Raw genomic sequence first — 49,878 nt, 5'->3', positions numbered from 1 at the left:
GGTTTTCATTGCTGTTAGCTTCTTGCGCCATTAAATTTTGTGTCAAAAAAATAAGTACTACAAATAGTGTACTTATTAACTTTGATTTAAAAAAACGCAAATTTCTAATGTTGTTTTTGAGTAATTTCTTCTTCATTTGGTTAGTTTTATAATATAATTTTATTAAAAATATTGTTATTTATTTAATAACTCTATGACTATTATCATTTTATGATATAGCTAAATGCTTGAAAAGCAAGATAAAAAGTCCGAATCATCAAATAAACTGTAACACACAAATATAATTTTTTTTTATTAACTCACTTTAAAAATAAAAAAAGTAATAGGTAATCATTCCTAATAGTTCCTATTTATTGTATTTTCACTAAAACCTTTTTTGAAATTAAAATATAAGGTTTAAACAAGCTAAACAACTAATTTCTATAATTTAAAAACTATGTTAACCAATCATATTCATCCTTCAAAAGCGCAAATAGCACAACTAAAAACATACCCTCAAAATACCCCAATTACCATGCTTAATATTTTAAAATTTAAAGCCGTTACTTCTACCAATGAGGCCGGAGAAGAAGCTTATGCTCATTATTTTAAAAATGTAGCTCCTTTTGTTGTGCAAGCTGAAGCTAAATTAATTTGGAAAGGAAATGTACACACAAGCATAATTGGTACTATTGAAAATCAACCAGATATTGCATTTTTAGTTGAATACCCTACTATAAATCACTTTTTTGGAATGATTTCTAATCCTGAGTATCAAAAAATTGCCATAGATCGTTCTATCGCTTTAGAATACGGAGGTTTAATTGCTTGTGAAACTGCACAATAATGGGTACAATTAAAACGCATTACCGCACTTGCAATCTTTGTGAAGCTATGTGTGGTTTAGAGATAAAGCATAAAAATAATACCATTATTTCAATAAAAGGAGATAAAAAAGATGAATTAAGTAATGGCCATATTTGCCCAAAAGCAACAGCCTTAAAAGATGTATACACTGATAAAAACCGACTTAAAACACCTATTAAAAGAACTAACAACGGATGGAAATCAATCACTTGGAATGAAGCCTACGATGAAATTGAAACGGAATTAAAACGTATTCAAACAAAATATGGTAAAAATGCTATTGGTTCCTACAGAGGTAATCCAACTGTACATAATACAGGGCTTATGTTATTTGGAACTCCATTTCTTCAAAGTTTAGGCTCAAACCAAAAATATACAGCTACTTCAGTAGATCAATTACCTCATCATTTTGCTTCATTACATATGTTTGGGCATTATCTCATGTTTCCAATTCCTGATATTGACCGGACTGATTTTATGTTAATTATGGGTGGAAATCCCGCAGTTTCAAACGGAAGTATTATGACTGCTCCAGATTTCTCGAACCGATTAAAAGCAATTAAAAAGCGTGGTGGAAAAGTTGTTGTAGTTGACCCAAGATTTACTGAAACTTCTAAAATAGCAACTTCACATTTTTATATAAAACCTGCTACTGATGCATTATTGTTGTTATCGTTAATTCATGTAATTTTTGAAGAAAACCTAGAATCATTAGGGCATTTATCAAATCATACTACAGGGCTTGAAACTTTAAAAAAACAAGCTAAAAATTATGCGCCTAAAAAAACAGCAAAGTACATTGGTTTTACTTCGGAAGAAATAAAACAACTAGCACTAGATTTTGCAACTTCAAAAACCGCAGTTTGCTATGGAAGAATGGGTTTATCTACTCAAGAATTTGGTGGTTTATGCCAATGGTTAGTGACTATTTTAAATTGTATCACAGGAAATTTAGATGTTGAAGGCGGTGCATTATTCACAAAACCTATTATAGATATTGTTGGAATGTCTAAAATAACTGGAAAAACAGGTAGCTTTAACAAGTATCAAAGTCGTGTTCATAAATTACCAGAATTTACAGGTGAATTCCCTGTTTCAACACTTGCTGATGAAATTTTAACACCCGGAAAAGATCAAATAAAAGCAATGATTACCATTGCCGGTAACCCCGTATTATCTACTCCAAACGGAAAAAAACTTGAAAAAGCATTTGAAAGTTTAGAGTTTATGGTAGCAATTGACATTTATTTAAATGAAACTACCAAGCATGCCAACATTATTTTACCTACAACTACTGGTTTAGAAACTGCTTTGTACGATTTAGTTTTTCATCAGTTTGCTATTAGAAATACTGCAAAATATTCAGAAGCACTTTTTGAAAAATTTGAAGAACAACGTCACGATTGGGAAATTTTAAAAGAATTAACAAAGCGTTTTACAGGTAAAGAAAACCTTTTAAATTTAGAGCAAACTTTAGATTATATGTTGCAATTTAGTAGTTATACAACACCAAAAATTTCAGTAAATGAATTAAAAAAACACCCTCATGGAATAGATTATGGCGCCTTAAAACCACAATTACCTGAGCGTTTATTTACTGCTGATAAAAAAATTGCATTGGCTCACCCTTTATTTATTGAAGATTTAAAGCGTTTAAATTTAAAACTAGACAAATTAACTACTGAAAAAAACCCAAAATATCCTTTTTCATTAATTGGAAGAAGACATTTACGTTCTAATAATTCCTGGATGCACAATAGTGTAAGATTAACTAAAGGAAAGGAACGTTGTACACTATTAATAAATGATAAAGATGCCTCGCAATTAAATTTAAAAGATGGGCAAATAGTTAAAGTAACATCAAATGTTGGTGAAGTTCAAATTCCTATTGAAATTACAAATCTAATAATGGCTGGCGTAGTAAGTATCCCTCATGGTTGGGGACATCATAGAGAAGGTATAAAATTAAAAATAGCCCAACAACATGCAGGAGTTAGTTTAAACGATTTAACCAACGAAAAAAACATGGATACCTTAACTGGAAATGCTGATTTTAGTGGTACAAAAGTACAAATAAGTAGTAGCTAAAATGGTTAACTACTAGCCTACAGGCTCTCCATACAAGTCAAACTCAGTTGCAGACGTAATTTTAATATTAGCAAATTTCCCAACTTGTACATAATGTTTAGTGGCATCAATTAACACTTCATTGTCAACATCTGGCGAATCAAATTCTGTTCTTCCAACAAACTGATTTCCATCTTTTCTATCGATTAAAACTTTAAATATTTTATCAACTTTCTCATGATTTAGCTCAAAAGAAACCTGACTTTGCAGTTCCATTATCTCGTTAACTCGTTGTTGTTTCACATCTTCAGGAACATCATCTTCTAAATCAGCTGCCGTTGTATTTTCTTCATGCGAATAGGCAAAAGCTCCTAAACGTTCAAAACGCATTTCTTGTACCCAGTTTTTTAATTCTTGAAAATTAGCTTCAGTTTCACCAGGATACCCAACAATTAACGTTGTTCTAATTGCCATATTTGGAACAGATTTTCTAAATTTAGCAATTAAATTGGTAGTTTTCTCGTGAGAAGTTCCTCTACGCATAGATTTTAAAATATCATCATTTATGTGCTGCAACGGAATATCTAGATAATTACACACTTTTGGCTCGTTATGTATTACTTCTAACACATCTAACGGAAACCCTGTTGGAAATGCATAATGCAAACGAATCCACTCAATCCCATCAATTTTCACGAGTTCTTTTAGTAAATCAGCTAATGCTCTTTTCTTGTAAATATCTAATCCGTAATACGTTAAATCTTGCGCTATCAAAATTAATTCTTTAATCCCTTTTTTAGCCAATTTAGTAGCTTCAATTACTAAATTTTCTATAGAAGTTGATACGTGTTTCCCTCGCATTAAAGGTATTGCACAAAATGAACAAGGTCTGTCACAACCTTCAGCAATTTTTAAGTATGCATAATGAGTAGGAGTTGTAGTTAGGCGCTCACCTATTAACTCATGTTTATAATCTGCATCTAAAACCTTTAGTAAATTAGGCAAATCATGAGTTCCAAAAAATTCATCAACATTCGGGATTTCTTTTTCCAAATCTGGTTTATATCGTTCACTTAAACATCCAGAAACATATACTTTATCTACTTCACCTAACTCCTTTTTATTAACGTAATGTAAAATGGTGTTTATAGATTCTTCTTTCGCATCTCCAATAAAACCACACGTATTTATGACAACAATGTTTCCATCTTCGTTTTCATCTTCATGAACAACATTTTTGTCGTTTGCTTTTAATTGCCCCATTAACACTTCACTATCGTAAACGTTTTTAGAACAGCCTAAAGTAACTACATTAATTTTATTTGATTTTTTTGATTTTGTTCTCATATTCTTAAAGATAAAAAATCACACTTAACTAAGAAAGTGTGATTTTTTTTTAAATACTATTAATTTTTTATTTGAAAAATGAATCTACAAATTCAATTTTATTGAATACTTGTAAATCATCTATTCCTTCACCAACGCCAATATATTTAACTGGGATTTGAAATTGATCTGAAATACCAATTACCACACCACCTTTTGCTGTTCCGTCTAATTTAGTAACTGCTAGCGAAGTAACTTCAGTTGCTAATGTAAAATGTTTCGCTTGTTCAAAAGCATTTTGACCTGTTGAACCATCTAACACCAATAAAACTTCATGTGGAGCATTTTCAACCACCTTTTGCATTACGCGTTTTATTTTTGTGAGCTCATTCATTAAATTCAACTTATTATGCAACCTTCCAGCTGTATCAATAATTACCACATCTGCATCTTGAGCAACAGCCGATTTTAAAGTATCAAAGGCTACTGAAGCTGGGTCACTTCCCATTTCTTGCCTCACCATTGAAACTCCTACTCTATCAGCCCAAACTTGTAGTTGATCAATTGCTGCAGCTCTAAACGTATCAGCAGCACCAAGTACTACTTTTTTACCAGCTTTATTAAACTGTGCTGCCAACTTACCAATTGTTGTTGTTTTACCAACACCATTAACACCCACAACCATAATTACATAAGGTTTCTTTACTGAAGGTATCACAAAATCGGTTTCATTACCAACATTTGTTTCAGCCAATAAGCCTGCTATTTCTTCTCTAAGAATTTTATTTAACTCATCGGTTCCTAAATATTTATCTTCAGCAACCCTCGCTTCAATTCTTCCTATAATTTTAAGAGTGGTTTCTACACCAACATCTGAAGAAACTAACACTTCTTCTAAATTATCTAAAACAGCATCATCAACTTTAGACTTTCCAGCAACGGCCTTAGATAATTTAGAAAAAAAAGTAGTACTACTTTTTTCTAAACCTTTATCTAGTGTTTCCTTTTTTTCTTTCGAAAATATTTTTTTAAATAAACTCATTTACTACAAATTAATAGTATAAATATAAAAAAAGAAAAGCTACCCTCAATATTGAAAGTAGCTTTAGTATGTATTTGAGAACAAATATTATTTTTTACTCAAAAAGTCTTTTACGTTTGAAGGATCCAAAATAGTTTCAACAAAAGTATAAGCTCCTGATTTTGGAGATTTTACCATTTTAATTGCTTTTGTTAATCTTTTTGCTCCAGTCTGTAATGATGCTACTGATTTCTTTGCCATAATCCTATATTATTTAATTTCTTTATGAACAGTCATTTTCTTCAAGATAGGGTTGAATTTTTTAATTTCCATTCTATCAGGAGTATTCTTTTTATTCTTCGTAGTAATATATCTAGAGGTACCTGGTAAACCAGTAGCTTTATGCTCTGTACATTCTAAAATTACTTGGATTCTATTTCCTTTAGTCTTTGCCATTTCCTACTTTAATTATTTTTTTAAAAAACCTTGTTCTCTAGCTTCTTTAACAACTGCTGAGATTCCTAATTTATTAATATTCTTTAAAGCTGAAGCTGCTACTTTTAAAGTAAGCCATTTATCTTCTTCAACAATATAAAAACGTTTTTTTATTAAATTAACGCCGAATTTTCTTTTAGTTCTATTCTTTGCGTGAGAAACATTGTTCCCAACCATTGCTTTTTTTCCAGTAAGTTCACAAACTCTTGACATATCTCTTGTTCCTTTTTAGTGTATTCTCAAAACGAGATGCAAAAATAAATTTTTAAAACTTAATACACAAACTTATTTTACTAGTTTTTCAAAATTTCTTTCCTTAGTAATTCTAATGCTTTAATTGAAGTTCTTTCAATTACTTTTTCACGTGGTTTACCAAAAAAATATTCGTGCGAAAAAATTGTTGTTGGTGTTGCAATTGCAATAAAAACTGTACCAACTGTTTCATCTGTATCATCAGCTGTAGGCCCAGCATTACCAGTAGTTGCTATTGCATAACTAGTTTTAAATTTTTGTTGAATTCCTTTCGCCATTGCTTCTGCAACTTGCGCACTTACAACTGTATGTTTTGCTATTAATTGCTTACTCACATTTAATTCATTTATTTTTATGAATGCGCTATATGCAATAACCGAACCCACAAAATAATTAGAAGCACCTGCAATTGAGGTTAACATTTTGGCAATATTACCACCAGTACAACTCTCTGCAGTCGCTAAATTTTGTTTTTTTGAAGTTAATATTTTCCCTATTGCAACTTCAATGGTTTCACTTTCATCAAAACCAACAATAATATCAGGAATAATTTTAGTCAGTTTTTCAACTTCATTATGAATTCCATTTTCTAATTGCTCCTCATTTATACCTTTTGCAGTTAATCGTAATCTAAGTTTACCATATGATGGTAAATAAGCTAATTTTATAAAATCAGGCAACATACTTTCCCAATCTTCAATTCGCTCAGCAACCATACTCTCACCCATTCCGTATGTTACTATTGTTTTATGGAGTATATATGGCAATTGAAACCTTTCCTTTAATTTTGGCAATACACTATTTTCCATCAAGCCTTTCATTTCATTTGGCACTCCTGGAAGTGATACAACAACTTTACCTTTATTCTCAAACCACATACCTGGTGCTGTACCTAAATAATTTTTAAAAACAGTACAGTTTGAAGGCACTAATGCTTGTTGTTTATTAACTTCTGTAAACGGGTACTTAATTTTAGCAAACAACTCTTTAATATGTTCAACCAATTCTTCGTTCAAAATTAAGGTATCTTCAAAATACTCAGCTAAAGTTAATTTAGTAATATCATCTTTTGTTGGCCCCAAACCACCAGTTACAATAACAATATCACAATTAGCCTGCGCCTCCTTTAAAGCTTTTAAAATATGTTCTTTATCATCTTGAATTGATGTGATTTGATATACAGAAACACCAATTTTATTTAATTCCGAAGCAATCCACTTCGAATTTGAATCCAATATTTGACCAATTAAAATTTCGTCTCCAACAGTTATTATTTCTGCATTCATTTATTCTTTTTATTATTTAAACAAATGTACTAATTACTACGCAACCTTTTTAATATTTTGTATCTGATTAATAACACCTCTAAATCTCTATAAGCTATGGACAACTATGAAAACTTAACCGATAAAGACCTTCTTTATCAAATTGAAAATTGCACATTTCCTCCTGAACTCTTTAAACATGAAGTTCAATTAAAACTTGCTTGGATTTTAATTAATACCTACGGTTTAGAAGTTGCTACACATAAAAATTGTAAAATTAAAGAAAATTATTATGTAAACTCTTTACATAGTGACAAATTCAATCGTCCATTAACAAAAGCCTATACAGAGATTTTACATTATTTCATGGAAAAATCTTCAACTAAAGATTTTGATAAATTACTGAGAGAATTTCCTAGATTGAAACACAATTTTAAAAATTTAGTAAAAACACATTACGGGTATAATATTTTAAAAGAACACCGTAAAGAAGAAAGTTTAAACCCTTTAGGGACTATTTTATTTACCTTTTAATAAATTTTATTTCACTTTAATTGAAAATAATTCTTGGTCTTCAATTCTTCCAACAAGTATGTCATTTTCAACCACTCTTCCAACACCAGCAGGAGTTCCTGTAAATAATATATCACCTTTTTTTAATGTGAAAAACTGAGAAACATAGGCAATTAACTCATCAACTTTCCAAAGCATTGCATTTGTATTTCCATCTTGTACTAACTCTTTATTTTTATGTAGTGAAAATTGTAGATTAGTTAAATCTCCCAAATTCTCTTTTTGAATAAACTTTCCAATTACAGCACTACCATCAAACGCTTTTGCTTTTTCCCAAGGCAACCCTTTTTCTTTACATTTATCTTGAATATCACGCGCTGTAAAATCAATTCCTAAACCAATTTCATCGTAATATTTATGTGCAAATTTCTCTTCTATATATTTCCCTACTTTATTTATTTTAACCAACACTTCAACTTCATAATGAATATCATTTGAAAATGGCGGAATAAAAAAGGGTTGCTTTTTAACTAAAATTGCAGAATCTGGCTTTAAAAAAACTACTGGATTTTCAGGTTTTTCATTCGCTAACTCTTCAATATGTTTTGCGTAATTACGCCCAATACATATAATTTTCATGTACTCCTTTTTAATTTCCCCAAAGGGGAAAAATTAATTATACTTTTAAATTTATAATAGATTCCTGCCTTCGCAGGAATGACATCATAAAATTTTTAATTATTAATTGTCAATTATTTATGGAATCCATTTTTTCTCAAAATTAGGTTTACGCTTTTCTAAAAATGCATTTCTTCCTTCTTTTGCTTCATCCGTCATATAAGCTAAACGAGTAGCTTCACCTGCAAAAACTTGCTGTCCAACCATACCATCATCAGTTAAATTCATAGCAAATTTCAGCATTCTTATTGATGTTGGAGATTTTGCTAATATTTCTTGCGCCCATTCATAAGCTGTATTTTCTAATTCTTCATGAGGAATTACAGCATTTACCATTCCCATTTCTAAAGCTTCTTGAGCTGAATAATTTCTTCCTAAGAAAAAGATTTCACGTGCCTTTTTTTGCCCAACCATTTTTGCTAAATATGCTGAACCATAACCACCATCAAAACTCGTAACATCAGCATCAGTTTGTTTAAAAATAGCATGTTCTTTACTTGCTAAAGATAAATCACATACCACATGTAAACTATGTCCGCCACCAACAGCCCAACCTGGCACTACTGCAATTACAGGTTTTGGCATAAAACGAATTAAACGCTGAACTTCTAAAATATTTAAACGATGATAACCATCTTCACCTACATAGCCTTGATGACCACGTACTTTTTGATCTCCACCACTACAAAACGAATAAACTCCATCTTTACTTGATGGTCCTTCAGCAGAAAGTAACACTACACCTATTGAAGTGTCTTCTTGCGCATCGTAAAAAGCATCGTATAATTCTTTGGTTGTTTTTGGTCTAAATGCATTTCTAACATCAGGTCTGTTAAACGCAATACGTGCAACGCCATTGCATTTTTTATAAGTTATGTCTTCAAATTCTTTTACAGTTTCCCAATTTATTTCTTTCATTTCTTATAAATTTATGCGTAAAAATAAATTATTTTAATGGTTTAAAAAATTAATAAATTAAAAGATGTAAATGTTACTTTAGTAACACATAAACTAACCTTATAAATTAAAGTCGTAATTTTGCCATACAATTAACGACAAATTTTATAGCTATCTATTTAAATTTAACGAATGAGAATAATACCTTCTAATTATACTAAAAGTACAGATTTACCATTGAAGTTAAAACTTAGCTTTGAGGCAGTATTTGAGTATCTTGAAAAAATTGCGAAAGATGAAACTAGTTTTCAACAATCATCAGCAATAAAAATTTTAGAAGAATATAAAAAATATCCTGTTTTAAGAGATGGTTTTGAAGACTTTAGCTATTTAGAAAAATATAATATTGAAATTGATAAATTACTAGATATTTTATTTCCTGAAGTTTTACAAAGCAATGAAATTAAAGCTGCAAGTATTCCTTTTGAATTTACAACATTTAAACTTTCTAAAAGGTTTCAGCAAATTTTAGATGATGCTGGAGATGATTATGAATTAAAATTGCGAAATTTTGATGAATCTAACATCTATATTTTAACCTGCACATTTATTTTAGCTTACTATTACAATGTAAATATTGATTTTAGACGTCCATTCTTTTATGACATTCCAAATAAAAAAACTGGTATTACTCGTCATTACAGAACCTTATTTAATGGTGACTTTTTTAAAGTTAAACCCTTAAAAAATGCTATAAAAATTACTGACGATGATGTTAAAATTTTATTAGATAATTTTAACAATATTGATATTTGGAAAGAAAAATTCCCGCCAAATAGTTATGAATTTAAAGGTTTTGGAATTGTTAATTTATTTGATGTAACGCCTGACCAATCTTTATCTAATTTAAAGGAAAATTTATTAAAAAAAGATAAACATTCATTTCATGAAATAGAACAAAGTATTTCAAAGTTATTTGGCTCTACAACTATTAAATTTGGGTTTTCAAATTATAACTTAAATAAAGATCGATTAAGTTTTAGAAAAAATCAAAATCAAAAAAGTTATTTATTCAAAGAAGGTAACGGCCTTAAATTTGGCGATTTCTTTTGTAAAGGAATTGTATCTAAAGTGTTTAAAAATAAAGAGTTACTAGCAATTTCAGATATTGAAAAATACGGAAAAGGAACAAATTATAACGGTTTATATAAAGTTTTAAAAAGTCATGACATACAAAGTATCATACTAGTTCCATTAAAGTTAAGTGATGAGCGGTTTGGAATTATGGAATTGGTTTCAGAAAATAAGTATGAATTAAATTCCATTAATGCATACAAACTAAAAGATGTAATTCCGGTTTTTAAAATTGCTATAAGTAGGCATATGGAAGAGTTTGAGAATAAACTTGAATCTGTAATTCAAGAAAACTATACTTCATTACATCCAACGGTAAAATGGCGATTTTATGAAGAAGCCGAGAGCTACCTCCATAATATTGAAGTAGGCAACAGTACATCTAAAAACCTAAAAAGTATTGTTTTTAAAAATGTAGTCCCATTATATGGTCAAAGTGATATTAAAGGTTCTTCAATTGCAAGAAATAATGCCATACAAGCAGATTTGGTAAAACAATTAAACTTAGCTTCAAAAGTGATTGTAAAAGCTGATGCAAAATTTAATTTACCTATTTATAACGATTTATTATTTAGAATTAACGAATGCTTGCATAATATTAAAAAAGGATTAAATTCTGGAGATGAAGTAATGCTTACAAACTTTTTAAGAAAAGAAATATACCCCGTTTTCAACCATTTAAAAACGTTAGACGAGAATTTAAACACTGAAGTTAAAAATTACATGCAACAAATTGATCCTCAGCTACAAGTAATTTATGATAAAAGAAAAAAATACGAGGATAGTGTTACTATTTTAAATGAAGAATTAGCCAATTTTATTGATTCCAAACAAGTTGAAGCTCAAAAAATGTTTCCACATTATTTTGAACGTTACAAAACTGATGGCATTGACTATAATATGTACATTGGACAGTCTTTAGTACAAAATTCTACCTACAATGAAATGTACTTGCACAATCTTAGACTTTGGCAATTACAACTCATGTGTGAAGTTGAAAATATTGCAAATAATTTAAAAAACACCTTAGAGCATCCTTTAGAAATAGCATCGTTAATATTAGTTCATAGTACACCGCTAGCTATTAAATTTAGAATGGATGAAAAACGTTTTGATGTTGATGGTGCTTACAATATTAGATATGAAATTATTAAAAAGCGTATTGATAAAGCACTTATTAAAAATACTACGGAGAGGTTAACACAACCTGGTAAAATAGCTATTGTTTACAGTCAAAAAAGTGATGCTAATGAATATTTAAAATATATTAAACATTTACAATCAACAAATCAATTACTTGATACAATTGAACATCTTGAATTAGAAGACTTACAAGGTGTTATAGGTTTAAAAGCGTTACGAGTTTCATTAAATTACCATACTAAAACTGAAGAAAAAATAACTCTAAACGATTTAATGAATGTTATTAAAGATGATAATTTGAACTAATACAAATTAAATTCCACTATTTTTCATTAACTGAAAAGCAATAATAAATGTAACTACAGAAGCAATTATACCAACCATAAAAATATTATAGGCAATACGCAATAATCTATATTTTTTATCGAGTACAATTCCTAAAAAATATAAATCTTTCATTAATGATTTATATAAATAATCACGATCATTCATTAATTCAGTCATACCTGTTTGAAATTCTTCTAAAGGCATTTTATGAAAGTTTCCAAAAAACAATAAATTAACTTTTCTATCCTCAACATCTTTCTTTGTAAAAGTTCCGGAAGTTACTTTAGGTCGTGTAGATAATATTGAAAATATCATGGTAACAACAGAAACAAATAAAAATAACATTGTTGGGTATATTAAATAATAATTATCTGGCTTATCTAATTTAGGAAACAACGTTGATAGTGCAATTGACAAAATAATTGCACTTACAGATAGTAATATATTCGCCTTAGTATCAGCAATATCACTTAATTTTATATGGTTTTTAAGCGTCACTCTATACATCGTTTCTATTCCTCTATCTGGTCTATCATCTTTAGCTTTCTTACGCTTTATTTCGTCTTTTTTTAATTTATTTTTTTTGGTAAACTCTTCTTCTTTGGCTATAGATTTACGTAAATCTTTTTGAATTTTTAGCCAATTTGAAGCCTTTTGAGAACCTAGCTTATTAAAAGTATAGTTAGTGAAATATGTATGTTCTCCATAAAATCTATTATTTTCTTTTAACCACTCAATTTCCGTCAAATGCTTATCGCAAAATTGTTCCCATTCAGACCTTAATAAATTTGCATTTTCACTAAAATTTTCAGTTCCTAAATGAAATAAATCCGCGTCACAAATAATTTTTTCAAGTTTAGAAGTTGGCTTCTGTGGCATTCTAGTAGCTTCTATAATTGAAAGAACTTTTGCTATCTTTTCTTCATCTAGCCCCTTTTTAAACAAATATTTTTGAGCTATTTTTTGACTTTCTTTTTCATGATTTGGAGCTCCTTTTGTAAAACCTGTGTCGTGAAACCAAGCTGCTAGTAAAAGAATTTCTAAATCTTCATTTGAAACCTTTTCAGCTAAAGCAATTTCATTCACGGCTTCAACTACTTTAAGTGTATGATTATAATTATGGTAAACTACACGTGGTGAAAGTTCATTTTTCAATAAATTAAAAATGAAATTATTTACTTCCTTAAAAAAATCGTTTTCTAACATTTTAAAAAATTAAGTATAGAATCAAAAGTACATAATTTTATGTACTTTTAGATTTTAAAACTAGATACTTTGTATGAGTCGAAATTCATTTATTAAACTTTCAATTTTATTAATTAGTACACTTTTTACTAATTGCGCTACTTACAACTTGCAACTTGCAAAGGAAGTCGAAAATTGGAACATAAATAATAGTGCGCAAAATTATGAGATTGAGCATACTTTTTATTTAATTGGAGATGCTGGAAATGCAAATATGAATGAAAGCTTAACTCATTTTTCACTTTTAAAAAACGAACTTTCATCAGCAAAAGAAAACACAACAATTTTATTTTTGGGTGATAATATTTATGAAAAAGGAATGCCTAAAAAAAACCATCCAGAAAGAGCATTGGCTGAACATCGATTAAATGCTCAAATTGATTTAATCTCTAATTTTAAAGGTCAACCTATATTTATACCCGGAAACCATGATTATTATAGCAATGGTATTAAAGGTTTAGAAAGGCAAGCAAATTATATTAAAGAAAAATTAAACGATAAAAATGCTTTTTTACCAAACAATGGTTGTCCACTTAAGAAAGTTGAAATTTCAAATGATATTGTTTTAATTATTGTTGATTCACAATGGTATTTAGAAAATTGGGATGAAAACCCAACTATGAATGATAATTGTGAAATTAAAACACGAGAACATTTTTTTCAAGAATTTGAAAGCCTTATTAAAAAAAATGCAACCAAAACAACATTAATTGCTATTCATCATCCAATGTTTAGCAATGGCTCACATGGCGGACAGTTTTCTTTTAAAAAGCAATTTCACCCTGCAAACAATAAAATTCCGTTGCCTTTGTTAGGTACATTGGCTAATTTACTGCGTAAAACAAGTGGAATCTCTCCACAAGATATGCTAAATCCATTTTATTTGGAGCTTAAAAAAAGACTGGTTACTATTTCACAAAAATCTGAGAAAGCAATTTTTGTTTCTGGTCACGAACATAATTTACAATATATTATTAAGGATAAAAAACCTCAAATTGTTAGTGGTTCTGGTTCTAAAACTTCAGCAGTAAGAGCTGTAAATGGCGGTCAATTTTCTTATGGTGGTTTAGGTTATGCAAAAGTAGTAGTTTATAAAAACGGTGCTTCTTGGGTTAATTATTATTCAGAAATTAATGGTGAGCAACAATTACTTTTTAAAACTCAAATTCATAAACCAACAGTCCTAAAAAAGGACTATAATATTACAAATAACTTCCCAAAAACTATAGCTGCATCAATTTATAAAGAAAATGAAGTTAGCAAAGGAAAAACATTTAAAAGTTTTTGGGGAGAACATTACCGTAACTATTATGGAACAAAAATTAGTGCTCCAACAGTACTTTTAGATACACTTTTTGGAGGTTTAATTCCTACAAGAAAAGGAGGCGGAAATCAATCACGTTCCTTGCGTTTAGAAGATAAAAATGGCAAAGAATATGTAATGAGAGCCTTACGTAAAAGTGCCACACAATATTTGCAAGCTGTTCCTTTTAAAAATCAATACATTGAAGGTCAGTTTGATGATACGTATACTGAAAGTTTATTATTAGATATTTACACAACTGCACATCCTTACGCTCCTTTTACCATTGGTAAACTAGCTGATGCAGCAACAATTTATCATACAAATCCTGTACTATATTATATTCCAAAGCAACAAGCTTTAAAACATTTTAATGAAGATTTTGGTAATGAGTTGTATATGATTGAAGAACGTGCAACTTCTGGTCACGGTGATGTAGAAAGTTTTGGTTTTTCAAATAAAATTATTAGCACAGATGATTTATTAAAAAAATTACGAAAATCTGATGATTATTCTGTTGATGAAGAAACCTACATACGAGCTCGCTTATTTGATATGCTTATTGGTGATTGGGACAGACACGAAGATCAATGGCGTTGGGCTGAATTTAAAGATGGAAAAAATACTATTTACAAACCTGTTCCAAGAGATAGAGATCAGGCATTCTCTAAATATGATGGGTTTATTTTAGGGTTTTTAACACGTGCAATTCCAACATTAAAATTAATGCAAGTGTACGATGATGAAATGAGAAGTGTAAAATGGTTTAATTTAGAACCTTATCCTTTAGACAAAGCTTTAATAAACACATCAACCTATAAGAATTGGGAAGAGCAAGCTAAATTTCTTCAGCAAAATATAACCGATGAAGTAATTGAAAATGCTTTTAAGCAAATGCCAAATGAGGTTAATGATGAAACTATTACTGATATAAAAATAAAATTGAAAGGTCGTTTAAAAAACTTACTTAAAATTGCGAACATATACCAAAAACATTTATCTAAATATGAGGTAGTTACTGGAAACGATAAAGACAATTGGTTTGATATTGAACGTCTAGAAAATGGAATAACTTCAATAAAAATTTATAACATTAAAAATAATAAAAAAGGAAGTTTAACCTTTGAAAAAACATACTCAAAAAATGAAACTCATGAAATTTGGGTATATGGTTTAGATGATAAAGATGTTTTTAAAGTAACTGGAGTTAGCAAATCAATAATTCCTCTACGAATTGTAGGTGGGCAAAACAATGATACATATATTATTGAAAGTGAAAAAAAAGTCTCTATATATGATTACAAAACAAAAAAGAACACATTTACAACCAATAAAGGCAAACAAAAGCTCTTTAATAATTACGAAGCAAATTCATACAATTACAAGAAATTAAAATACAGTCAAAACCAATTAATACCATCTATTGGTGCAAATCCTGATGATGGCTTCAAAATTGGTTTTAATAATATTTTTACGGTGTATGGTTTTGAAAGAAATCCATTTACACAACAACACACCTTAAATGCAGCTTACTTTTTTGCAAATAAAGGCTTTGATATTCAATACAATGCTGAATTTGCTTCAATTTTCAACAATTGGAATTTACTACTTGAAACTAAATATACAAGCCCAAACTACACTATAAATTTTTATGGTTTAGGAAATGAAACCATCAACAATGAAGATGAACTTGGCGAAGATTATCATAGAGTTCGTTTAAGTACTTACGCAGCTACTCCATCTTTAAAATGGCAAGGGCGCATGGGAGCTACATTTAAAATTGGCGGACTTATTGAAAGTATTGAGGTTGAAAAAACTGCAGACCGATTTATAAATACTATTGATAATATATTAGACAAAAGAAAAACGTATGCTGGTGCTAAAACCTCCTATTTATATGAAAATTATGACAATAAAGCATTTCCAACAACAGGTATGAGTTTTTCTTTTGAGGCTGGATGGAAAACAAATATTGATGATAATACTGAAAATCACACATTTATAACACCTTCATTAAGCTTAAATCATAAAATTTTACCCAACGGAAAAATAGTTTTAGCAACAAAATTGAAAGGAAATATACTAATTGGTGATAATTTTGAGTTTTATAATGCCGCAAGTATTGGTGGCCTTGATGGATTACGTGGTTATAGAAATCAACGTTTTTCTGGTAATAAATCATTTTATCAAAATACCGATATTCGTTTTAATTTAAGACAAGTTAAAACTGAATTATTACCACTTCAAATTGGATTATTTGGCGGTTTTGATTATGGAAGAGTTTGGCTTGATAATGAGAATTCAAATGATTGGAAAACGTCATACGGAGCTGGTTTATGGCTAGTTGGTGCAGAAATGATTAATTTAAACTTATCTTTATTTAATTCAAAAGATGGTGCATATCTTAAATTTGGCTTAGGATTTAACTTTTAAAAACAAGAACCCTAATTATATCTAAAAATGAAAAAAATATTATTACTCACTATACTAATTTCAAATTACATGTTCTCGCAAAACATAGAACATAAAAAATTTGAATCTGAAGAATTAAATAATGAACGGTATTTAAAAATTTACACACCGCCTAATTATGAATTAGATTCAACAAAGCAATATCCCTTAACCATTGTTTTAGATGCTGAATATTTATTTGACACCTATGTTGGAAATGCAATTTTATTTGCCAATAAAGAAAAAGCTCCTGAACAAATTATTGTTGGTATTAACCAAAACTATAGAAGTGAACGTTATGAAGATTGTTCTTATTCTAAAGAAAATAGCTTTCCAACACAAAAAGGTGAAGCGTTTTACAGGTTTATAAAAAGTGAAATTTTCAATTATATGGAAGAAAATTACAGAATTTCACCTTTTAAAACAATTGTAGGAAATACATTAACTGCTAATTTTATCAATTATTTTTTAGTTGAAGATTACCCAAGTTTTAATGCATTTATAAATATAAATCCATATTACGCACTAGATATGCCTACATTACTTCAAAACAAAATAGAAACAATTAATGATGAAAACATTTATTATTACTTAAGTAATACCAAATACAATTCTGAAAAAAGAAAAACTGCTATAAACAAAACAAATTTATTACTAGAAACTTCTGAAAACCCTACATTTAAATACAAGTACGATTCTTTTGATAACAGTTCTAAAACCGCTTCAATAGGACAATCCATTCCAAGTGCTTTAGCTTTTATTTTTGAGTTATATTCTGCTATTTCAAAAGAAGAATTTGAAACAAATATTAAACATTTATCACCATCAGAAGCTATTGCTTATTTAGAAAATAAATATGTTGAAATTGACTATTTATTTGGAAGTAATTTAAAAATTAGAGAGCGTGATATTTTTGCTGTTGAAGGTATTATTTTAGATAAAGAAAATGGAGATTATTTAAAAAACTTTGGAGAAATGATAAACAAATTATATGAAGAATCTCCAATTGGAGATTATTATATTGGTCGTTATTATGAAACAGGAAACAAATTAAAACAAGCCTTAAAATACTATAAGGATGGTTATATGAAACTACCTGAAGGCGATCCAAATGCTGATGGTTATTATGAAAATATTGAACGAGTATTAAACAAAAGAGATGGAATTTACGTTGAACCAACAAATCAAAATTAATTATTTAACCATGAAAAAATCTATATTATTTTTCACATTATTATCTTTTACAACTTTGTTCTACGCTCAAGAAGATAGTTTTGTAAAAACAACTATTCCTCAAGATCAAAAATACAGTTTCACCCCAATTATTGACATTGAAGCAAGTTCAGTTAAAAGTCAAGGAAAGACCGGTACTTGTTGGAGCTTTTCAGCTTCTTCTTTTATTGAATCTGAAATTTATAGAACTTCCGGTGAACTTATAGATATTTCAGAAATGTACAATGTTCGCCATACTTACCCAGTAAAAGCTTGGAATTATGTGATGCGACAAGGAAAAATACAATTTAGTGAAGGTGGTTTAGCACATGATGTATTAAACTCAATTGCTTCAAATGGTTTAGTACCTGAAAGTGCATACTCTGGATTATTAAATGAAACCAAACAACACAATCATTCAAAGCTAGTTCCAGAACTTAAAAAAGTGTTAGATGCTTATATTAAGAATGATAAAAATTCACTTCATCCAAATTGGAGAATTGCAGTTGATTCTATTTTAGACAGTCATTTAGGAAAAGTTACAGAGAATTTTATGTACAATGGTGTTTATTACAATCCTAAATCGTTTTTAGAAATGACAAAAGTGAATACCTCAGATTATATTACGCTAACTTCATTTATGCATCAGCCGTACAATTCAAAATTTATTTTAAATATTCCTGACAATTTTTCTAACGGAACTTTTTACAATATAAAACTTGAAGAATTAGTGGATGAAGTAGATAATGCACTAAAAAAAGGCTATACAATTGCTTTAGATTGTGATGTTTCTGAAAAAACTTTTTCATCAAAATATGGTGTTGCAATAATTCCAAAAAACATAGAAAATAATGAAAAATCATTAACTTATATTGTTGAAGAAAATGAAATTACTCCTGAATACAGACAACAAGAATTTGAGAATTACAATACTACTGATGATCATTTAATGCATGTTATAGGTTTAGTTAAAGATCAAAACAATACTGAATATTACAAAGTAAAAAACTCTTGGGGAAGTACAGGTGAACGTATTGGAAATGGTGGTTATGTGTATATGAGTAAAGCCTTTTTTAAGTTAAAAACTATTTCAGTATTAATACATAAAGATGGTTTAAGTGAAGTTGTAAAAAAGGAATTTAAAATTTAATTTACACCGTTAACATTTTAATGAATTCTAAAGAAAAATTATAAACATCTCCAGGCCAACGTGCTGAAACGTAATTTCTATCTCTTACAATAAAACCAGGTTTTAAATTATTTTTACTGTCACGTGTAATTGGTGTTGGACCTTTTAAAAAATTAGAAGAAGTTGATAGTGCCGCTTTTATTTCGTCTTCAACAGTAAGTCCAGGATATGTTAAATAATAATCTTTTAAATTAAATCTCGTCAAATTATAAGCTAATAACTCTTGAGTTTTTAGCAATGCGGTTGTTTTGTAATTATACAAAATAGATTTACCTGTTTCTAAATGTATGCTTCGTGCGGCTAAAACTACACCATGGCAAATTGCACCAATAGATTTTTGAGCTAAGAAAAAATCAACAACATATTGTTGCAAAATTTTAGATTCTAAATACTCTTTTACCGTTTTATCATGTCCACCTGGCAACAATAATCCATCAAAATCTTCAACATTCACTTCATCATATTTCAATGGATTACAAAATGAAGGTTCTTTTATCATTTCAAAATAGGCATCAACGGCATCTTTTCTTGCTTTTAAAACCGATTTAAAGATTCCTAACCCTTTTCCATTCAACATTCTTTCATCTGCTGAAGCTTTTGTTCCATTAGGTGTAATAAATACAATTTCTATATTTTTTTCAGAAAGTAATTTCCAAGGTATTGCCACCTCACTAGGATCAAATCCAAAAGTTGGAATTGGTAGTAATACCTTTTTTAAACTCATTTTAAAACTACTAATTTAATATAACCAAGTTAATTCCTTCTTCAGAAATAGTGATTAGTTTTTGTCTAAACAAACCACCAATAGCACTTTTAAAACCTTTTTTACTCATTCCTAATTGATATTTTATATCATCAGGAGAGCTTTTATCGTGCAACCCTAAAAAACCATTCTGTTGTTTTAGCGCATTTAGTATTATAATTTCATTTTTAACAATTGTTTGTTTAAAACCAACTGCTTGTAAACTAACATCAATTTTTTCATCTTCACGTATTTTTTTAACGTAACCAACTAATTTTTGACCCTCCTCTATTTTTTGATACAATTCACTTTTATAAAGCAATCCCTCAAATTCCTCATTTATTAAAACTGTAAAACCCATACCTGTGTTTCTTACAACTATTAAGTCAACCTTATCACCTACTTTTAAATCCATTTTTATTCTTTTAAATTGTTGAAATATGCTTTTAATATTTGATCGTTTTCTTCTCTTGGTGTAAATATTTCTAATAATTTCGGAAGTTTTGATTCTCCATAAAAATTAGAAAGTTGCGCATCTAATTCGGCCTCATTTTTAGCTGTATTGTATTCAAATTTATGCATTTCACACAAATGTTCAGCAGTTAAATTATGAGGCGTTTCAAAATAATCTAACGCATTAGATGCTTTAGGCCCAGGAATAAATCTAAAAATTCCTCCACCTCCATTATTTACAAGTATAATTCTAAAATTACGTGGTATGAAGTTATTCCAAAGTGCATTGCTATCGTAAAAAAAGCTAATATCACCCGTAACAAAAACTGTATTTCCCCTTGCTGAAAACGCTGCACCAATTGCTGTGCTTGTACTTCCATCAATCCCACTAGTACCTCTATTACAAAATACACGTAATGTATTATCTATATCAAATAGTTGTGAATATCTAATTATAGAACTATTTCCCAACTGTAATTGTGAGTTATTTGGTATTGAAGGTAACAGTTTGCTAAATACTTTTAAATCTGAAAATGCACAATTACCTATAAACTCTTGATGCTTTTTTAATCTAACCGCTTTCTTTTGTAGCCAATAGCTTTGATAATTACTCTCAGTAGCTTTTGTTAAAAAGAAAAACTGACTAAAAAATAATTGTGATGATATTTTAAAATGATGCTTTAAACAATGAAATGTATCAAATGCTCTTTTCGCATCTGTATGCCAATGATGTTTTGGCTGATATTTACGTATGTGTTGCTTTATTTTTTTTGAAACAATTAACCCTCCTAAACTCAATAAAATATCTGGTTGAAATTTCTCCAACTCACCATCATCTAAAGGAAAAATTAACTTATCAATACTATTTATAAATTTTGAATGCGAAACATTGGCCGTATTTTCAATTAAAACTAATACTGACGGATCTTTAACTAAATGTTCTAACTGCGTTTGTAATAAATCATCAGGAAAATGTTCGCCAACCAGCACCATTTTTTTAGTGGAAGCATCCCAAATATCAGCATATTTTTGAAGCTCATCTACATCTAATGGAATTTCATCAATTAAACTTGTTTTAACTTCTGAAACAATTTCAGATTTACTATAATTTATTGCTTCTTTTTCATACAAAGGCTCATCAAAAGGCACATTAATATGTACTGGTCCTTTTTTAGTTATCGCAATTTTAAATGCATTTTCAATACATTTTTCGTCATTTTCAGAACCTAAGTTAGCGCTAAACAAAATATGATTTTTAAAAACATTTTCTTGTCTAATTGTTTGTCCATCACCCACATCAATCAAATGTTTAGGTCTATCTGCTGAAATTATTAGTAAAGGAATATTGCTATAAAAAGCTTCAGCAATTGCAGGATAATAATTTAATAATGCTGAACCAGATGTGCATAATAAAGCTACTGGTTTTCTAGTTTGCTGTGCAATTCCCAATGCAAAAAAAGCTGCGCAACGCTCATCAACTATAGATAATATTTCAATTTCTTCAGAGTCATTAAAACCAATAATTAAAGGTGCATTTCTAGAACCTGGAGAAATTACAACGTTGCTTATATTAAAATTTTCACAACTCGTAACCACAAGTTGAGCTAATTTATTTTTTGGAAATTGACGCATGGATATTCTAAAATTAAAGTTGCAAAGTTACGGAAAGTTATTCTAGTTTCATTGTATGAAATTTAGCAATAAATTATTACAACACCTTTTTCATAACCTCAGCTTTTGAAACTGTTTCTTCCCATTCTTTTTTCGGATTACTTTCTGCAGTAATTCCACCACCAATATAAATTGAAGCTATCTTATTTTCAACTTGCATACAGCGTAAATTCACGAAAATATTCGTATTATTTTCAATGTTTAACTCTCCTAAATAACCAGAATAATAGGCTCTGTTATAATTTTCATTTTCTACAATAAATTTAGTTGCATTCTCTTTTGGTAAACCACAAACTGCAGGTGTTGGGTGTAATGAATGTATTAATTGCTCCAATAAATTATCCGATTTTAATTCACCTGAAATATCTGTTCTTATATGAATTAAATTTCCTGCTCTAACTGAATATGGTTCAGAAATTTTAATGTTTTTTATACTATTTCTTATTTGATCTAAGATATAATCGGTAACAAATTGCTGTTCTTGTTGTTCCTTTTCTTTCCAAACAACATTGGTAGTGTTTTTAAACAACTGTGTACCAGCCAAAGCCATTGTTTTAAATTTAATATCAGTAACATTAATCAACCGTTCTGGAGTTGCTCCCATCCATAAACCAACTGCTGGATGAAACCACAAATACACAAAAGCATTTTTATAGTTATTCAACATTTTTTTTAATGTATTTATACTATCAAAACTAGAACACTCAACCTTTTCTTTTCTTGACAACACCACTTTTTTAGTAGCACTACTATTAATGAAATTTATGCCTTTTTGAACTAATTGAATATGATTTCCTTCTGAATTTTCATCAAAAATAACTCTAAAAGTTGAATTATTATAGTTCTCATCAAGTACAAATTCTTCTGAAGTTTTTGCAGTAATTAAGTTACATTTCTTAATTGGGAAAAGTATTTTTTTTTCATTTTTATAAAACGGAGAAAATACAAATCCTTGATCTTTAAATGAATTTAAAAAATATAATTCTTCAGTTTTTTGAATATACGCAGTAATTTCTACTTCATTGGGTTTTCTGAAAACCACAAATGGAAGATTTGAGTTATAAGAACTCTCAATTTTATCAAAAAATGTTACTAAATCTTTCTGCAATTTCTATTCATTTAATTGTTGCACTAACACACTTTTAATCTCCTCAAAATGAGACCAAACTAATCCATGTCCAGCTTTATTCAAAGTTACTAAATCATATTGTTTTGGTGGAAGAATTTCTTTTAAATATAAAGAATTTTTAAACGGAACAATCCAATCTTTATTTCCATGAATACTTATAATTGTTGACGGATTTTCATTCCAAGAAGTTTCAAACTTCAACAAATCTGATTTATGAGTTAACTTCTCTTTTGATGCAGCTTTCCAAATTTTTGGCAACAACCACCTTGTTGCTTTCCATTTATAAAAGTTAAGCACCCAAGGCATTGGTTCAACTTCTGAATATACTTCCGGAGCAAGTAGGATAATTTTTTTATATTCATTATTAGAAGCCAAAGCTATTGGTCCTCCATAAGAATAGCCAACTAAAATTGTATTTTTCTTATTTATATTATTAATTAAATCTTCTAACATTTTAGTTTCAAAAGCAATAGATTCTTGTACATCTCCAGTATGTTTTAATCCATACCCAACTCTATCGTAAGAAATTAAATTTGCCTTTTCATTTAATGTTGAATCCAATAAATAGTGTTTAAAATCGAGTGCTGAACCTATTGAACCATGAATAAAAACAATTGTTGGTAAAGTTGTATCAATCTTTTTTTGAGTTGTTAAAACTCTATATTCAAACTCTTTAAATGTATTTTTACTAATATAAACCTGGCTATTACTTTCAGAAAAATCATTTCTAATTTTCTCGTCTGATTTGGGTGTTGAAAAACGATAAAATAAAATAACTAATGCAGTAAAAAGTAGCAAAAAAATAATTCCAATAATTTTAAGAAGCTTTCTAAACATACCACTCTACTTCTTCAAAATGTAATTGGTTAATTTACATAAAGAAATTACTCGTCCTCTCTCATCTTCAACCTTAATTTCAACCAAATGTATTGTTTTACCTTTATGTATTATTTTTCCGGTAGCAGTTATCAATCCACTTTTCACACTTCTCAAATGATTTGCTGAAAACTCTATACCACGAACACTATACCTCTCAGTATCAATCGCTAACATAGAAGTTGGACTTCCAACACTTTCAGCTAAAGCCATTGTTGCGCCGCCATTTAAAATTCCATCTGGTTGATGAACTCTTGAATTTACTGGCATTGTAGCAACTAAAAAATCTTCACCTACATCTACATATTTAATTTCTAAAGTTTCCATTAATGTGTTTTCACACATATTATTTAACGATTGAAGTACTGCTTCCTTTTTACTCATAAAAAATTGTTAGGCAGTAAAAATAAGAATTTAAAACTTTAAATAGTACCTTTGCAAATTAATTGTAATTTATAAAATGGCGTACCGAATAAGAATTATTTTAGATGTTAAAGCTGATGTAATTAGAGATTTAATTGTTGCAGAAACTATTAGTTTAGAAGAATTGCATTTTACCATTGCAAAAGCATTTGGTTTTAAAGGGCAAGAAATGGCTTCTTTTTACCAAACTGATGACACTTGGGAACAAGGTGAAGAAATTCCTTTGTTTGACATGTCTGAAAATGGAGACGCAATAATCATGAATAATTTTACAGTTTCTCAAGTATTTAAAAAAACTACAGATAAATTAATTTATGTGTATGATTTTATGGCTATGTGGTCATTTTTTGTTGAATTATCTGAAATTATTACAACCACAGAAACTAACTTACCTAAAATAGCACTTTCATTTGGAGATGTACCAGACGAAGCTCCTGAAAAAGAGTTTAAATCAGAAAAAACGTCTGATAACTTTGACGCTTTTGATGATGAAAGCGATTTAGAAAATATTGATGATTTTGACTTCGATAATTATTGAAGTTAAACTAAACTCAAAAAATAAAAAAACGATCATTAATGATCGTTTTTTTATTTTTTATTGATTATTCCACTCTAAATTGAAATACTTGAGAATTAGAAGTATTGCCTTCATCATCACGGGTAAGCACTTTCCAATAATATGTATTTGTACTCACTTCTTTACTAACATTTTGTAAGGTTACTGTTTCAATCATTGTTGTAGGTGGATCTACATTATCTAAATACACATCATATTCCTTAATATCATTATCAACATCACTTCCTACCCATTCTAAATTTACAGTTGTTCCATTAACGGTTGCTCCCATAACTGGACTTGAAATTTCAGCTGGAAACGGTGCATAAGTTTGGATAGCATCCCCTGAATTATAAAATTTCCAAACAGTACTTGTTGCAGTTTCTATAGTTCCTGTAGCTTTTGAAATTACCCACCATTTATAAGGAGTACTTTTTTGAATAATTATATCAACTTGATTAACCGTAGAATTTGTTAAAAATTCAACATTGGTTAATAAATTTTCAACTACTACTGTGTATGAAGAGGCGTTAGCTGCTTCATCCCAATTAAAATTAACCTTGCTTTGTGTAGTATTCATACTTATTCCTGAATTACACTCTTCATCATTATCTGGAAAAACCAATACGGCTGCTGATGGATTAACAATAACTGGTGGGTCTGGAGTTATTGGTTCATCATCTCCTCCGCCTCCACAACTTAAAAAAGGAATTATAAAGGCAATGCTTAATATATATTTAATTTTGTTCATATTATTCAATAATTATAGTATAACTTTTAGTTACTTCTTTACTTTCTAATTTTAATAAATAAACACCTTTTGGAATGTGTTTCATTTCAACTTCAATTAACCTTTGATTATTATTTACATATGCTTTTGAAAAAAGTTTACTTCCCAAAGTAGAATAAACAGAGATTGATACAACCTCATCATCAATTGTACCAGTAGCTATTAATAAATTTTGCCCTTGTTTTAAAGGGTTAGGATAGGCAACTAAATTTTCAAATGGAACAATTAAAGTTTCTTTATGTACACCTTGACATAAAACATCGGTATTAATTTTTAATTCATTAACACCCAGTTTTAAATTTAAATCAATAAAATTATCCGTAGTTGTAAAAACTTCGCCATTTAATGTTACATAATATTTTTCAGCTCCTTTTAAAGATACTCTAGCTGTTTTAGATTTTGTATCAACCTTAGAAAAAGCAGATAAATCATCAGGCTCAGTAATACTCGCATTAAAGCAAATTTCAAAATCGTTTTGATTTTCAACAGTTATACAAACTGTGTATTGTCCGGCAGATAAATCATTAAAGTTTGTTGTTGAAGTAAATTGATTAGATTTTGAAACTCCATTTCCAGAAAGTTCTGCTGTATAATTTAAATTTTCAACTGCAGTTATAACAATTGATCCATTATTATTTGATCTACATGTTTCTGAATTTAATTGAAGTTGAAAATTAGTTGCTGGTAGTGTAAATATTTCACAGCCATTAACATCTACAGTTGATCCTATTGGTGTTTCATTACAGTTATCATTTACATTTAACACACCATCTCCATCAATGTCATCATCACAAACATCACCTTTTCCATCAGAATCAAAATCTGCTTGATCTGCATTTGATATTCCTGGGCAGTTATCAATATCATCACTTTTTCCATCACCATCAGTATCACCAAAACCAACTATTGTAAAATCATCTATAATAACACCTTCTTGATTAACAGATTGATCTGAATGAAAAACAAACCTAAATATAACATTTGTTTCGGTAGCTAATGAAGTTAATTCATAAGAATATTCCGTCATAGTTGCATTTGTGCCAGTCCATTGTGCTCCAGGACAATTTTGACAATCATTTGAACCTCCTGAAGTAGCATTGGTACGGTTACTATTATACCAGTTTGGAGAAACTGAGGTTCCTAAAACTTGCCATGAACTTCCATTATTTAAAGAATATTCTACATAAATAATATCCCAATTCTCCTCTAGATCATAAGCCATATTAAACTTAAATTTAGGTGAAAGTATTGATGACAAATCAAAACAACCTGAATATAAGTAGCCTTTTGTTGAGTCAGCATGGTTTCCAGATAAATTAGTTCCATATACATTTGTGCCTGAAGTTGCATTTTTTAATAAAGTTCCTGTTGGTATACCTCTTTTCCAAATACTTTTAGTTAACTCTCCATCATTATAAGTCAACAATTCATTATCTACTTCAAAATCATTAACAAAACCACTTATTCCAGAGGAATTTTGTACTATATAAGTACTTAAAAAATTATTATCTGAATGGGCATCATTTGGAGTGCTTATACTTATTTCAATATTTTGAATTCCAAAAGTAGCTGTTAAATTTTCAATGATAATTATTTTTTTCTCTTGGGGATTTATTAAACCGCTCCATTGAGAAGTGTCTTCAACTCCATTAATTTTATAAGTTACATCAACTAAATTAATAGGAGTTAAACCTTTATTTTCAACATTTAACTGAATAGAAAATTCATTTTCACAAAAAATAATATCTGCGTTTGGAACATCTATACTTAGTAATCTAATATCTGAATCTGGTAACTCTACTGTTAAATTAGACTGCCAAACACCTCTTCCGTAAGTTGCTGCAGTTATTTTTGCATCATCTAATGATATTTCTAAATCTCTTACAGGTACATTTGGTAGGTTATTAAAAAATGGTTTCCATTCATTAATCGTATTATCTAAACGAAATACGCCTAAGCTTGTACCTACATATATTGGATTTTCAGAATGTCTTCCTTGATGGGCAACATCAAAATACGCTTGGTCTGTTGGTAAATTATATGTAATATCAATAAAAGTAAGACCTCTATCTTCCGATTTAAAAACCCCTCTAGCTCCAAAGCCTGAAGTACAAACATAAATAATATCACTATTTTCATTATGAACTTCAATAGCATTGATATTTGAGGAAAAAGTATATCTTTCTTCAAAATTTTGGGCTCTATTAATACTTGCATGAAATTTATTATTTACACCAACATACATATTATCAGAATTTAATTTATCAATCTCTAATACATCTATTAAAGCTTCAAAATTTTGTGAAATTTTAACAAATGAATCTCCTGTAAAGTGATAAACACTACCATATCCCGCATATAATTCACCTTCTTTATTAATTTTCATTGGTGTTACCCAATTTCCATCTTCAGGGCCTGAAAAACTTGAATTTTGAGACATCCCAGCATCCGTAGTTACATTTAATGAGCCTCCGTATTGAGTAAAACCGTAGTATATGTTTTCGTTATTAGGATGCACAGCATTATCCATACCATCACCCCCATGATAATTATTCCATTCTTTACTCTCTGTTAAACCAAACCCTCCATTATCTTGCAATCCTCCTGCCATTTTTGAAGCATTTCTTTTAGAAACTGAAATTCTATAAAACTGACCAATTTGCATTCCTTGTGTATAATCTTGAAATGTTATCCCTTCATCCTCACTTTTATAAAAACCACCATCAGTACCAGCAAATAATTCATTATTAAAAAATCTTAAATAGTGAATATCTGCATGTGTAAAAGCTTCGTCATGTTGATACCAGTTATTTAATTTAGAGAACGAATCTGCTCCATTGGTAGATTTCCAAATATTTAAACATCCTACATATACTTCATCTGGGTTTTGATCAGAAACTGCCAAAGCTAAATCATACCAAGCCTGAGTATTTTCTAATATATCGGTTTCATTTAATGATTTTGTAAATGTTTCACCACTATCAACAGATTTATAAATCCCTTGATATTCATTGGAAGTTGCTGAACTTAACACATAAATATATTCAGCATTTGCTGATGTAACATCAATTACAAACCTACCCGAAGAAACAGGAAGTCCCACATTTTTTTGAATGAAAGAATCTCCTCCATCAATAGACTTATAAAATTTATCAACCGTTACTACATAAATTGTAGTTGGGTCTCCTGGTTTAATTTTAAGATCTTTAATATTTCCTATTTGATTGTTAGACCAATTATTACCACCATCTATTGTTTTATACAATCCAGCACTTGTTGCTACCCATAAAATATTAGAATCACTTGGATGCATATAAATATCATTCATAGAATTTGGTGAATTACTAGGATTTAAACCTGTTTGAACCCAAGTTGTACCACCATCTACAGATTTAAATACACCTGCACTTTCAGTATCAGATGCATCATCATCTCCAGTAGCTATATAAATTATTGCAGAATTATTAGGATCAATTACAATACCAGATACTCCTATTTGTGGCAATTCATCTGATAAAGGAATCCAATTTTGACCTTTGTCAATTGATTTCCAAATTCCACCAGCTGGTGTTCCAACATAAATAATATTTTCATTATTTGGATCAGGAACAATTACATTCACACGACCTAAATTTGCCGTAGAGGTTTTATTGTTAATTATTGTTTTAGGGCCAAAGGATTCCCAATTACTTATGTCTGTTCCACCTTCTATTCCAAAATTAATATGGTTTTCCCAAGTTTTCCATAAATACTCTTTGGAAGGTAAATACCCATCTTTATCTGTATAATGCTTCCAATATTCTTCCCAACGCTTAAAAGGCTTATAACCACTACCTTTTGTGTTGTAATCTTTTCCTTCCCAATATTTATTGAATTCTAAAGAAAGTTGAGGTAATGATAATTTATCAATTTTCGTATTAGACCCTTTGTTTTCGACATTTTTCTGATGCCAAGGCGCGTTATCATTAAATTGAGCATTTGATGTATAATAAAAAATTGAAAAAATTGAAAAAAATAGTATCTTTCTCATGGAGTTATAGGTTTATGGGGTTATAGGTTCATGCAAATATTAAATTATTTATATCATTCTTCAAACTAAATTTTATGAAAATTCTAATTAATTATATACGTATTTACGTTTTCATAATTTCTGGTTACAAAACTAAAAGCAACTTCTAAAATTTCGCCCATGGATTTACAAGCTTTAAAATTTTTATCTTTTGTGTAATTATGCAAATCCATTTTAAGTTGGTGAATTTTTTCAGGAGTAGAAATTTCATCATTAATCATACACTCCATTAAGGCATTTATTCTATCCTGAGAACCTTTTAATCTTCTTGCAATTGCTGAACGTTCTTCTTTTTTATATTGCTCAATAGATTCTTCTTGTAAATTTTCTGAAACCATTTTAACAAACGGGTAGTTTTCTTTAAAAAACTGAGGATAATATACCTTTAAATTCCCTTCAAAACATTGCTGATCAAAATCCATAGCTCTAATCCTATATTCAACTTGGTCAAAATCATAAGAAGCTACAATTACATAATTATAAGAACGCATATCACCTAACAAACGAATCATACACCGTTCATTAAATTTTACAAACTCTTTTGATAATCTTTTTTTACCTCTAACTGAAACCATATCCATATTTTCAATTAAAAACTGATCACCAGGTACACCTAACACATGTTCTTCAATTAAAGTGTCTTTATAAACTAAAAAATTAATGTTGTTGGGTGATAATATGTGTTCTAATTCCAATCCGTAAACTCTAGAAGCATCCGCTTTTTTAATATACAAATACGTATGATTGTCATTTAAAATATTTCTAATTTTAACTCTAAAGGGTTTAGAATTTCCAAAAGTGCAATAGTCAATCCCATCAACAGTTAAAAAAGGTAAAGAATCTTCGCTTCCATCTCCATGTAAAATTAAATACATCCGTTTTAAGCTTAAATCAATTTCTTCACGTTCATGTTCGGCGTAATACACTCTAATCCATAAGGTGTCTTCTCCATTTTTATCATATACTTCTACGGCTCCTACAAAGCGAAGCAAATCATCATAAAAAACAGGAATTTTAATATTTCTGTGATATTCAGTCAAATAATCATACAATCGTTGATTAATTGGGTATGCCGGTTTTTTCTTCGACATTAATTTTTCTTCCATGGTCAAAATCTATTAATACATCCAAATTTAGTATATTGCTGTAACATTTTTGGTTAAATGTCGTCTTAATTTTATACTAAACAAAAAAATATTGGAAACAATCATATCTCTACGCGATCTTAATAAAAAATTTGGAAACATTCATGCAGTAAACAATTTGTCTTTTGATATACAAAAAGGAAACGTTTATGGAATTTTAGGTCCAAATGGAAGTGGAAAATCAACTACACTTGGTATTATTTTAAATGTTGTTAATAAAACTTCAGGAAGTTTTAATTGGTTTGATGGTAGTTTATCTACACATGAAGCATTAAAAAAAGTAGGTGCTATTATTGAGCGCCCAAATTTTTATCCATACATGACGGCCATTCAAAATCTAAAATTGGTTTGTAAAATAAAAGATATTCCTTTTAGTAAAATTGAAGAAAAATTAAAGACTGTTAACTTACACGAACGAAGAAACAGTAAGTTTAAAACTTTTTCATTAGGTATGAAACAACGTTTAGCTATTGCTTCTGCCCTATTAAATGATCCTGAAATTCTAATTTTAGATGAACCCACCAATGGGTTAGACCCACAAGGTATTCATGAAATTAGAAAAATAATTAAAGATATTGCCGGTAATGGAACAACTATTTTATTAGCTTCTCATTTATTAGATGAAGTTGAAAAAGTGTGCTCACATGTAGTTGTTATTAGAGAAGGTATAAAATTATATGCTGGTAGAGTAGATGAACTTACAGCTTCAAATGGGTTATTTGAACTTAAAGTTGAAGAAAATTCAGAAAAATTATTAGAGCTACTTTCAAATTTTGAAGGAATTGCTTCGACCAAAAAAGGTGAAGAAAATAAAATTATTGCTACTTTAAACAAACCGGTTTCAGCTTCAGAAATTAATAACTATTTATTTAAAAATGGTATTGTATTGTCACATTTGGTAAAACGCAAACCAAGTTTAGAGCAACAATTTTTAACACTAACTAACAAAAACTAACAATGCTACGATTACTTAATATAGAAATTCATAAATTAAAACATAGTAGAGCAAGCCGAGTATTAATCCTTATCTATTTTATTTTATTAACTTCAATTGCTTTAATTGCGGCTATTAAATTTGATATTGGCCCAATACAATTTCATTTGGCTGAACAAGGCATTTTCAATTTTCCATACATCTGGCATTTTAATACATTTGTTGCTTCACTTTTCAAATTCTTTTTGTTATTGGTAATCGTTTCAATGATGGCTAATGAGTATAGTAACAAAACGTTAAAACAAAATTTAATTGACGGATTAAGCAAAAAGGAGTTTGTACTTTCAAAATTTTATACCGTTGTTCTACTAGCACTCATTTCAACAATATTTGTGTTTTTTGTATCTGTAATTCTTGGATATATTTATTCAGATTTTAATGAAATTTCTATTGTTACTACCGATTTAGAATACTTAGTTGCATTTTTTGTGAAATTGGTTGGGTTCTTTTCTTTTGGGTTATTTTTAGGTATTTTGGTTAAAAGAAGTGCATTTGCAGTTGGCGCAATGTTAGTTTGGGCTATGATTGAAGGTTTTGTAAAAGGAATGAGTTATTGGAAATTAAAAGATTATGTTGATGAAATTATGCAGTTCTTTCCATTAGAAGCTATGGCAAATCTTATAAAAGAACCTTTTACAAGATTAGATGCGGTTAAAGCTGTTGCTAAAACTGCTGGTGAAGATTTATCCAAAGACTTTTCTGTTCAACCACAAGATATTTTAATTGTACTTGTATGGACTGCCATTTTTGTGTATTTATCATATGCTTTACTTAAAAAAAGAGATTTATAATTATTTTTTAAACCTTTTAGTTTATTATACGTGTAATTTGTACATTTACTGCTTGTAGATGTATTATTTTACCCATAAATGAACGCAAAAAAATATTTAAAATTAATTCTATTATTTTTCTTTGTTTTAACTTTCAAACAAATTTCTGCTCAACTTAGTAAGGTTCATTTTATACCTCCATTAACTTATGCAGAAAATGGAAATGCAAACCCAGAGAGTCAATATATTTATATTTCTACACCAAATAGTAATGCTATAAACTATACTATAAAACCAATTGGTGAACAAAGTGCAAATTATATTATTGGACAAGTTTCAAACTCAGCTCCTGCTGAAATTTCATTAGGAAGTGGTAATACACCCTTATTTATTCCTTCAAGCCAAACAAGTACGCCAATAAATAACAAAGGGTATATTATTGAAGCTGAAGATGTTATTTATGCATCTATAAGAATGAATGCTGGAAGTAGCGCACAGGCCGGCGCATTAGTTAGTAAAGGACTATCGGCATTAGGAACCGTATTTAGAGTAGGTTCTTATACTAATGAAAACCCACAAGACAACTATTTAAACTTTGTATCAGTAATGGCTACTGAAGATAACACTTCAATAGTTTTTGATGATTTACCAACCGGAATTATAATTAAAAATTATACCGGAAGTTTACCAATAAATACCATGCTTAACAAAGGTGAAAGTTATACACTTGCCACAAATAGTTTTGACAGCCAAATAAATAGAGATGGACTTATTGGTACGCTCGTTCAATCTAACAAGCCAATTGTGGTTAATTGTGGCTCAGCAAATGGAAGCTTTCATAATGGTGGTGGTAGAGATTATGGAATTGATCAAATAGTTGGATTTTCTAAAGTTGGAAACGAATATATTTTTGTAAAAGGTGATGGATTAAATGAGTGGGAAAATATACTAATTGTTGCGCATTTAGATAATACTGCTATTTACATACATGGAAACACAAATGCAGCTACCACAATTAATGCTGGAGAATACTATTTAATTGAAGGGGATAACTACAGTTCAAATGGAAATATGTATGTGCAAACATCTAACAATGTATTTGCATACCAAGGAGTTGGCGCTACAACTAATGAAGCCAACCAAGGTTTATTTTTTGTACCGCCATTAAGTTGTGAAAACAGAGGGAACTTAGACAATATTGCAAATATTGGTGAAATTGGTACAATACAGTATACTGGAGGTTTATCAATTGTTACAAAGGTTGGAGCAACAGTATTAGTTAACAATACACCAATTACTAATGCTCCAAATACTATTACTGGAAATAACGACTATGTAACTTACAAAGTTACCGATCTCTCTGGTAATGTTTCTGTTCAAAGTACAGATGAGCTTTATTGTGCTTACTTTAATTTTAATGGTGCAGCAACATCAGGAAGTTTTTATTCAGGATTTCCAGCTGCTCCTGAAGTAAATTTTAAAGCTACTTTTCAAACATTAGGAGCCTGTATTGGAAATGACTTAAAATTATCTGTAGCAAATATGGGTAATTTTGATAGTATTGAATGGTGGTTTAATGATGGAACTGGATATATATCTACAGGAGAAAAAACTATAGAATATATACCTACTTTACCTGGAACTTATAAACTTATTGGAAAATTAGATTGTTCAGGGTTAACTCTAGAATCTTTTGAAGTTCCAGTAAGTACTTGCCCAGATGATACTGATAATGATGGAATTATAGACAATATTGATATAGATAATGATAATGATGGTATTTTAAATTGTATTGAATCCTATGGAAATCAAACTATTAATTTATCCAATTTAAATAATGGAAGTTTACCCGTTGGTAATTTTAATTATACTGGAACTATTACAACAAATGGCAACGCTGCCTCAACTCCTTTTATGGGTTCTAATGATGGTACTTTTATGAGTGAAGTTCCCATTAAAAATAGTTCATTAGAAACAAGTGCTACTTACAATTTAAATTTTAACAACAACTTAAATTTACAACTAGCATATGCTTCATCAAACACCTTAGGAAGTGGCTTACTTACAAATGATGAAGAATTTATAATTCAAGTACCAAATAATAAAACAATAACACTTATAAATCCTGACAACCAATTATTAATTGATACTGATTATGATGGTATTTATGAAAACAATATCACTCAATTTTCCTCCTTTGAAATTAGATTTAAGCTTGCTTCAAGTTCACTGCCAATTGGTTCGGGAACATTTAAATTTAAAGCTAGTTTAATTGATTCTTTTACCATCACTCATAAAAATAATTCAGAAACAAATAGCAATCAGGCTACTTTCCAAATTTCAGCTACTTGTGTACCTATTGATCACGATAATGATACTGTAATTGACTCGTTTGATTTAGATAGTGACAACGATGGTATTCCAGATATTATTGAATCACAAGGAGCTAATTACCTTCCGTTATCAAATATTGATGACGATTTAAATGGTTTGGATAATATTTTTGATAGCAATGCAATTTCAATTGATACAGATAATGATGGCGTTCAAGATTATTTAGATTTAGATAGTGATAATGATGGTATTTTTGATTTAGAAGAAACCGGAAATCTTGGTAGTTATTTATCGGATACCGACTTAAATGGTATTGTTGATTGGCAATCAAATACAGATATGAATGGTTTGGTAGATAGTGCTGAAACATTTCCAGATAGCGGTATAATTGCGTATGTTTTAAATGATATAGATGCAGATTTATATTTTAATTATATTGATTTGGATAGTGATGGAGATGGCTGTAGCGATGTAATTGAAGCTGGGTTTTCTGATGCAAATAATGATAATTTTATTGGAGACACTTCAGTTCTCGTAAATACATTAGGCGTAGTTACAAATACCAGTGATGGTTATACTTGGCCAATAAATACAAACTATAGCACTGCGGCGCCAATTTCAATTATTCAACAACCTGTAAATACTGTAGTTTGTGCAGGATCGGACATATTAATTACTATTGAAACTTCAACTATTAATGCTATTCAATGGCAAGAAAGTACAGATGGTATTAATTGGACTACTATTACTAACAATACATTTTATAATGGAGCAAACACTGCTCAACTACTTATTTTAAATACACCATTAAACTATACTAACAATAAATACAGAGCTCGTTTAGATAAAAATGGAAATAGCTGTGGATTGATTTCAGAAATTGCAATACTTACAGTATATACGCTGCCTATAGTTGCAACTACAGTTATTTTAAAACAATGTGATAATGATACTGATGGTAAAAGTTTGTTTAACTTAACCGAAGCTATCAATAAAATTTCTTTAAATGCTATTCATGAAAATTTCACCTTTTTTTTAACCTCAACAGCAGCAGATATTGGAGACAATACAAGTGATGATTACATTTCAAACCCTACAAATTTTGAAAACAGAACAGTTAATACGGATGTTATTTGGGCAAGAGTTGAATCTCAATTTGGGTGTGCTTCAATTAGTGAAATAGAATTAATAGTTTCTACTACAGGAATTCCTGCCACATTTCAAAAAAGTTTTAGTGTATGCGATGATTTTTTAGATAAAAACGGAAATAATACTGCAAATAATAACGATAGAGATGGTATAAGTAGTTTTGATTTTAGCAGTGTAAATGATGAAGTTATCGCTATTTTTCCTACAGGTCAACAATTAATTATTAACTATTATAGAAATGAAAATGATGCTTTAGCCGAAGAAAATCAAATTATAGACATTTCAAATTATAGAAATATTGGGTATCCACATTCCCAACAAATTTATATTAGAGTTGATAGTGAAATAGATAATGATTGCTTAGGTTTTGGAGCTCATATATCTTTAAATGTTGAAGAACTTCCAGTTGCAAACCCAGTAACAATTGAACGCCAATGTAATGAAAATCAAGATGGAATGTATCCTTTTGATGTTTCATTAATTGAACAAGATGTATTAAACGGTCAAAGTATTTCTAATGTTTCTATTAACTATTTTGATGAGAACAATAATCAATTACCAAGTCCATTACCAAATCCATTTTTAACAACATCACAAACAATTACAATTAGAGTAACAAATAATACTACAAACGCAAATAACGGACCTTGTTTTGATGAAACTACACTAACTTTTATTGTTGACAAAGCCCCTATGGCTAATTCTGTAACAACTAAAACTGCGTGTGATGATATATCAAACGATGGAATTTACGATTTTGATACCTCAACAATACAAACAACTATTTTAGGAAGTCAAACAGGAATGGAAGTTCATTATTTTAATGAACTTGGAATTGAATTACCAAGTCCTTTACCAAATCCATTTTCAACATACACACAAACCGTTACAGCAAAAGTCATCAACCCAATTAATACAACTTGCATAGCCACAACCAATTTTAATTTTATTGTAAATCCACTACCTAATTTTAACATTGAAACTCCAAGAATTATATGTTTAACTGAACCTGCTACCATAATAACGTTAGATGTTTCACCAGAAGATAATTCAGAATTATTAGATTATCAATGGACTAATGAAACCGGGCTCATACTATCTACCAATGAATTTCTTGAAGTATCTATACCAGGAATTTATTTTATTACACTTACAAAAACAAACGGAAGTGGTTGTTCAAGAACAAAAGAAATTAATGTTAACCCATCAGAAATAGCTATAATTAATTTAGAAGCTATTACTATTGATGATGATTCTGATAACAACACAATAACAATTTCAACTACCAACTTAGGTATTGGCGATTATGAATTTTCACTAGATAATAAATATTATCCCTATCAAGATGAACCCTATTTTGATAATGTAAAAGCTGGTATACATACTATTTATGTAAGAGACAAAAACAATTGTGGAACTGCACAAATTGAAGTTTCAGTTATTGGCTTCCCTAAATTCTTCACTCCAAATAACGACGGCCATAATGATACTTGGAAAGTACTTGGCGTAAATGAAAATTTATACACAAGTGCTACAATTTACATTTTTGATAGATTTGGAAAACTAATCACTCAAATTAACCCTAAAAGTGAAGGTTGGGATGGTTTATTAAATGGTAAACACCTTTCTTCAGCTGACTACTGGTTCACAGTTCAACTAATTGACTTAAATGGAAATATAAGAGTTCGCAAAGGTCATTTTAGTTTAATAAGAAAATAACTTTTCTATTAGATAAATACTTCACAAAGTTTAAATAATTATAAGACTTATTCTTACATTTGAAAAAATTAGTTTTATTATTCTTCAAATGAAAAAATTTATTTTAGTAATCACCTTATTCTGTGCACTTCACAGTTTTGCACAAGGCGAAGCTAATATCTGGTATTTTGGAGAAAACGCAGGAATTGATTTTAATAGTGGATCTCCTGCAGCTTTAACAAATGGTAATTTAAATACACGTGAAGGCTGTTCAACCTTTTCAAAAAGCAATGGCGATTTACTTTTTTATTCTGATGGAACTACAATTTGGAATAAAAATCATAACCCAATGCCAAACGGAACTGGACTTGCTGGGCATCCTTCAAGTACACAATCTGCAATGATAATTCCAATTCCAACTAGTCCAAACTTATATTATCTTTTTACTGTTGGATCGCCTGTAAATGATGGAGAACCTGGTTTTAATTATTATACTATTGATATGAATGCTGATGGAGGTTTGGGTGATATTGTGAATGGCCCTGTAGATTTAACCAACGATAATGCTGATAATTGGTCTGAAAAAGTTGCTGCTATTAAAGGTGAAGAATGCAATACTTACTGGGTTTTATCATATGCCATTGATACATTTTATGCCTATAAAGTAACAAGTACTAGCGTTGAATCTCCAATAATTTCAACAACTAATTACACTGCTTTAGACAGACGAGGTTATTTAAAAATTTCTCCTAACGGAAAAAAAATAGCTATTGCGCACATGAATAATAATTCAAATACCCAGCCAGGCGGATCATTATTTTTGTATGATTTTGATAAAGCAACAGGAATAGTTTCCAATAAAAAAAAATTAGCATTAATAGCCCCAGGAAATTATCCTTATGGTGTAGAGTTTTCATCAAGTAGTGAAAAATTATATGCACATGCTTCTAATGATTTTTGGAGCAGTGATGCATTTCAATATAATAATCCTGCAAATCACATTTCAACACTTTATCAATTTAATTTAAGTTCTAATGTAACTTCTGAAATAAACTCTTCAAGAGTTATTATTGATTCTCAGAATTTATTTAGAGGAGGATTACAATTAGGACCCGATCAAAAAATATACAGAGCTTTATCTAAAACCTACAATGAAGGAATTCCATTTTTAGGTGTGATTGAAAACCCTGAAGAAGATGGTGTTGCTTGTAATTATCAACCTTCAAGCATAGATTTAAATGGAAACAATTCTACACAAGGTTTACCACCATTTATTGCTTCTATTTTTTCTCAAGTTGAAATAATTGGTAATGATAGTAATTCATTAACTTCTATTTTAAATAATCAAACCAAACATTTATGTATTGGAGATAATTTAACTATAGTACCCGAAGATTTAACGGGTATAATAACTTACAATTGGTATTTTAACAATAACTCTATACCTTTTTCAGATCAAGAAACTATCTCCTTTAGCAATGCTACATCTGCCATAAATGGAGTTTACAAATTAGTAGTTACACAAACAGATACATGTAATATTACAAGTACATTAGAAGGCGAATTCTCTATTGAAGTTCACAATCCACCAACAATAAACGCTCTTTTCACATTAAAACAATGTGATGAAGATGGAATTGCTGATGGTATCACAGATTTCAATTTAAATGAAGCTACAAATTTTTTAACGTTGGGAGATAATACATTAACTGCTACTTATCATTCAACATTTAATGAAGCAAATTTTGGGTTAAACCCGCTAATTACTTCTCCTTTTTCAAACAAAACTCAATCAATAGTTTGGGCACGTATTAAAAGTATTTATGGATGCTATAGTGTTGCCGAAATAAATTTACTTGTATCAACAACACAGTTATCTGACAATTATTTAAAAATAATGACCCTTTGTGATAATGATGCAATTGATGATGGTCTTTATTTTGTAGATTTAGATCAAAATTCAGCTGATATCATAAATCAATTTCCTTTAGCCCAAAACTTATATGTTTCGTATTATAGAAATTTAGTTGATGCACAATTAGAAGAAAATGAAATTCCAAAAAACGAACCCTATTTTAATGAAACTCCTTACAACCAAACTTTATATGTAAGAATTGAAAGTAACGATAATGGCGCATGTTTTGGAATAGGCCCACATTTAAGATTAGTAATAAATGGAAAACCCGAATTTGAAATTGATGCCACAGCAATTTATTGCCAGAATTTAGAACCAATAACCATTACGCCGTTTAATGAATTAGGCAATTATACGTACGAATGGAAAAATGAAAACGGTGGAATTATTAGTAGTAATAGAGCTGCAATAATAACAAGCGAAGGTACATATTCAGTAATTGCTACTTCGCAAGAAGGTTGCAAATCATTCCCTAAAACTATCACTATTGAAGCTTCAATAATTGCAATACTTTCTCCAAATGATATTACAGTAATTGATGATTCTGAAAATAATTCTATCACAATTTCAACAACTAATTTAGGAATTGGAGATTATGAATTTGCAATTCAAAAAGAAAACGAATTTATAAGTTATTATCAAGACGAACCTTATTTTGAAAACTTAACACCAGGCTTTTACACTGTTTTTGTGAGAGATAAAAATAATTGCGGTACTTCACAAATTGAAGCATCTATAATTGGTTTTCCAAAATTTTTTACACCTAATAATGATGGTTCAAATGATACTTGGGCAATTTTAGGAACTAATGAAAATTTTTATGCCAACTCAATAATTTATATCTTTGATAGGTTTGGAAAATTGATAACACAAATTAGCCCTAAAAACGAAGGTTGGAACGGCACATTTAATGGTAAACAATTACCTGAGACAGATTATTGGTTCTCAGTTGAACTAATTGACAATAATGATAATATAAGAATCCGAAAAGGTCATTTTAGCTTAATAAGAAGATAAAAAATTCATGAAAAAAATTTTAACCCTAATTTTACTTTTTACAACGCCCCTATTATTTAGTCAAAATGATTGTGTTGATGCTTTAATTGTTTGTGGAAACAGTGGCTACCAAGATTTAGATGCAACTTCTTTTGGAATACAAGAATTAAATGGTTCAAACACATGTGCAAGCCAAGAAAATCATAGTATTTGGTTTAAATTAACTATTAAAACTGGCGGAACTTTAGGTTTTACATTAACTCCTAATTCAACTTCAATTATTGAAGATTTTGACTTTTTTATTTTTGGACCTGATGTAACTTGCGGTAATATTGGACAAGCAATTAGATGTTCAACTACAAACCCAAACGCAGCTCTTCAAGGAAATAATTTAACAGGTATGAATGGAACTGAAATTGAAACTTCAGAAGGACCTGGAACTGATGGAAATAGCTTTGTTAGATGGTTAGATGTTTTAGATAATGAAAGTTATTTTTTAGTTATTGACAGACCTGTTGGTGACAGTAATTTTAGTATTGAATGGACAGGAACTGCTTCTTTTTCTGAGCAGCCAACATTTGAAACACCTATAAGCAGCACTATAAACCTAGAACAATGTGATAACGATTTAAGTTTAGATGAAGTTTCACAATTCAACCTTACTCAAAACGATACCAAAGCAATAGGAACTCAAAGTAATGTTGTAGCAACATATCACACTTCAAACAACGATGCTTTAATTGGAATAAACAAAATAGTAACTCCAAATTTATTTGAAAATACTAGCAACCCACAAACATTATTTGTTCGGCTAACAAACACGATAACTGAATGTTTTAGTGTTGCAGATTTTACTGTAACAGTCACAACTATTCCAATAGGAACAGCAACAAATTTAACTGCTTGTGATGCTGATAATGATGGTTTTTACACTTTTGATTTATCACAAAATGATGCAAACATAAATTTAGATTTAGTTAATAATACTATTAGCTATTTTGATAATGAAACAGATGCTTTAACAAATAATAGTGCTAATAAACTCTCTGTAAATTATACAAATAGTACCGCTTTTACTTCTGAAATTATTTGGGCTAGAGTTCAAAATACAGTTTCAGGATGTTACAATGTTACATCATTTTCTATCTTAGTTTATAAATCTCCAAATAGTATTCAGCCAACAGATATTATGCAGTGTGATGATGATTTTGATGGTTTTTATCAATTTAACATTGCAAACTTAAAAGACAGTGAAATACTTGGCTCTCAAAGTCCTTCTGAATTTGAAATCATTTATTTTACCAATCAAATTGATGCTGATAATAATACAACTGCCAATGCAATTACAAATCCGTATACAAACTCTTCATCTTACAGTATTGATACAATAATTGCCCGTATTCAAAACATCCAAAATAAGAAATGTTATGAAACCTTAAGTTTTACTTTACAAGTTTTTGAAATGCCTAACCCGCCTTCAATAATTTCAGTTTTAGGAAAATGTGACAACACTTCAATTGGAACAGATACAGATGGCCTTATTATTTTTGATTTAACAGAAAAAGAATCAGAAATTTTAAACAGCCAAGCAGCAACCGATTTTACAATTTCATATTTTAGTGATGCTTCACTTTTAAGTCCAATTTTAAATCCTTCAACATTTCCAAACACAGCAACAATACAACCTATTTATGTAAAAATAGTGAACAATTTTAATTCAAATTGTACTGCAATTACAAATTTTGATATTGAAGTTTTTAAACTACCAACAATTACAAATATCATAACATTAAAACAGTGTGATGATAATAATGATGGTTTTAGTATTTTTAATTTAAACGAAGCAAATACTAAAATTTCAACCAATGCTATAAATGAAGTATTTACTTATTTCAACACATCATTAGGAGCTGACACAAATGATAGTGCTGAATTAATTTTAAATCCCACAACCTATAATTCAGCCATAAATACAGATATTGTTTGGGCTAGAGTTGACAACACAAATGGATGTCATCGTGTTTCAAAAGTAGATTTAATAGTTTCAACAACTAACATTCCTTCAACCTTTCAAAGAGCGTTTTTTGAATGTGATGATTATGTGAATAATACAGATGATGAAAAAGATGGTATAACTACATTTAATTTTAGCAGTGTAAACAATGAAATAATTACACTTTTCCCTGTTGGACAACAGTTATTTATAAATTATTACAGAAATGAAGCTGATGCCTTGGCTGAAGAAAATGCAATTTTAGACATTTCAAATTACAGAAATATTGGCTATCCAACTACTCAAACAATTTATATTCGTGTTGATAGTCAGTTAGATAATGATTGTTTAGGTTTAGGTGCTCATATAACTTTACATGTAGAGCCAATTCCTATTGCAAATACAGTAACTATTGAAAGACAATGCGATGATGATTTTGATGGCTATTTTCCTTTTGACACTTCTACAATTGAAACAACAATTTTAGGTACACAAACAGGAATGCTTGTTACTTATTTTGAAGAAAATGGAAATGCTTTACCTCTTCCACTTCCAAACCCATTGTTAATAAATAGCCAAACTATTACAATTAGAGTTACAGATAGTAACTCTGTAGATCCAGATGGTTCTTGTTTTTCTGAAACAACTTTGCAATTTATTGTAGATAAAAAACCTGTTGCCAATACAATTTCTAACTTTATTGAATGTGATGATGACTTAGATGGAATGTATAATTTTGACACTTCAACAATTCAAGCTACAGTTTTAAATACACAAACTGGCATGGTAGTTTCTTATGCAGATGAAAACGGAAATTTATTACCAAGCCCGTTACCAAACCCATTTTTCACAGCAACACAAACAATAACAGTTCAGGTTGAAAATAGTTTAAATTCAAATTGTATGGCTGAAACCACCTTTGATTTTATTGTAAATCCAACACCTGAATTTGAAATTGATGCCACAGCAATTTATTGTCAAAACTTAGAGCCAATAACAATTACTCCGTTTAATGAATTAGGCAATTACACGTACGAATGGACAAATGAAAATGGCGTAATTATTAGCAACAATAGAGATGCAATAATAACTAGCGAAGGTGAATATACAGCAATTGCTACTTCAAATAAAGGCTGCAAATCTTTTCCACAAACAATTATGGTTGAAGCTTCAATTATTGCAACACTTACACCTAATGACGTGATAATAATTGATGATTCTAAAAATAATTCAATCACAATTTCAACAACTAATTTAGGAATTGGAAATTATGAATTTGCATTACAAAAAATAGGTGAATTTATAAGTGTTTATCAAGACGAGCCCTATTTTGAACAATTAGTACCAGGTATTTATACTATTTTTATTCGCGATAAAAACAATTGTGGTGTTGCAACACTTGATGTCTCTGTAATTGGGTTTCCAAAGTTTTTCACTCCAAATAACGATGGTTCTAATGATACTTGGGTTGTTTTAGGTGTAAACGAAAATTTTTATGCAAGCTCAACTATTTATATTTTTGATAGGTTTGGAAAACTGATAACACAAGTAAACCCAAAAGGCGAAGGTTGGAGTGGTTTATTTAATGGTGTACAAGCTCCTTCAACAGATTATTGGTTCTCTGTTGAACTCATTGATAATAATGGAAATGTACGATTAAGAAAAGGTCATTTTAGCTTAATTAGAAGGTAAATGACACAATATTTTATTAACTTTATGGTTATAAGTTCTTCTTAAGAAGAGTTTTAAACATTTTTAACATCAAAAAAAAATCTCTTACTATGAAAAGAGTGCTATTTTTTTTGTTAGCCATTTTCCCCCTCATATCATTCTCCCAAAATGAAGCAGCAATTTGGTACTTTGGACAATTTGCTGGGCTAGATTTTAACTCTGGAGTTCCTGTAGTATTAACTGACGGGCAAATAAACACGTTTGAAGGTTGCGCTACAATTTCAGATTTTCAAGGAAATTTACTTTTTTATACTGATGGTGTTACCGTGTGGGACAGAACACATAACATGATGCCAAATGGTACCGGATTGTTAGGAAATACATCAAGTACACAATCTGCAATTATAGTTCCAAAACCTAATAATATAAATCAATATTACATTATTAGCGTTGATAGTAGAGGGTTTTCAGCTTTATCTGCAAATGGTATTAGATATTCAACTGTAGATTTAACGTTAAATGGCGGATTAGGCGATGTTATTGCTTCTGAAAAAAATATAGTCCTCGTTGCTCAAGCTTATGAAAAAGTAACAGCTGTACAACATGCCGATAATAATTCCTTTTGGATAATTGCCTTTATTGAAGATTTATTTTTAGCTTGGAGAGTTGATGCAGCAGGTATAAATACAACACCTGTAATTTCAAATGTTACCAATGCACCCGATTCTAGAGGTTATTTAAAAATTTCACCTGATGGAAATAAAATAGCTTGTGCAAACTTTGGAAATACTCATAGCTTAATGCTTTATGATTTTAATGATGCTACTGGACAAGTAACCAATGAAATTCAACTAGCTTTAGATGATGCAAATGATGTTCCATATGGCGTAGAATTTTCTACACAAAGTCAAAAACTATATGCTACTACAAGTCAATTAAATGGAAATGAACATATTACCCCTGGTAAATTAGTGCAATATGATTTGTTAAGTCCAACTGTTTCTAATTCTAGAGTTTTAATACATACTTCAAACATTAATACAAGAGGAGCTTTGCAGTTAGCCATTGATGGCAAAATTTATAGAGCTTTATCAATTTCAGGAACAGCGCAAGAAGGTACCGCTTTTTTAGGAATTATTAACGATCCAGAAGCAGATGGTTTAGCTTGTAATTATGTTCCGGATGCACTAGATATAAGTGCTGGAGATCCTACAAGAAAGGTTGTTGAAGGCTTACCTCCATTTATACAATCATTCTTTTTAACTTCAATAACAGCAAATGATGTTTGTTTAGGTAACCCAACTCAATTTAGTTTAAGTTCAACAGCAATACCAACAAGTGTTCTTTGGGATTTTGGAGATCCATCAACCGGAGTTGATAATACATCCTCAGCATTAAATCCAACACATACATTTTCTTCATCAGGTATTTTTACAGTCACTGCAACAGTAACAATTGGCACTGAAACTACTATATTAACTTTAGATGTTACTATTTACAACCTTCCAATAGTAAACTCACCTGTAACGCTTATTCAATGTGATGATGATTTAGATGGTGCTGTTGACTTTAATTTAAATGAAGCCAATACATTAATTTCAAATGAAAGTCCTGCTCCAACAATTACTTATCATTCAACTGAAAACGATGCTATTAATTCAGCTAATTTAATAGCTAACAGTACAAACCACACTGCAACTACTGGTGATTTTGTTTGGGCAAGAATTGAAAATGCTGCCAATTGTTTTGCTACTGCTCAAGTTTTTTTAGAAGTTACAGCTACAAATATACCAAGCGGATTAATGTTTACTTTTAATGAATGTGATGACAATATTGATGGAGATGAAACAAATGGTATCACAACATTTAATTTTAGCAATGCTACAACCCAAATTTTAAATGCGTTACTTCCTGATACAAATTTAACCGTTGCTTATTATGAAAATATAACCGATGCTTTAGCGGAACAAAATAGTATTGATGCTACAAATTATTCAAATACAATTTCACCTTTTACGCAGCAAATAGTTGTTAGAGTAGATAATATAGCGAATGATTGTTTTGGGCTAGGTTACCATGTAACTCTTAATGTAAATCCGTTACCACAATTTGATTTATTAAGCACAGTAGATTTTTGCTCTAATGTTGTAAACCCAACAATAACTATTGAAAACCCATTATCAACTTACAACTATACTTGGAGAAATGAACTAGGAAATAGTATTGGTAACACACCTGCAATAACTGTAAATTCTAGTGGTTTGTATCGTGTAACAGCAACCAACACAACTACAAATTGTGAACAAACCAAAGAAATTCAAGTTACTTTTTATACAGTTCCTGTAGTCACTTCTCCTGTTCATTTAATTCAATGTGATGATGATTTAGATGGCATTGTAAACTTTAATTTAGAAGAAGCAAATACCATAATTTCTAATGATAATCCTTTGCCAACTATTACTTATTTTATATTAGAAAGTGATGCTATAAATAATATGAGTCCAATTTTAAACACAACCTCTTTTTCAAATAGTACAACTTCAACGGTTTGGGCAAGAGTAGAAAATTTTACAAATTGTTTTAGCACTGCCCAAATAAATTTAGAAGTGCTTACCACAAATATACCAACTGATTTAATGATTTCTTTTAATGAATGTGATGATAGTTTTGATAATGATACCACCAATGGTATAGCTGCATTTAATTTTAGTGAAGCCACAAATCAAATTTTAGCTAGTTTATTGCCTGAAACTGATTTTATAATAACATATTATGAAACCATTGAAAATGCTTTAGCTGAACAAAATAATATAGATGAAACCAACTACAGAAACACCTCGCCTTTCACTCAGCAATTAGTTGCAAGAGCCGATAAATCAGATGGTTGCTTTGGCTTGGGTTATCATGTGTCTCTTCAAGTGCATGCTGTTCCTGAATTTGATTTAGGAAACGAAATAACATTGTGTTTAAATGCTTTAGAACCTATTATAAATCTTGAAAACCCTAGTGGAAATTATGAATATATTTGGGAAAATGAATTCGGAATAACTGTTGGAGATACTCCTGAAATAGAAATACATACGGCAGGAAACTATTCTGTAACAGCAACTGATATTGATGGTAATAATTGCCAAACAACAAAAACAATTACTGTAATTAGTGCCCCAATTGAACCCTTACTAAATTTTGATATACATAACATTCAAATTGTAGATAATTCTGATAATAATACCATTACAATTTTAACAAATAATTTACCTAATAACAATTATGAATTTGCTTTAGATGATGAAGAATTTCAGTTAAATAATGTATATGAACAAGTTTCAGGCGGACTGCATACAGTTAAAATAAGAGATATTGAAAATTGTTTAGAAGCTGTAGTTCAAATCTCAGTTATAAGTATTCCTAAATTTTTCACCCCTAATGGAGATGGTTTTAATGAAACTTGGCACGTAACTGGTATTGAGTTTCAACCAACTTCTAATGTGTATATTTTTGATAGGTTTGGAAAATCTATTAAAATACTTGACCCTCTTGGTCCTGGCTGGAATGGTTTATACAATGGAAACCCCTTACCTTCAACAGATTATTGGTATAAAGTTGAGTTAGAAGATGGTAGAGTTTTAAAAGGTCATTTTAGTTTAATTAGACGTTAATTCTATTTTTTCAAAATTGCTTTTTGTCTATCATTTACCAAATACAATTTTACTTCAGGAATGTCTTCCTCCTTAAATTTAGAATCTCTTGTACTAATTTCCTTCCCACGACTTTGGAAATGTGTTTTAAGCAACTATATTTAAACTCAGAAGAAAAAAAACCAACACTATACATTTATAAATACATTTCATACTATGAATTTAGAAACTAAAATTACATTATTTTTGCAATATGCAATTCAAATTAGAATCAAATTTTAAACCAACTGGAGATCAGCCAGAAGCTATTAAACAGCTAGTAAACGGTATTCAAACCAATGAAAAACACCAAACATTATTAGGTGTAACTGGTTCAGGAAAAACATTTACGGTTGCAAATTTAATTCAAGAAGTACAAAAACCAACCTTAGTTTTAGCGCATAATAAAACCTTAGCGGCACAATTATACTCAGAATTTAAACAGTTTTTCCCAAACAATTCTGTAGAGTATTTTGTCTCCTATTACGATTATTACCAACCGGAAGCTTATTTACCCACCACCGGAACTTACATTGAAAAAGATTTATCTATAAACGAGGATATTGAAAAGCTACGAATTAGTGCTTCATCTGCACTACTTTCAGGAAGAAGAGACGTAATTATTATTGCTTCAGTTTCTTGCATTTACGGTATTGGAAATCCTGTTGAATTCAAAAAAAATATTATTTCTATTGAAAAAAATGAAGAAATTTCTCGCACCAAATTTTTACACCAACTAGTTACAAGTTTATATTCTAGAACTGAAACCGAATTAAGCAGCGGTACTTTTAAAGTAAAAGGAGACACTATAACCGTGTATCCATCTTATGGTGAACACGCTTATAGAATTCACTTTTTTGGTGATGAAATTGAAGAAATAGAAAGTTTTGATGTTGAAAATAATCAAATTGTAGAAAAATTTGAACAACTAAATATATACCCTGCAAACTTGTTTGTAACTTCTCCTGATGTGTTGCAGAATGCAATTCACGCTATTCAGGAAGATTTAATGAAACAGTATGACTATTACAAAGAAATTGGTAAACACCTAGAAGCAAAGCGTATAAAAGAACGTACTGAATTTGATTTAGAAATGATTCGCGAACTAGGTTATTGCAGTGGAATTGAAAATTATTCGCGCTATTTAGATGGTCGTGAACCAGGAAGCAGACCTTTCTGTTTACTAGATTATTTCCCAGACGATTATTTAATGATAATTGATGAAAGTCATGTAACAGTGCCTCAAGTTCATGCAATGTATGGAGGGGATAGATCGCGTAAAGAAAATTTGGTTGAATTTGGATTTAGATTGCCTGCTGCGATGGATAACCGGCCATTAAAGTTTGATGAATTTGAAGAAATTCAAAATCAGGTGATTTTTGTAAGTGCTACACCAGCCGATTATGAATTACAAAAAACAGAAGGTGTTTTTGTTGAGCAAGTAATTAGACCAACAGGTTTAT

Annotated in this window: 33 protein-coding genes; 15 read left to right on the top strand and 18 right to left on the bottom strand. The window is 29.7% G+C overall.

Features of this window, described 5'->3' with window-relative positions:
- Positions 1-436 precede the first annotated feature (436 nt).
- Together GQ540_RS07705 and GQ540_RS07700 are read left to right on the top strand one after the other, a co-directional pair.
- Entirely contained in the window at positions 437-826 is a 390-nt protein-coding gene (locus GQ540_RS07705; RefSeq protein WP_291799730.1) for a DUF1330 domain-containing protein, read from the top strand.
- Positions 826-2,934, top strand: a complete 2,109-nt coding sequence (locus GQ540_RS07700) for a molybdopterin-dependent oxidoreductase (RefSeq protein ID WP_291799728.1) — start codon at positions 826-828, stop codon at positions 2,932-2,934. The genes GQ540_RS07705 and GQ540_RS07700 overlap by 1 nt, the downstream gene beginning before the upstream one ends.
- Before the next feature lie 12 nt (positions 2,935-2,946).
- Here the strand turns inward: GQ540_RS07700 and rimO are convergent, their stop codons facing one another.
- From rimO to GQ540_RS07670, 6 genes are all read right to left on the bottom strand, one after another.
- Positions 2,947-4,260, bottom strand: coding sequence for a 30S ribosomal protein S12 methylthiotransferase RimO (gene rimO / locus GQ540_RS07695; RefSeq protein WP_291799726.1), 1,314 nt, complete (start codon positions 4,258-4,260; stop codon positions 2,947-2,949).
- A gap of 67 nt (positions 4,261-4,327) precedes the next feature.
- Positions 4,328-5,281 (bottom strand): signal recognition particle-docking protein FtsY, encoded by a 954-nt coding sequence (ftsY, locus tag GQ540_RS07690; protein ID WP_291799724.1) that lies wholly within the window; start codon positions 5,279-5,281, stop codon positions 4,328-4,330.
- A gap of 87 nt (positions 5,282-5,368) precedes the next feature.
- A complete protein-coding gene (locus GQ540_RS07685) occupies positions 5,369-5,521 on the bottom strand; it encodes a DUF4295 domain-containing protein (RefSeq protein WP_291799722.1) in 153 nt (50 codons plus the stop codon).
- A 9-nt stretch (positions 5,522-5,530) separates the two neighbouring features.
- Positions 5,531-5,716 carry a 50S ribosomal protein L33 gene (gene rpmG, locus GQ540_RS07680; RefSeq protein WP_291799720.1) on the bottom strand — a complete coding sequence of 62 codons (186 nt, stop codon included), beginning with the start codon at positions 5,714-5,716 and terminating at the stop codon, positions 5,531-5,533.
- 12 nt (positions 5,717-5,728) lie between these two features.
- On the bottom strand, positions 5,729-5,968 hold the full coding sequence (gene rpmB, locus GQ540_RS07675; RefSeq protein ID WP_291799718.1) for a 50S ribosomal protein L28: 240 nt from the start codon (positions 5,966-5,968) through the stop codon (positions 5,729-5,731).
- Positions 5,969-6,048: 80 nt separating this feature from the next.
- Positions 6,049-7,293, bottom strand: a complete 1,245-nt coding sequence (locus GQ540_RS07670; RefSeq protein WP_291799716.1) for a competence/damage-inducible protein A — start codon at positions 7,291-7,293, stop codon at positions 6,049-6,051.
- A gap of 96 nt (positions 7,294-7,389) precedes the next feature.
- Here GQ540_RS07670 and GQ540_RS07665 point away from each other — a divergent pair, with 96 nt between their 5' ends.
- Positions 7,390-7,806 (top strand): hypothetical protein, encoded by a 417-nt coding sequence (locus GQ540_RS07665; protein WP_291799713.1) that lies wholly within the window; start codon positions 7,390-7,392, stop codon positions 7,804-7,806.
- Between the two features lie 6 nt (positions 7,807-7,812).
- Here the strand turns inward: GQ540_RS07665 and GQ540_RS07660 are convergent, their stop codons facing one another.
- Both GQ540_RS07660 and GQ540_RS07655 read right to left on the bottom strand, forming a co-directional pair.
- The gene (locus GQ540_RS07660) at positions 7,813-8,424 is read right to left on the bottom strand and encodes a fumarylacetoacetate hydrolase family protein (RefSeq protein WP_291799711.1); all 612 of its coding nucleotides are present in this window, start codon (positions 8,422-8,424) and stop codon (positions 7,813-7,815) included.
- Between the two features lie 117 nt (positions 8,425-8,541).
- Positions 8,542-9,381, bottom strand: a complete 840-nt coding sequence (locus GQ540_RS07655) for a 1,4-dihydroxy-2-naphthoyl-CoA synthase (protein ID WP_291799709.1) — start codon at positions 9,379-9,381, stop codon at positions 8,542-8,544.
- 171 nt (positions 9,382-9,552) lie between these two features.
- On the opposite strand from GQ540_RS07655, the gene GQ540_RS07650 reads away from it, so the two are divergent.
- Positions 9,553-11,943, top strand: coding sequence for a GAF domain-containing protein (locus tag GQ540_RS07650; RefSeq protein WP_291799707.1), 2,391 nt, complete (start codon positions 9,553-9,555; stop codon positions 11,941-11,943).
- 6 nt (positions 11,944-11,949) lie between these two features.
- Here the strand turns inward: GQ540_RS07650 and GQ540_RS07645 are convergent, their stop codons facing one another.
- On the bottom strand, positions 11,950-13,170 hold the full coding sequence (locus GQ540_RS07645; protein WP_291799705.1) for a Pycsar system effector family protein: 1,221 nt from the start codon (positions 13,168-13,170) through the stop codon (positions 11,950-11,952).
- 73 nt (positions 13,171-13,243) lie between these two features.
- Here GQ540_RS07645 and GQ540_RS07640 point away from each other — a divergent pair, with 73 nt between their 5' ends.
- Genes GQ540_RS07640 through GQ540_RS07630 form a run of 3 tightly spaced genes read left to right on the top strand, consistent with a single transcriptional unit; the run spans position 13,244 to position 19,325 of the window.
- Positions 13,244-16,945, top strand: coding sequence for a metallophosphoesterase (locus GQ540_RS07640; protein ID WP_291799703.1), 3,702 nt, complete (start codon positions 13,244-13,246; stop codon positions 16,943-16,945).
- Between the two features lie 27 nt (positions 16,946-16,972).
- Positions 16,973-18,157 carry an alpha/beta hydrolase-fold protein gene (locus GQ540_RS07635; protein WP_291799701.1) on the top strand — a complete coding sequence of 395 codons (1,185 nt, stop codon included), beginning with the start codon at positions 16,973-16,975 and terminating at the stop codon, positions 18,155-18,157.
- 10 nt (positions 18,158-18,167) lie between these two features.
- Positions 18,168-19,325: a C1 family peptidase gene (locus GQ540_RS07630; RefSeq protein WP_291799699.1), complete on the top strand. Its 1,158-nt coding sequence runs from the start codon at positions 18,168-18,170 to the stop codon at positions 19,323-19,325.
- A gap of 1 nt (position 19,326) precedes the next feature.
- On the opposite strand, the gene GQ540_RS07625 is transcribed toward GQ540_RS07630, so the two are convergent.
- The 6 genes from GQ540_RS07625 to GQ540_RS07600 all read right to left on the bottom strand — a co-directional run bounded on the left by GQ540_RS07625 (position 19,327) and on the right by GQ540_RS07600 (position 24,619).
- A complete protein-coding gene (locus tag GQ540_RS07625; protein ID WP_291799697.1) occupies positions 19,327-20,088 on the bottom strand; it encodes a type 1 glutamine amidotransferase domain-containing protein in 762 nt (253 codons plus the stop codon).
- 10 nt (positions 20,089-20,098) lie between these two features.
- Positions 20,099-20,521, bottom strand: coding sequence for a DNA-binding protein (locus GQ540_RS07620; RefSeq protein ID WP_291799671.1), 423 nt, complete (start codon positions 20,519-20,521; stop codon positions 20,099-20,101).
- Positions 20,522-20,523: 2 nt separating this feature from the next.
- Positions 20,524-22,191, bottom strand: coding sequence for a 2-succinyl-5-enolpyruvyl-6-hydroxy-3-cyclohexene-1-carboxylic-acid synthase (gene menD, locus GQ540_RS07615; protein WP_291799669.1), 1,668 nt, complete (start codon positions 22,189-22,191; stop codon positions 20,524-20,526).
- Between the two features lie 76 nt (positions 22,192-22,267).
- The gene (locus GQ540_RS07610) at positions 22,268-23,338 is read right to left on the bottom strand and encodes an isochorismate synthase (RefSeq protein ID WP_291799667.1); all 1,071 of its coding nucleotides are present in this window, start codon (positions 23,336-23,338) and stop codon (positions 22,268-22,270) included.
- 3 nt (positions 23,339-23,341) lie between these two features.
- Complete coding sequence (locus tag GQ540_RS07605; protein WP_291799665.1) at positions 23,342-24,196, bottom strand: alpha/beta hydrolase; 855 nt, start codon at positions 24,194-24,196, stop codon at positions 23,342-23,344.
- Positions 24,197-24,202: 6 nt separating this feature from the next.
- Positions 24,203-24,619 carry a PaaI family thioesterase gene (locus GQ540_RS07600; protein ID WP_291799663.1) on the bottom strand — a complete coding sequence of 139 codons (417 nt, stop codon included), beginning with the start codon at positions 24,617-24,619 and terminating at the stop codon, positions 24,203-24,205.
- 76 nt (positions 24,620-24,695) lie between these two features.
- On the opposite strand from GQ540_RS07600, the gene GQ540_RS07595 reads away from it, so the two are divergent.
- Positions 24,696-25,196, top strand: a complete 501-nt coding sequence (locus GQ540_RS07595; protein WP_291799661.1) for a hypothetical protein — start codon at positions 24,696-24,698, stop codon at positions 25,194-25,196.
- A gap of 64 nt (positions 25,197-25,260) precedes the next feature.
- Here GQ540_RS07595 and GQ540_RS07590 read toward each other — a convergent pair whose 3' ends face one another.
- The 3 genes from GQ540_RS07590 to GQ540_RS07580 all read right to left on the bottom strand — a co-directional run bounded on the left by GQ540_RS07590 (position 25,261) and on the right by GQ540_RS07580 (position 31,179).
- Positions 25,261-25,965, bottom strand: a complete 705-nt coding sequence (locus tag GQ540_RS07590) for a hypothetical protein (protein WP_291799659.1) — start codon at positions 25,963-25,965, stop codon at positions 25,261-25,263.
- A 1-nt stretch (position 25,966) separates the two neighbouring features.
- The gene (locus GQ540_RS07585; protein WP_291799657.1) at positions 25,967-30,034 is read right to left on the bottom strand and encodes a thrombospondin type 3 repeat-containing protein; all 4,068 of its coding nucleotides are present in this window, start codon (positions 30,032-30,034) and stop codon (positions 25,967-25,969) included.
- 83 nt (positions 30,035-30,117) lie between these two features.
- Positions 30,118-31,179, bottom strand: coding sequence for a hypothetical protein (locus GQ540_RS07580; protein WP_291799655.1), 1,062 nt, complete (start codon positions 31,177-31,179; stop codon positions 30,118-30,120).
- Between the two features lie 91 nt (positions 31,180-31,270).
- On the opposite strand from GQ540_RS07580, the gene GQ540_RS07575 reads away from it, so the two are divergent.
- From GQ540_RS07575 to GQ540_RS07545, 7 genes are all read left to right on the top strand, one after another.
- Entirely contained in the window at positions 31,271-32,173 is a 903-nt protein-coding gene (locus tag GQ540_RS07575; protein ID WP_291799653.1) for an ABC transporter ATP-binding protein, read from the top strand.
- A 2-nt stretch (positions 32,174-32,175) separates the two neighbouring features.
- The gene (locus GQ540_RS07570; protein WP_291799651.1) at positions 32,176-33,003 is read left to right on the top strand and encodes an ABC transporter permease subunit; all 828 of its coding nucleotides are present in this window, start codon (positions 32,176-32,178) and stop codon (positions 33,001-33,003) included.
- 78 nt (positions 33,004-33,081) lie between these two features.
- The gene (locus GQ540_RS07565) at positions 33,082-38,184 is read left to right on the top strand and encodes a T9SS type B sorting domain-containing protein (protein ID WP_291799648.1); all 5,103 of its coding nucleotides are present in this window, start codon (positions 33,082-33,084) and stop codon (positions 38,182-38,184) included.
- An 88-nt stretch (positions 38,185-38,272) separates the two neighbouring features.
- On the top strand, positions 38,273-41,095 hold the full coding sequence (locus GQ540_RS07560) for a T9SS type B sorting domain-containing protein (RefSeq protein WP_291799647.1): 2,823 nt from the start codon (positions 38,273-38,275) through the stop codon (positions 41,093-41,095).
- 7 nt (positions 41,096-41,102) lie between these two features.
- Positions 41,103-44,759 carry a T9SS type B sorting domain-containing protein gene (locus tag GQ540_RS07555; protein WP_291799644.1) on the top strand — a complete coding sequence of 1,219 codons (3,657 nt, stop codon included), beginning with the start codon at positions 41,103-41,105 and terminating at the stop codon, positions 44,757-44,759.
- Positions 44,760-44,848: 89 nt separating this feature from the next.
- Positions 44,849-48,397: a T9SS type B sorting domain-containing protein gene (locus tag GQ540_RS07550; protein ID WP_291799642.1), complete on the top strand. Its 3,549-nt coding sequence runs from the start codon at positions 44,849-44,851 to the stop codon at positions 48,395-48,397.
- Positions 48,398-48,629: 232 nt separating this feature from the next.
- A partial coding sequence (locus tag GQ540_RS07545; protein WP_291799640.1) for a DEAD/DEAH box helicase family protein occupies positions 48,630-49,878 on the top strand: 1,249 nt, incomplete at its 3' end.

The sequence above is a fragment of the Lutibacter sp. genome, assembly GCF_013139515.1.
In the GTDB taxonomy this organism is placed as follows: domain Bacteria; phylum Bacteroidota; class Bacteroidia; order Flavobacteriales; family Flavobacteriaceae; genus Lutibacter.
This window is presented reverse-complemented; position numbering and strand designations above follow the sequence as displayed.

Coding starts and splice junctions, on each gene's coding strand:
- GQ540_RS07650 (WP_291799707.1), top strand. CDS start 9,553: ATGAGAATAATACCTTCTAATTATACTAAAAGTACAGATTTACCATTG.
- GQ540_RS07670 (WP_291799716.1), bottom strand. CDS start 7,293: ATGAATGCAGAAATAATAACTGTTGGAGACGAAATTTTAATTGGTCAA.
- GQ540_RS07600 (WP_291799663.1), bottom strand. CDS start 24,619: ATGAGTAAAAAGGAAGCAGTACTTCAATCGTTAAATAATATGTGTGAA.
- GQ540_RS07655 (WP_291799709.1), bottom strand. CDS start 9,381: ATGAAAGAAATAAATTGGGAAACTGTAAAAGAATTTGAAGACATAACT.
- rpmG (WP_291799720.1), bottom strand. CDS start 5,716: ATGGCAAAGACTAAAGGAAATAGAATCCAAGTAATTTTAGAATGTACA.
- rpmB (WP_291799718.1), bottom strand. CDS start 5,968: ATGTCAAGAGTTTGTGAACTTACTGGAAAAAAAGCAATGGTTGGGAAC.
- GQ540_RS07685 (WP_291799722.1), bottom strand. CDS start 5,521: ATGGCAAAGAAATCAGTAGCATCATTACAGACTGGAGCAAAAAGATTA.
- GQ540_RS07635 (WP_291799701.1), top strand. CDS start 16,973: ATGAAAAAAATATTATTACTCACTATACTAATTTCAAATTACATGTTC.
- GQ540_RS07625 (WP_291799697.1), bottom strand. CDS start 20,088: ATGAGTTTAAAAAAGGTATTACTACCAATTCCAACTTTTGGATTTGAT.
- GQ540_RS07590 (WP_291799659.1), bottom strand. CDS start 25,965: ATGAACAAAATTAAATATATATTAAGCATTGCCTTTATAATTCCTTTT.
- GQ540_RS07630 (WP_291799699.1), top strand. CDS start 18,168: ATGAAAAAATCTATATTATTTTTCACATTATTATCTTTTACAACTTTG.
- GQ540_RS07550 (WP_291799642.1), top strand. CDS start 44,849: ATGAAAAGAGTGCTATTTTTTTTGTTAGCCATTTTCCCCCTCATATCA.
- rimO (WP_291799726.1), bottom strand. CDS start 4,260: ATGAGAACAAAATCAAAAAAATCAAATAAAATTAATGTAGTTACTTTA.
- GQ540_RS07570 (WP_291799651.1), top strand. CDS start 32,176: ATGCTACGATTACTTAATATAGAAATTCATAAATTAAAACATAGTAGA.
- GQ540_RS07555 (WP_291799644.1), top strand. CDS start 41,103: ATGAAAAAAATTTTAACCCTAATTTTACTTTTTACAACGCCCCTATTA.
- GQ540_RS07620 (WP_291799671.1), bottom strand. CDS start 20,521: ATGGATTTAAAAGTAGGTGATAAGGTTGACTTAATAGTTGTAAGAAAC.
- GQ540_RS07585 (WP_291799657.1), bottom strand. CDS start 30,034: ATGAGAAAGATACTATTTTTTTCAATTTTTTCAATTTTTTATTATACA.
- GQ540_RS07645 (WP_291799705.1), bottom strand. CDS start 13,170: ATGTTAGAAAACGATTTTTTTAAGGAAGTAAATAATTTCATTTTTAAT.
- GQ540_RS07565 (WP_291799648.1), top strand. CDS start 33,082: ATGAACGCAAAAAAATATTTAAAATTAATTCTATTATTTTTCTTTGTT.
- GQ540_RS07560 (WP_291799647.1), top strand. CDS start 38,273: ATGAAAAAATTTATTTTAGTAATCACCTTATTCTGTGCACTTCACAGT.
- GQ540_RS07700 (WP_291799728.1), top strand. CDS start 826: ATGGGTACAATTAAAACGCATTACCGCACTTGCAATCTTTGTGAAGCT.
- menD (WP_291799669.1), bottom strand. CDS start 22,191: ATGCGTCAATTTCCAAAAAATAAATTAGCTCAACTTGTGGTTACGAGT.
- GQ540_RS07660 (WP_291799711.1), bottom strand. CDS start 8,424: ATGAAAATTATATGTATTGGGCGTAATTACGCAAAACATATTGAAGAG.
- GQ540_RS07580 (WP_291799655.1), bottom strand. CDS start 31,179: ATGGAAGAAAAATTAATGTCGAAGAAAAAACCGGCATACCCAATTAAT.
- GQ540_RS07605 (WP_291799665.1), bottom strand. CDS start 24,196: ATGTTTAGAAAGCTTCTTAAAATTATTGGAATTATTTTTTTGCTACTT.
- GQ540_RS07705 (WP_291799730.1), top strand. CDS start 437: ATGTTAACCAATCATATTCATCCTTCAAAAGCGCAAATAGCACAACTA.
- GQ540_RS07640 (WP_291799703.1), top strand. CDS start 13,244: ATGAGTCGAAATTCATTTATTAAACTTTCAATTTTATTAATTAGTACA.
- ftsY (WP_291799724.1), bottom strand. CDS start 5,281: ATGAGTTTATTTAAAAAAATATTTTCGAAAGAAAAAAAGGAAACACTA.
- GQ540_RS07595 (WP_291799661.1), top strand. CDS start 24,696: ATGGCGTACCGAATAAGAATTATTTTAGATGTTAAAGCTGATGTAATT.
- GQ540_RS07665 (WP_291799713.1), top strand. CDS start 7,390: ATGGACAACTATGAAAACTTAACCGATAAAGACCTTCTTTATCAAATT.